The following is a 57,671-nucleotide window of genomic DNA, read 5'->3' as shown; positions in this document are numbered from 1 at the left end:
GAAACGCGACAAAGCCTACACCAAAGGCCGCCAGCAGACAGACCGCATAAACGATCGCCAGCCAACGATAGTTCGAACCCAGGCCGTGAATGATCGCCAGCGCCGGGCCACCGCGATAATCGCCATCGTCATCGGCCCGTTTGAACAGCTGCGCCAGCGAACATTCGACCAGACTGGTGGCCATGCCAACCAGGGCAATGGCCCACATCCAGAACACAGCACCCGGACCACCCAGGGTGATCGCAACCGCCACACCGGCGATGTTCCCACCGCCGACACGACCACCAATCGACACCAACAGCGCCTCACGCGCGGAAATCTTGTTCCCATCCTCAGGACCGCGGGTCAGAACCCGGAACATGCGACCAAAGAATTCAAACTGAACAAAACCGGTGGCCATGGTGATAAACACACCCAGGATCACCAGAATAGGGATGAGCGACCACCCCCAAGTCAGGTCTCCAACAAGACCAAAGAAACTCTCAATATGAGCCATTATCCCCTCCAAATGCCCTTGTGTGGGCTGGAATTTTTTTAGTGGGGCGTGGCCTATAGAGGGGGCGGCGGAGTGTCAATCACTGCACATTTTTTAATCTTCAACCCCATTTGTGCCCATAGTTTAATCAAAGCCGCTATGCAGCAGGTGCAACGCTGCGTCACAAATGGGATTTTTCTTGATATTTCAACAACTCACGCAACTGGCCTTTCCGCGCAAAAACGAGGCTAGACCGAACCAAAACAGCCCGTAAAAATATTCTGTGAAATCAACCGGCAACCGCAGAAGTCAGCGCAACAGCCGCTGTTTCGCGACTCACCTTCTTGGGCGCGCGCAGGAAAATGATCGCCGGGTGGCTGATCTTGGCCGCGTGCATCTGCTCGGGCAGATGGCCGATCTGCGCATGCAAAACCGCCTCCCCCGGTTTGCTGGCCGAGGCGACGACCTGCACCGCCATATCGGCCGCAAACCCAGCCTCCAACAGCTGCCGCCGCAGGTCTTCGGCGGTGCGCGTCGCCATATAAAGCGCCACGCTGGTGCCCGGTTGTAACAGCGCCGCAATATCCGGCGCGGTGTCCCCCTCGCGGCAGGTTCCGGTGGCAAACACCACCCGGTCGCTCAGCCCTCGGCTGGTCAGCGATTGCCCCAATGTGGCCGCCGCCGCGCTTGCAGCGGTGATGCCGGGGATGATCTCAACCGCGATCCCCGCCGCAAGGGCCGCGGCCCGCTCTTCATCGGCGCGACCAAAGATACTGGGGTCCCCACTTTTCAGACGCACCACATGTTTACCGGTCTGCGCCATTGCCACCATCAGCTGGTTGATCGCCTCCTGTGGCCAGGCACAGGCGCCGACCTCTTTGCCGACAAACATCTGTTCGGCCTTCGGGTTCACCAACTCAAGCACCTCCGGCTCGATCAGACGGTCAAACAGCACCATATCGCAGGTCTGCAAAACCCGCAGCGCTCGAAGCGTCAGTAGATCCGCCGCTCCGGGCCCCGCCCCCACCAAAGAGATTCGGCCCTGGGGGCCTTCTGCCGGAACAAAAAGGTCCAGGGCCGACAAGTTGGGGAGTAGTGTCATTCCGCAGCCATCCTCTGGTTGCTGGTGGAGTCGAGAAGCTCTTGAATTTCAGGCGTGCAGGATCCGCAATTGGTACCTGCGCCGGTGCACTCTCCCAACAGCGGGATTGTATTTGCACCACCGGCAATCGCGCGGCGCAGATCTTCGCGGCCCACATCCATACAGGCGCAGACAATCGCCCCTTTGGCGGGTTGATCAGCACCGGGCACCCCGGCCAGAACCTGCAAAGGCGCAATCTCTCTGCCGATCTGGTCAACACTGGCACTGCGCGCCACCGCCACGGGCGCAGGCCCGGCAAAGAACACACCAGCCAGAACCGGCCCCCGATGGATCGCCACACGCACCAGACCCCGCGCGGCATCCTCAACCACGCTGGCCTCCCCGTCCGGCAGGTTCAGGATCTGGCGGGCTTCACCCTCCCAGTCCTGCGGCAACTTGTGGCCTGCAACTTCGGCACGCCAGCCCGTCTTGGTCCGGGCCACGGCGGCATAGGGGCGCGCGGGCGACATCTGCGCCGCGCTGGCGGCAAACCCGTACCAGCCCGCAACATAGGGCGTGACCCCGACGCTGGATCCCTTCAGCGCCGGCTGACCCGAGACCGGATCCACCACGCCGGTGACCAGCGCATTGACCCGCCCCTGGCTTGCTGTTTCACCGGTCCAATGCATCGGGGCAAAACACTCGCCTGCCCGCACCTTGTCCGAGACCAAGACCCGCAACAACGCGCGGCCGTGGTTGTTCTTCACCTCCGCCAGACCGGCCTCCTCCAGACCAATCCGGGCGGCGTCCTCTGGGTGAATTTCCAGATAGGGTTCCGCCAGATGCGCGCCCAGTTGTGGCGCGCGCCCCGTGCGGGTCATCGTATGCCACTGGTCACGCACCCGACCTGTGTTCAGCCGCAGCGCGGTGCCGTGATCTGCCAGCACAGGTGGTGTGATCGCCAGCATCCGCGCCTTGCCATCCGCATGGTAAAACCCACCCCCGGCAAAAAACCGTTTGGGGCTCACCCCATCCGCCGGAACCGGCCAAACCGTGGGCGCCAGCGCATCGTAATCGCTGTCGCTCAGATCCGCGAGACCCGAGATATCAAAATCCCGCCCCTGATGTGCGGCCACGCCGGACAGCGCCGCGTGTTCGCGGAACACCTCAGCTTCATTGGCGAAATCAAAGGCCTCAGCCCAACCCATCCGGCGGCCCACCTCGGCGATAATCGCCCAATCCGGGCGCGCCTCACCTGGGGTTGGCAAAAACGGGCGCTGGCGCGAGATGCAGCGTTCGGAATTTGTCACAGTGCCCGATTTCTCACCCCAGCCGGTGGCGGGCAGCAACAGGTCACAGCATTTATTGGTATCGGTGCCGGCCAGAATATCGCTGACCACGGTAAAGGGCACGGTTCTGATCGCCTCGGCCACCTGATCGGCTTCGGGCATGGACACGGCCGGGTTTGTCGACATCACCCACAGCGCCTTGATCTTGCCATCGGCGCAGGCCTGGAACAGATCGACCGCTTTCAAACCCGGCTTATCCGCCATCCGAGGCGCCGCCCAGAATTCACGCACCGCGCTGCGATGGCCCGCGTTTTCCAGATCCAGATGGCAGGCCAGCATATTCGCCAGCCCCCCCACCTCGCGCCCGCCCATGGCATTGGGCTGGCCGGTCATGGAAAACGGCCCCATGCCGGGGCGTCCGATGCGCCCAGTGGCCAGATGGCAGTTGAGGATCGCATTGACCTTGTCACTGCCACAATAGGACTGGTTCACCCCCTGACTATAAAGCGTCACCACCTTCTCGGTGGAACACCACATGTCCAGAAACTGCGCAATCTCATCCTCAGGGAGACCGCAGGGATGCGGCGTCCCTGCGGCCTCTAATGCCGCACCCAGGCCCTCCACATGGGCATCGACATATTCCTGATTGATCAGCCCACGGCGCGAAATCTCAGCCAGCAGGCGGTTGAACAAGGCCGCATCCCCATCGGGCGCAATCGCCAGATGCAGGTCGGCGGATTTGGCGGTGGCGGTGCGACGCGGGTCAATCACCACAATCTTCATATTGGGCCGCGCGGCTTTGGCGGCTTCCAGACGGCGGAACAGAACCGGGTGGCACCAGGCGGTATTTGACCCCACCAGCACCACCAGATCCGCCTGCTCGAAATCCTCATACTGGCCCGGCACCGTATCGCTGCCAAAGGCGCGTTTATGCCCGGCCACGGATGAGGCCATGCACAGGCGTGAATTGGTGTCGATATTGGCCGAGCCGATGAAGCCTTTCATCAGCTTGTTCGCCACATAGTAATCTTCGGTCAGCAACTGACCCGAGACATAAAACGCCACCGAATCCGGACCGTGGTTGCGAATGGCGGCCAGGAATTTTTCCGCCACCAATCCCAACGCGTGATCCCAGCTGACGTCTTTGCCCCCTAGGCGGGGCGCCAGCAAGCGCCCTTCCAATCCAACCGTGTCCCCCAAAGCGGTACCTTTGGAGCATAAACGCCCAAAGTTCGCCGGGTGATTGGGATCACCCGAAACAGGCGTATCTGGCTGGGCCAGAACCCCACATCCAACACCACAATAGGGACAGGTCGTACAGGTTGTCATTCGGCAGCTCGCAGTTGAAGGAAAGAGGCTTCCAGCATGATCCGGCCCTCGGCCACCTGCGCGGGATAGGTCGCAACCTGCCCCTCATCCGCGCCTTGGGCCTGACCTGTTTCCAGATCAAACACCCAATTGTGCAGCGGGCAGGTTACGGATTTGCCATGCACGATCCCTTCGGCCAGGGGGCCCTGTTTGTGCGGGCAGGCATTGTCCAGCGCATAAACCTCATCCTCGGCGGTGCGAAACACCGCCACGCAGCCAAAGGTGGTTTTGATCACCCGCGCGCCGCGCTGAGGCACCGCATCCAAAGCTCCGATATCGATCCAGTCGCTCATTCTGCTGCCTCCAGTTTCTTGAAGTCGGCCAGGGGTTTGTAGCTTTCGGCCTTGTCCTTGACGTGTTCCGCCCAAGGGTCCTTGCGATAGATGGTCTGGGACAGTTCGAACCGCTCCACCAGCGCCTTGCGCTCGTCCAGATCATTGACCCGCTCAGCGATCCATTCGATGCCCACTTTGGCCATCCATTTGTAGATCCGGTCCAGATATTTGGCGTTCTCGCGGTACATCTGCGTCACCGCTTTGATCACGTCGATTGCCTCGTCTTCGCTGTCCACTTGGATCAGCCCGGTGGTCTCGCGCACATCCATGCCCGCGGCGCCGCCGATCGACACCTGATAGCCGCTGTCGACACAGACAACGCCAATGTCCTTGCAGGTGGCTTCGGCACAGTTGCGCGGACAGCCCGACACGCCCAGCTTCAGCTTATGCGGCGTCCACGACCCCCACAGCTCCTTCTCCAGCTTGATTCCAAGGCCGGTGGAATCCTGCGTGCCAAACCGGCAGTGATCGGTGCCCACACAGGTTTTCACCGTGCGCAGACCTTTGGAATAGGCATGGCCTGACACCAGACCGGCCTTGTTCAGATCGGCCCAGATCTCTGGCAGGTCTTCGCCTTTGACACCCAACAGGTCGATCCGCTGACCGCCGGTGACCTTCACCGTGGGAACCGCAAACTTATCCGCCGCATCGGCAATCGCACGCAGCTCATCCGGCGTGGTGATCCCACCCCACATGCGTGGCACGACTGAGAATGTGCCGTCCTTCTGGATGTTGGCGTGTTTGCGTTCGTTGATGAAACGGCTTTGCGGATCGTCCTTATACTCCAGCGGCCAATCGGCCAGCAGGTAAAAATTCAGCGCCGGACGGCAATGGTGACACCCACAAGAGGTCTTCCACCCCAGCTCCTGCCAGACGGCGGGCATGGATTTCAGCTCTTTGGATTTGATCAACCGCCGCACGTCCTCATGGGTCAGATCGGTACAGCCACACATCGGCTTGGCCGTAGGCATCACGAAATCATCGCCCAATGTGGTGGCCAGCACCTGCTCCACCAGACCGGTACAGGTCCCGCACGAAGCCGAGGCCTTGGTCACCGCTTTTATCGCATCCAGATCGGTTGCCCCATTCTGGATCGCTTCAACAATCTGACCTTTACATACGCCGTTGCAGCCGCAGATTTCTGCGTCAGCCGGTAAGGCTGCAACGGCCGCCATAGGGTCCAGCGGTTCTCCCCCCTGATAGGCAGGACCAAAGATCAACGTCTCGCGCATCTCTGAAATATCGGTCTTGTCCTTGATCAGGCCAAAGAACCAATTACTGTCGGCGGTATCCCCGTAAAAGACCGCGCCAACCACGATGTTGTCTTCAATCACCAACCGTTTGTAGACACCGCGCGCCGGATCGCGGAACACGATATCCTCGCGCCCTTCGGCTTCCGAAAAATCCCCGGCCGAGAAGAGATCACAGCCCGTGACCTTCAGCTTGGTCGACAGTTCCTTTTGCACAAAGGCGGCGTCCTGCCCCATCAGGGTCTGCGCCAGCACTTTGGCCTGGTCATACAAAGGCGCCACCAATCCAAACAGCGCCCCGTTGTGTTCGACACATTCGCCAACGGCCAAGATGTTTTCATCCGAGGTCAGCATCTGGTCATCCACATGGATGCCCTTGCCAACCGCCAGCCCGGCCTCTTGCGCCAAGGCCACATTGGGGCGAATGCCCACCGCCATGACCAACAGATCACAGGGCAGCTCGGTCCCGTCATCCAACAGCAGCGCACGGACTTTGCCGTTCTCACCCAGGATCTCTTTGGAATTGGCAGAGCATTTGACCGTAATGCCCTTTTCCACCAGCGCCTTGCGCAGCAGATAACCCGCCGCCTCATCCAGCTGGCGTTCCATCAGATGCGGCATGATGTGGACAACGGTCACATCCACACCCCGCGCCGCCATCCCAGCCGCTGCCTCCAGACCCAACAGACCGCCGCCAATGACAACCGCCTTGTGACCTTCGCCCAGCGACATCATCCGCTCGGTGTCTTCCAGATCGCGGTAGGCAATCACACCGTCCAGGTCATGCCCCGGCAGCGGGATCATGAAGGGGTTCGACCCGGTGCCAAACACCAACTTGTCATAGGCCAGCACATCGCCGTTTTCCGCCGTCACCGTCTTGGCCGCGCGGTCGATGCCAGAAACCTTCTCGCCAAACCGGCAGGTCACATTGCGTTCTGCGTACCAGGCGTCATCATGGGTCACGATATCCTGATAGGTCTGATCCCCCGCCAAAACCGGCGACAGCATGATCCGGTTATAGTTGCCACGCGGCTCCGCGTTAAACAGGGTGACGTCGACATCCGCCCCGTTGTCAAAAAGGTGCTCCAACACCCGGCCCGAGGCCATGCCCGCACCAATTACGATTATCTTCTGTGTCATCTCTTTCACTCCGCTGCGATCGGCTTGGCCGCCGCTTTGGGTTTGGGCTGGGATTTTGGGGTGGCGCCGTGTTCGTATTCCTCAAGGAAGTCGAGCACGTCCTGGCGATAGCGGTAGTAATCCGGGTGCTCCAGCAACGCCTTACGGGTGCGCGGGCGCGGCAGGTCCACATCCACGATCTTGCCGATGGTCGCTTGCGGCCCGTTGGTCATCATCACCACGCGGTCCGCCAGCAGGATGGCTTCGTCCACATCATGGGTCACACAGATCGCGGTCACCTTGGTCCGCGACCAGACCTCCATCAGAACCTCTTGCAGCTCCCAACGGGTCAAGCTGTCCAGCATCCCAAAGGGTTCATCCAGCAACAAAAGCTTTGGCGACAAGGCAAAGGCCCGCGCAATCCCCACCCGCTGCTGCATGCCGTTGGACATGGACGATGCAGGCTTGTCCATCGCATCCGCCAGACCCACACGTTCCAGGTAATACTCCACCACATCCTGCCGTTCGGCTTGGCTGGCCTTGGGATAGACCTTGTCGACCCCGATGGCGCAATTCTCCCGCGCCGACAGCCAGGGGAACAGGTTCGGCGACTGGAACACCACCGCGCGTTCCGGGTCCGCGCCCTCAACGTGCTTCTTATCCAGCTTGATCGCCCCTTTGGAGATCTCATTCAGCCCCGCCGCCATGGTCAGAACCGTGGATTTACCACAGCCCGAATGCCCGATCAGCGAGATAAACTCCCCCTTGTTGATCTGCAGATTGAAATCTTCGACTACCGTCAACGGCCCTTTGGGGGTTGGGTAGACTTTGTGCAGCTGCGAGAAATCCAGAAACCGTTCTTCGGTCAGGGATTTCGACGCCTCGGTCACCGCTGTCGGCAGCCCGTGGATCGGGGTCACATCCGGCAGCTCCTTGGTGCCTTCCGCCTTGGCCTCGATCCCGACATCCATCAGGTAATTGGTGACCTGCATCCGCAGCTGTTTGAACCCCTCGTGATGGTTCATCTCACTGCGCTCGCGCGGGCGTGGAATGGTGACCTTGAACTCATCCCCCAAGGTGCCATCCGGGTTAAGCGCAATGATCCGATCCGCCAACAGGATGGCTTCATCCACATCATTGGTGATCAGCACACAGGTCTTCTTGTCCGCGTCCCAGATCGCCTCGATCTCATCCGCCAGATTGGCCCGCGTCAGCGCATCCAAGGCCGACAGCGGCTCATCCAGCAGCAGCATTTCCGGATCCATCGCCAGAGCGCGGGCCACGTTGACCCGCTGACGCATGCCCCCCGACAGTTCGGCAGGGCGCCGCGTGGTGGCATGTCCCAGCCCTACCATCTTGACGTAATGATCAACCTTGGCCGCCTTCTCCGCTTTGGAGAGACCGGGGAACATCGTGTCCACCGCCAGGCTCACATTGCCGTTCACCGTCAGCCAGGGCATCAACGAGTAACTCTGGAAGATCACACCGCGCTCCGGCCCCGGACCGTTAATCGGCTTGCCCTTAAAGCTCACAGATCCCTGCGTCGGCGTCTCAAGTCCCGCCATCAGATTGATCAGCGTTGTCTTGCCAGTGCCCGAAAATCCAAGGAGCACAAGGAACTCGCCCTCCTCAACTTGCAGATTGATGTCGTTGAGAACTTCGGTTTTGCCCGCGCCTTCACCAAAGCTCTTGTAGACGTTTTTGAATTCCAACACAGCCATGTCGATCACCGGTTATTGGTAAAGGTGAACAGGGACTGGATCGCATACATCATCCGATCCAACAGGAAGCCGATGATGCCGATGGTCAGAACTGCCACCATGATCTTGGCCAGCGATTGGCTCGACCCGTTCTGGAACTCATCCCAGACAAATTTGCCCAGACCCGGGTTCTGCGCCAGCATTTCTGCGGCAATCAGCACCATCCAGCCCACACCCAGGGACAGGCGCAGCCCGGTAAAGATCAAGGGCAGCGCGGAGGGCAGAACCAGCTTGGTGATCTTGGTCCAGGTGTTCATTTTCAGAACTTTGGACACGTTGACCAGATCCTTGTCGATCGACGACACACCCAGCGCGGTGTTGATCAGCGTGGGCCACAGCGAACACAGCGTCACGGTGATGGCCGACACCAGGAAAGATTTCGAGAACAAGCCGTCATTGGTGGTATATGTGGCCGAGACGATCATCGTCACAATCGGCAACCACGCCAGCGGCGACACCGGTTTAAAGATCTGGATCAACGGGTTCAGCGCCGCATTTGCCGTCTTGGACAGACCGGCGGCAATCCCCATCGGCACCGCAACGGCCGTGGCAATCAAAAAGCCAAAGAACACGGTTTTGATCGAGGTCCAGATCTGCGCGTAATAGGTCGGCTTGCCGGTATAGGTGCGGTGCTTGACCTTGTCTTCCTTGCCCGCGGCGATCAGCTTTTCGTTGCGCACCTCTTGGCGTTCATAAAAGGCCGCTTCCTTCTCCCGTTCGCGTTTGGCATCCGCGTTCAGGTTCTCCACCTGCTCCCAGACCTGCGCCGGTCCGGGGATCGCCCCCAATGAGGTCTGAACCTGCGGCGCAAGCCAGGCCCACAACAGCAGGAACCCCGCAATCGCGCAGACCGGCACGCCCAGCAATTGCCAGATCTCCTTGCCCTGCGCTTTGGGGTTGTCGCCTGCAATGGCTTTCAGAATTGGCGTGATCCAGGCCAGGCCCAAAACCTGAAACCAGGCATCCGCCTTGTTGATCCGCGCAAACACACGCTCTTTCTTGGCGGCACGCGCCGCATCTTCGGCAAATTGGGGGTCGACGGTGGTCATGATGCGTCCTTCACATCTTTCTTGGTATGAGAGAGGGGGGGGAGAGGGAACGGGACGGTGGGCGGGGCGACGTTGCCGTCAGGCAACCAGCGTCGTCCCACCCGTCCAGATTAAGGCTTACCCTTGGACTTCGTTGCCAACGACAACCTGATCACCCTTCAGGCCGATCGGCAGGCTCTCCAGATAAGCGTTCGGGGTTTTGCCATCAAAAGGAATGCCATCGATGATGTCTTCCGCCGGGGTTGGCGCTTTGTAACCATCGCTGTCCCAGGGGAAGTCACCCTCATTTGCCAGACCTTCTTCGACCAGCATCTTGGCCGCTTCCAAATAGATCTCAGGCTTATACACCGACTTCGCCACTTCATCATACCAACTGTCGGATTTGGCTTCCGGGATCTGGCCCCAACGGCGCATCTGGGTCAGATACCAGACCGCATCGGAATAGAACGGGTATGTGGCGTTATAACGGAAGAACACGTTGAAATCCGGAACTTCGCGCTTGTCGCCCTTCTCATATTCAAAGGTCCCGGTCATCGAGTTTGCGATCACGTCGTAATCCGCACCTACATATTCCGACCGGCTCAGGATCTCCACCGCTGCTTCCCGGTTGGCGTTGTCGTTTTCATCCAGCCACATAGCCGCACGGATCAGCGCTTTGGTGATCGCCAGTGTGGTCTGCGGGTTTTCTTCGGTGAATTCTTTGGACAGGCCAAAGACCTTTTCCGGGTTGTTCTTCCACAGCTCATAATCGGTGATGACCGGCACGCCGATGCCTTTGAACACGGCCTGCTGGTTCCACGGCTCGCCCACGCAATAGCCATAGATGGTGCCCGCTTCCATGGTGGCCGGCATCTGCGGCGGCGGAGTCACAGACAATAGAACATCCGCACCAATCTGACCCGAGATATCGTCGGGCGAGTAAAAGCCCGGCTGCAGGCCACCCGCGGCCAGCCAATAGCGCAGCTCATAATTGTGGGTGGACACCGGGAACACCATGCCCATGTTGAACGGCTTACCCTGGTCTTTGTAATCTTCAACAACAGGTGCCAGCGAGGCGGCCGAAATTGGGTGTTGTGGGCGACCATCGTCCATTTTTGGCACATGCGGCAACATCTGCTCCCAAATCTCGTTCGACACGGTGATCCCGTTGCCGTTGAGGTCCATTGAGAATGGGGTGACGATATGCGCTTCGGTGCCGTAACCGATGGTCGCCGCCAGCGGCTGACCCGCCAGCATATGGGCGCCGTCCAGCTGACCATCGATCACGCCGTCCAGCAGAACTTTCCAGTTGGCCTGCGCTTCCAATGTCACAAACAGGCCTTCATCTTCAAAATAGCCGTTCTCATAGGCCACAGCCAGCGGCGCCATGTCGGTCAGCTTGATAAAACCAAACTTCAGCTCGTCTTTTTCAACGTCCAAAAGCTCGGCCAATGCGGGGGACGCCAAGGCAGTGGTGGCAGCCAGGGTGGCAATAATACGTTTCATGTCGCTTCCTCTGTCAGACTTATTCGCAGGCCCTTATGGCTGGGCCAAAAACAAAAAGAGCCGCTTGATCACATCCGGGCCGGGAGGAGGGATAGCCCAAATTAGATCAAGCGGCTTTGCTTGGATGTCCGCACGCGGTTGCAGACATATGTCGATGGAACACCGTTGTTCCGAATTTCTGTAACCAGATTGCCGCTTACAGCCACAAAGGGTCAAGCGCACCGGACCCTGCAAAATTTAAATGCTGCAAATGCAGCCGCGAATTTCTGCATTTGCACAAAACTTGATCACACCTAAGATGGATCATGGCCCTCTTGTGCATCAAATGGGTCAAAAACCCGCCCGTCAAAGAATTGGTCGGGATGCAGAATCAGGGTTCCAGAGGCCGAGGCAACCTCGGTCGGAACCGCCATCGTGCCCTCCAGTTTTTCGCTGGCCCCCGGCAGATCCACATGCAGCGGCTCCAGCGCATGGCGATAGACGTCACTGCGGAACACCTCGGCTGCGGTGCGGCGCGCGGTGGCCACATCCAGCCCCACCCGCTGGGCAATCTTCTGGCCAATCCAGGCCGCCTGACTGCGCCAGGGAAACCCGGTGGCCCCGCCATAGAAATGCAGGAACCCGTCACATTGGCGCATCTCTCCGGTGGGAGAGACCACAATCCGCCCCGTCAATCCACGCTCCAGAATTTCGGCCGGCACATCCAGATATTCACGGCGCGACAGGATATCGGTGGCGGTGCCGTGATTGTCCGGCAACGCCAGCCACCGGCTGGCCCGCCACAGGCTGCGCACCAGTGCTTCGGCCAGATCGGTGTTTTCTTCGGCCCAGGGGGTGCGCACCGCCAGAACCTTTTCCGGCGCGGCCTGCCAGATCGCCCGGCCTGGCAGCAAGAGGCTGCCCAGCCCACGCTCCACCGCAAAAGAGCCCCAGGGCTCGCCAACAAAAAAAGCTTCAATCTCTCCGGCGGCCATCGCCTCGGCCATCAACGGCGGCGGAATGGTGCGCACATCCAACCCCTGCGGTGCCGGCAGACCAATGGCGCTCAGCCAATAATACAGCAGCTCCGCATGCATCGAGAACGGGAACGGCACACCAATGCGCAGCTTGCCGTCCACCGCGCCCTGCAGCGCAGCCCCCACTGCATGGGGATCACAGAATGTATTTTCAAACCCGTTGGCCTGCATCCGCGCCACCAGATCGGCGCTTGCGCCTAACACATTGCCGTTCACCGATGTCACCGTCAGCGCCGAAAACCGCGCCTGACGCCCGCCCAGCCCCAGGGCCGAGACCACAGGCACCGGCGACAGCATATGCGCCGCCTCAACCGAGCCAATCGCCAGCCAATCGCGCAGGGTCGACCAGCTGGGTGCCTTGACCATGTCAAAGCTCAGGCCTTCTTCTTCGGCAAATCCAATTTCGCGCGCCACCACATAAGGGGCCACATCCAACAGCGGGATAAATCCAATTTTGACCTGACGCGCCTTCATGACAACAACCCCGCTGCGGTCACAATGGCCTCTGCCACGTCTACCATCTTGCGCCCCTGGCTCATCGCCGTTTTGCGCATCAACGCATAGGCTGCGTCCTCATCCAGCCCCTTGGCCTTCATCAGGATGCCCTTGGCCCGGTCGATCACTTTGCGCTCTTCCAACGCACGTTTGGTCGCCTGAAGCTCGGCGCGCACCTGCTGGAACATGTGAAACCGGGTGATCGCCGCCTCGACGATGGGTTTCAACCGCTCGGGTCGCAGCCCATCCACCACATAGGCAGAGACACCCGCCTCAATCGCGGCTTTGGCCAGACCTTCATCGCTTTCGTCGACAAACATCGCCACCGCGCGTTCCTGCGGGGCCGAAGCCAATGTCAGCTCTTCCAGTATGTCCCGCGAGGGGCTGGCAATATCGATCAGCACGATATCGGGGTTGCGTTCCTGAATCCGGCGCGCAAGGCCGGTTTCCTCGGCCAGAACCAGCACCTCATGGGGGCCGGCCGCCTTGAGGCTCTCGATGATTTGCAGGGCGCGATCGCGGTCCTGCTCCACCACAACAATGGACAAAGGGGTCTGCATATCTGTCCTCTGCCCTGTCTTTTGCACAAACACCCCCTATCTCTCTGGTATCAGAAAGGGTTGCGCATCATCGCTGCGCAAATTACAGGCACCTATGCGCAACATGCGTAAACTTTAATCACTTTAAAAACTCTGAGGCCTGCCCGTGCCCCTACAGGACATTCTGGACCGGATCGCCACCCAGATGGCCGCCCTGCCCGACAAGGGACAGGTCGCTGCCTATATTCCGGAACTGGCCCAGGTGGATCCCAACCAATTTGCCATTGCCGTTGCCTTGCCAGATGGGCAGGTCCACACCGCAGGCGACGCCGAAACCCGGTTTTCGATCCAATCGGTGTCCAAGGTCTTTAGCCTGGCGCTGGCTCTGGGGCGTCAGGGCGACCAGCTGTGGAGTCGCGTGGGCCGCGAACCATCCGGCCTGCCATTTAACTCGATCTTGCAGCTCGAACACGAAGGCGGCATCCCTCGCAACCCCTTTATCAACGCAGGCGCTTTGGTGGTGACGGATGCCATCCTGGACCGCAACCAACCGCGCGAGGTTCTGGGAGAGTTGCTGCGCTTTGTGCAATCGGCCGCCGAAGACAGTGACATCCGCATCAATGAACATGTGGCGCGCTCAGAAACCGCCCACGGCGACCGCAATATGGCGCTGGCGCATTTTCTGGCCGCCCATGGCAACCTGCAAAACGCCCCTGCCCTGACCTGCGGCACATATTTCCATCAATGCGCGCTCGAAATGACAACCCGGCAATTGGCGCTGGCCGGGCGGTTTCTGATTGGCGGCCCGACCAGCCCGCAGTTCCCGCAGCTGATCTCACCCAATTCGGTGCGCCGCATCAATGCGCTGATGCTCACCTGCGGGCACTACGACGGGTCGGGCGATTTTGCCTATCGAGTTGGCCTGCCCGGTAAAAGCGGCGTCGGTGGCGGGATCTTGGTCATTGCCCCGGGCCGCGCGTCGATCGCGGTCTGGTCCCCCGGTCTGAACGCCCAAGGGAATTCGCAATTGGGCACGCTTGCGGTGGAACAATTGGCCACCGCAACCGGCTGGTCTATTTTTGGCTAACGCGCCAACCCACAAAACGTACAAGAAAACTACATTTATTGCTGCCTTCCCGGCCAAATTTACCGGCATGCAATAGTTTTTAATGAAAATAAGGCGTCCGCAAAAAAGAAGGCGCGCCACAAATGTGGGTTGTATTATGTTTTGTGTTGGGCGTTTTTTTCGCCTTTTCCCCTTCCGGGGCCCAAGCTGACGAACCCATTGCGGTTTCGGCTCCCGAATGGCTTATGCTGCTGCGGCGCCAATATAAACGCCCTGAACAGATCCCCTTCCCTGCTGAAAATCCTTATCGCCACGATGTCGCGACGCTGGGAAAAATGCTGTTCTTTGACCCGCGCCTGTCGGGCAGCCAAAGCATCAGCTGTTCGACCTGTCACAACCCGTCCTTTGGATGGGCAACACCGGTTCACCCGGTTCCAAACCTGGACAACAATATCCGCCGCCACGCGCCATCCATTGTCAACGCCGCCTGGGTGACGCCTTTGTTCTGGGATGGGCGCGTTGACACATTGGAACGTCAGGCCGCTGGCCCGATCGAAGATCCCAATGAAATGAACTCAGACTTTGATACGATCATCCGACGCCTGCACAAGGTGCGCCAATACCGTGAATGGTTTGAACAATCCTTTCCTGGTGAGGGGATCACCCAACGCACAATTGTCTTCGCGCTGGCAACCTACCAACGGACCATCGTCAGCGGCATCTCCCCCTTTGATCTTTGGATCGACGGCAACCATGATGCCATTTCCGAGGAAGCCAAACGCGGGTTTCAGCTGTTCCTGGGGCGTGCTGGTTGTGCTGAATGCCACCGCAGCTGGATGTTCACAGACAATTCGATGCATGACATCGGCCTCATCGGTCAGGACCGGGGTCAAGGGGCCCTGCCCGGCCAACCGCCCGAGGCGAATTACCACTTTAAAACGCCGGGCCTACGTAACATCGCCATTCGCGCGCCTTATATGCATGACGGGTCCATCCCCGATTTACGCGGCGTTGTTCGCCACTACGCCAATGGAGGCTCGATCTGGATCAACCGTGAAACGGATATCGTTCCATTTGACATCTCAGACCATGAAGTTAACGAGATAATCGCTTTTCTAAATACACTTACTGCCGACACCATGTCCCAACCCCCGATTCTGCCATCCAATTGACGGGATCTAATCCAGACGCGCAACATGAGCATTAAACAATCCATTGTCAGACCAGTAATGATTTTGGCCATCGCGATTTTTTCCGGTGGCCTTGTGGTGTCAGGAACTGTGATCATTGCCAGCACACGCACCAGTGAAGGGGTGCGGGAGGCTTTGTCCATAACCCGTGAAACCCAGCTGCTGAGCACTGAGATGCAGGACGCTCAAGAGTATTTGAACCGGGTTCTGGACATGACCCATTTCGAAACGGCAACTGTTCTGGAACACAACCTGCGACAGCACACCGGAAAAATCCGGGCCAGCCTGGACCTGATTTCAACGCGTGATCTGCCCGAGATGCTGTTGTATCGCGCTTCGGTCCTGCGCAGTGAATTTGATGCATGGGAAACGCTGCTGCTGCAACGCCTTGGTCTCACACAATCGACCTCCATTCCCACCCGTCCCGTGCTGGACGACCAGGCCAACACAGTGGTCCATGCTACCCAGCTTTTGGCGGAAATGTCCGCCGAATATGTCACCTCGGAAATCGACGGCGCCCGTATGCGCATTCTCAGCATTTTCAGCGTTGCAATGGTGTCGACCCTGGCCATTCTGGCCCTTGCGCTGCTGTTTGCCTTCAAACGGGCATCCGAGATGTCGCAAGCGGTGCTGCGCATCTCATCTCGGCTTCTGGCCTTGGTCCGCGACGACACCCCCAGCACCGAAAAGCCGGAAAATGAACTGGTGGCGGTCCATGCCGCGCTGAACAAACTTGATCTGGCCCTTCAGGAAAAGCGGCGGATGGAACATGTCCTGCGCGAAGAAAAAGCCCGCGCCGAGGCGGCCACCGACGCCAAATCCCGCTTCCTGGCCACCATGAGCCACGAGATCCGCACCCCCATTAACGGCGTTCTGGGCATGGCCGAACTGCTGCATGAAAGCCCCCTCAGCAACGAGCAAAAATCCTACTCGGAAACCATCCTCGCCTCTTCCGAGGCTTTGTTGCGAATCGTGAACGACATCCTCGACTTCTCCAAACTGGAGGCGGGTAAAACAACCCTTTTGCATCAAAGCTTTAACCTACGGGACGTGGTTTTTGACGTGGCCACATTGGTGGCTCCCATTGCGGCTGAAAAAGGGATCGAGGTCTGCATCGACGTGCCCGAAGACACGCCGCGCCAATTCATCGGCGACAATGGCCGCATCCGCCAGATCCTGATGAATATTGTTGGCAACGCCGTGAAATTCACAACCGAAGGCTATGTAGGTGTCACCGTCTCCTATGACGAGAGCCAATCGCGCCCGCTGTCGATCCGCATCGAAGACACCGGTGTTGGCATTCCAGAACAGCAATTAGGCCATATTTTTCAAGCATTTGAACAAGTCGAAAGCACCACGGCTCGCCGGTTTGAAGGCACTGGTCTTGGTCTTGCCATCACGGCCCATCTGGTTGAGGCGATGGAGGGGGAGATCAAAGCCACCTCAACCCTTGGGAAAGGATCCTGCTTCATCCTACACCTCGATCTCCCGCTGGCTGCGGATGCCAAAACTCTTAACCCGCGTTTGATCAAATTTGGCCCCGATCTGGCTGGGAAGTCAGTGATGCTGATTTCAGACCTCCCTTTTGCCCGCGACCTACGCACGCGGCTTTTGACCACTTGGGGGATGGACGTCCATTGGTACAACGGCTGTGCCGATGTTTTGGCCACCTTGCCCGACCTACCCCATCCGGTTGACCTCGTTCTGGTGGAAACCGGCATGAGCGCCGAGGCGGCGGAGCATTTCTCAATGATGTTCTGGCAACAAGCGGATCGGGAATCCATCCCGATTGTTTTCGCAACGGAACCACAGCATTTGACCGCCTTCCAACACCTCAAAGAGCGCGGCCCCGCCACCGCCCTGATGAAGCCGCCACGTAACAGCGCCCTGATGCAGGCGCTGGTTTTTGCGCTTCACCCCGAGCGCAGCCTGCCAACACAATCCGGATCGGAAACCGAGAATATCGACGACCTCAGCGCGTTCCACGTTTTGATCGCCGAGGACAACCGCACCAACCAGCTGGTTCTGCGCAAGATGCTGGCCTCGACCAATCTGAAAATGACCTTCTGCAACGACGGTCAAGCGGCCGTTGACGCCTATGAAACTGGCAAATTTGACCTGGTGCTGATGGATATGTCCATGCCCATTATGGACGGGCTGCAGGCCACCCGCATGATCCGCAAATGGGAGGTCGACACCAACCGACCGCCCTGCCCTATTATCGCGCTGACGGCCAATGTGATGGACACCGACGAAGACGCCTGCCGCGCCGCCGGGATGGTGGATTTCCTCACCAAACCGGTGCGCAAACAGGTGGTCCTGAAGGCCATCAAACAATGGACCCGCCTGTCTGATGACCAGCTTGAGGTGGGCAATCTCTGACCGCCCTCCCCTGCCCGCCTTGGCCTTGGGTCAGGTCATCACCGTGGGCTCTGTCCGTCCGGTACGGGCCAGGCCTGCGATTTCATAAGCCGCCGCACGCACCGGCTCCAGCGCGGCCTGGGTCTCCTGCAGCAGATCGCCGCCCTCGCCCATGTACATCTGCAGATAGACCCGCAGCGTCGCCCCATCGGTGCCCGTGCCAGACAAGCGGAACACAGCCCGCGCGCCGCCTTCGAAAAAGACGCGGATCCCCTGTTTGTGACTTTCGCTGCCATCCACCGGATCAAGGTATGAGAACTCATCCGCCGAGGCCACGGTCAGCGCGCCGTAGGTTTGACCTGACAGATCCGCCAGACCGGCACGCAGGTCGGACATGATGGCATCGCCCTCTTCGCTTGGCAGCGCCTCATAATCGTGTCGAGAATAGTAATCGCGCCCATAGGTCTGCCAGTGATCCTGCATGATCGCCGCGACACTTTCGCCGCGTTTGGCCAAGACGTTCAGCCACAACAGCACCGCCCACAGGCCGTCTTTCTCGCGCACATGGTCCGACCCGGTGCCGGCACTTTCTTCGCCACAAATCGTGGCTTTGCCTGCATCCAACAGATTGCCAAAGAACTTCCAGCCGGTCGGCGTTTCAAAAGCATCGATCCCCAGTTTCGCTGCGACACGGTCCGCGGCGGCCGAGGTCGGCATAGAGCGCGCAACCCCTGCCAGCCCTTTGGCATAGCCCGGTGCCAGATGCGCATTGGCGGTCAGCACCGCCAGGCTGTCGGACGGCGTGACATAGATCCCTTTGCCTAGGATCATATTGCGATCGCCGTCCCCATCGGAGGCTGCGCCAAAATCGGGACCATCGTCGGCCATCAGCATATCCACCAGCGGCTTGGCCCAGACCGGGTTCGGATCCGGGTGGCCTTTGCCAAAATCAACACTGGGGGTGCCGTTCAGAACGGTGCCCGCAGGCGCGCCCAGGGCCCCTTCGAGGATTGCGGTGGCATAGGGTCCGGTGACCGCATGCATCGCGTCAAACCGCATGGTAAAGCCGCTGGCGAACATGGCGCGAATGGCGTCGAAATCAAACAGCTCTTCCATCAGCAGCTGATAGTCGGTGACCGGATCCACAATCTCTACCGCCATGCCGTCCAGGGTCGCCGCCCCAAGCGCAGACAGATCTACATCCGCGGCATCCGAGATCTTGTATTCCGTGATCGCTTTGGTGTGTTCCAGGATACGGGCGGTGACGCCTTCGGGGGCCGGGCCGCCGTTTGCGATATTATACTTCAGACCAAAATCCGCATCGATGCCGCCGGGATTGTGGCTGGCAGACAGGATCAGACCGCCGTCGGTGCCGCGCTTGCGGATCAGGTTCGACGCCGCTGGGGTCGACAGCAAACCGCCTTGGCCCACGATCACTTTGGCTGCGCCATTGGCGGCGGCCATTTTCAGAATGGTCTGGATCGCCTCGGCATTGAAAAAGCGACCGTCACCGCCGACCACAAATGTCTTGCCCGCGGCGCCGTCGATGGCGTCAAAAATCGACTGAACAAAGTTTTCAACATAGCCCGGTTCCATGAACACGCGGGTCTTTTTACGCAGCCCCGAGGTTCCGGGTTTCTGACCATCAATCGGTTGGGTCGAAATGGTTTGTGCGGGCATATTGGGCTCCTTAAAAATCCTGCGGTCCTGACCGCCCCTGGTTAAAACACAGCCTGCCGGGATGGCGGGTCCGCCGGGTCCTAACCTACTTTCATGGTGCTTCCATGACAACGCAGTTGCTGCGGTGGCAAATCTGTCATTCGGAGAAAGGCGGGGGTTTCGCTGCGAAACCGGGCAGACGCAGCAGAGGCGGGCAGGGAGGTTTCGCTGCGAAACCTCCCGTGTAGGATATCGCCGGTTTTAATCGACAGGCGGCAGGGTTCCGACAATGGCGCGCAGTTCGGTTTCCAACTGCGGCACCATGGCCAGGAAATGTTTGGGAGAGCCGATGTAATCCAGGACGGGCAGGGTTTCGATCACCGCGCCGGCTTCCTCCAGGATCAGCCACATGGCAAAGACATCCCAGGGGTTCACGTAACGCTCCCAATAGCCTTCGGCGCGGCCCATGGCGACGGCCAAAAGGCTGATCACAGCCGAGCCGTTGCGGCGGTATTCCATGCCTGCGCCCAGGGCGTTCTGGATGGTTTCCAGATGGGAGGGCACGGGCTGGCGACCTGACCAGCCCAGCATCAGGGTACCTGCGCGCACGTCATCGCAAGTGGACAGCGCAAGCGCCCGTTCTTGGCCATCGTGGCGGGTCCAGCTGCCTGCGCCTTTTTCGGACCAGATGGTCACGTCCAATTCGGGCGCGCAGATGGCGGCATGGCGCAGCACGCCATCTTCGGCATAGGCAATGGAGACCGCCCAATCCGCGCCACCGCGCATGTAGTTCGCAGTGCCGTCGATGGGATCCACAACCCACAAACGGGGGCCGTCGCCGGTCTGGCCTTCTTCCTCGCCCAGCACATCTTCGCCCGGGAAAGCTTCTTCGATCCGGGCGCGGATCAGCTCTTCTACGGCGCGATCCGCAAAGGTCACAAAGTCCTGGTGCCCTTTGGCCTGAATGAAATCCGCGCCTTGGTCCCGGCGTAGTTTCAGGGCAAGCTGTGCGGCTTCTTCGGCCAGGGAACGAACAAACTGGGTGCGATCTGTCATCTTCAAATCCATCTTCTGTGGCCCGGCCCAAATGGCCCGGCTTTGCCAACGTCCCTTCCTGTCATAGAGGCGATACAGAATTATGAAAGCCCCAAGATCGCCCTTAGGTTTCGCAGCGAAACCTCCGATGGTTCAAAACGCAAAAGGCCCGGATCGCTCCGGGACTGATTAGTGTCTAACTAATGGTTTAGGGTCACTTAGGTTCCAGCAAATGCCGGACGCTGTCCATCACTGCATCAACCAGATCGGCGGTCACGTGATCGCCGTAGAACCGGATCGCATAGCCATTGGGACCGCTTTCGCGCTGGATTTCGACGCCGTTGGCCATCTTTTCCCGTTTGCCCATCACCGGCTTTTGGTGAATTTTCGGGCGTCCGCCGCGAGCCGGATCGGGTGTCGCGCCTTCGGCCTGTTCGACCAAAGGCAGCATAACCAGCCATTCTTCTTCGCCGTCGCGGGGATCGGCGCGTTCCAGTGCCGCGCGGATGTCTTCGGTGAGGCCCGCGCGCAGGGCAGCGGCCAGACGCAAGCACTGGCGTTCGCTAAAGCTGACCGCATGGGACAGGAGATCGCCCAGGTCCTCGTGCACCAGCGCAAAGGAGCGGATCTTGGAGCGTTTGGCCTTGGACGCGGTTTGAAACAGGACCGAGACGGCTTCGTCCACGCTTGTGAATACCCCGTCATACACCGCCATCGCTGCGGCGCGTCCGCGTTCATATTGGCTGAGGCCCGCGCGCACTTCATTCTCTTCGATCATCGCAATCAGCGCGTCCTTGACCCCATTGGGTTCGCGGACAAAGGCGGCAATGGTGGTATAGCGCGCGCCGCCGCTTTTGGCGTTCAGACGGCGGATGGCGGCCAGGCGGCGATAGCCTGAGATCAGGCCGAACTGGCCACCGTCGGTCACATATTGCGGGACGTAGACCTCAATCGGGAGGCGCAGCCCGTTGACCGAGATGGAGGTCATCAGCTCCTGCATCTCATCCTCATCCAGATCCATCCGGTCCCGCGACAGGGCATCGGCGGTGATCTCGTGGATGGGGATTTCCACCGCGACCAGACCTTTGCCTTCGGCCTCGCGCAAGCGTTCGGCGTCGGCCTTGTCCTTGGCCTGGGCTTCGCGGTCGGCCTGGGGCAGGGGAGAGGCGCGCATGGCGGCATCCGCGACCACATCGGCAATCGGCGGGCGCACGGCGGTGCGGCTCAGCTCTTGATCAATGCCTGCTTCGATTTCTTTCAGCGCCTCGGCGGACGGGGCTTCCAACTGTCTGCGTCGTGCCATCTTAGATCGCCTCCTCAGGTTTCGCAGCGAAACCACCCTCAGCCTCGGCCATTTGTGCGTCACGCCACCAGGCACCGATCAACAGCTCTTTGAACTCGGCATAGGTGCGGTCAAAGACCTCGCGGCCGCGGGTGTACGTCTCGCGGTTGAAGTTGCGGTAATCCGCTTCATAGATGCCAGAGACGCTTTCGCCGGCCTGACCCACAAGCGCGGTATAGTCCTGGCGATGGGTGTTCATAAAATCGCCGAAATAGGCCTGGATCACATTGGCCAGATCCGCCTGCTGGCTGGCGTCGAACCGGGTGATCAGGGCGCGCACCACATCCCATTCAAACTTCATCTCGGGCAGGCCCGCGCGGCGACGACCGGCGTTTTCGCCATCCTCGATCGAGGCAAAGGTGGAGTAGAGCATATCAAAGAACCGCCCCGTGGAATCAAACTCCAGAAACGACGCCCCCAAAGGCACCAAAAGAATGTCGGCGGCGGCCAGTGCGTTGATGGTCAGATAGCCAAGCGCCGGCGGCGTGTCCAAGAGGATGATGTCATAGTCGTCAAGCGCGCCGCCTTTCTCCAGCGCGTCTGTCAGCGCGTCCCACAGTGGCCAGTTGCGCAGCCCCATGCGCCAGACCGGGATCTGGAATTCCGCCCAATACAGGTTCAGCTGCGCCCCGATCAGATCGATATTGGGCCAATGGGTTTTCTGCACCACATCGCCCAGGGACACCGTCAGGGCTTCGGTCAGGGTTTCGTCCAAGGGCAGTTCCGGATCACCGGCTGCCGCGCGGATCTTGTTTTCGGCCTGCATATGTTCGGCATAGTCTCGCGCCAGCAGGGGGAATACCGTGCTCCATTCATCGGGCACGGTGCCGCCCATGATCGAGGTCATCGAGCCCTGGCTGTCCAGATCCACCACCAGGACCTTGTAGCCATCAAGTGCCGCCGACATGGCCAGATGTGCGGCAGTGGATGTTTTACCAACACCACCTTTAAAATTTGCTACCGCTACGGTCTTGGCCTTAAGGTTTTGTGGACGATAGGGGCGGTATTCTTTGGTGCTGACCCCTTCTTCGGCGAAATGGTCGCGCAGTTGCAGCACTTCCTCGAGGGTGAACCAACGCGATCCGGCGCTGCCTTCGCCTTGGGGCAGGTCGGGGTTCTTGTTCAGAACCCGCCGCAGATGCGCTGCCTGGACCGGGATCAAATAGCGGCAGATCTCCCAGGTGGAGAATTTGCGCAATCGTTTCTGCCCATCCGGAGAGTAGCCGCGTTTGGCCAGATCATCCCGTCCACGCCCTGCCAGTGCGGCGGCTTTGGCAAATCGGGCGGTGTCCACCAGCGGTCCAAGCTTGCCAGCAGCGGTTTCAGGGTCCAGATTGAAATACGGGGGAAGCGGGGTCTCGGGTTTCTTTGCCATGTGTGCTGTGCCTCGGTCAGATCGCCTGTTTTCGGCGTTATCGTGCAAATCATCGCACATCTTGGCCGCTCTGTGAATCGCAGAATTGCAGCGCACGCATTTTATCAAGTTCTGCGCCAAAGGCTGGGGTTTCGCAGCGAAACCTCTTGAAATTCTGAAAAAGAAGCAACAACGCGGGCCTTAAAGCTTGTATTTGTTGAATCTACTTTAGAATCTTTGCGCGTGGAAAACCGTTATATATCAATACGTAATCTGCAATAAGGCACCCGTATACAGGGCTTGGGGCACCTGGATGCGGGATCATTGGCACCCGGATGCAGGAGGAGGGGTTCCGATTCGCAGGGACAGGGGAACCGATTCCCGGTTTGGCTCTAAAATAGCTTAATTCGGGGTGATCTGGCGCAATAATCGGTTGTGTTTGCGGGCGCAGGGCAGGGTTATCCACAGTGTTGCGCGTAAAGGAACCCGTCTACGGGATGGTCGGTTCCTGTAAACGGGTCCCTTTGAAGGGTTCCCAGCACAGGATTGAGCGTGGGTGCCTTTTCATGGCATAAAGGGGTCAGAAAAAGGTGCCGCTCAGAATCGGTACAGAGCAGAATGTTTAGGACAGGCGATGGAGCAGAGTGAAATTCCCCATCAGCAGTTGACCGGCCCCTTGCGGCGGCAGTCGGTCAAGAAGAACGTGGCGGCCATCCATATCTCGGGCAAGCTGACATTGCTACAGCGCAAGCTGTCAAATGTGTTGCTGCTGAATGCCTATGACGCGCTGACCTCGAAACAGAAACACCAGATCGATGCGCGCACGCTGTGTATGATGGTGGGCTATAACTCCAATGATATGGAGACGCTGAAACAATCGCTGCGGTCCTTGGCTGAAACCGTGGCGGAATGGGATATGCTGGATGAAGAGGGGCGACAGGAATGGGGTGTGTCGTCGCTGTTGTCCTATGCCAAACTGTCGGGCGGGATCTGTGAATACGCCTATTCCCCTGCTTTGGCGGAAAAGCTGCACGACCCCAAGGTCTTTGCCCTGATTAATCTGAACATCCAGCGGCGGTTCACCTCGGGTCATGCGCTGGCACTGTATGAGAACTGCTATCGCTTTGTGCGCACAGGCTCGACCGGCTGGTGGCCGATTGATCTGTTCCGTCGTCTGATGGGGGTGGATGGCAGCGCCTATTACGAGAGCTTCAAACATCTGAACGCCAAGGTGATCAAACCGGCGGTGGCCGAGGTCAACAAGACGTCCAACATCATCCTGACGCCCGAGTTCAAGAAAATGGGCCGGCAGGTGGCCGAGGTGCGGTTTTTGATCAAGGAAAACCCGCAGCTGGCGATGCTGGATATTGATGACGGAGCCGGGGTGCGGCAGGGCGCGATTTACCAGCGGCTGCTGGCGGTTGGCGTGTCGGACCGGCTGGCGCGGCAGTGGATTGCCGAACATGGCGAAGAATATGTGGGCGAAAAGCTGGATTATCTGGGCGGGCGCAAAGGGATCGAAAGCCCGGTGCGATATCTGACGGCGGCCCTGCGCGATGATTACAAGGATGAAGCGCCCGTAAAGCCCAAGGTCGACCCCGCGGTGGTGGCCCGTCTGGAAGCGGAACGCGCCGCCGCTGCGCGCAAAGAGGCCGAGCGGGATCAGGCCAAGGCGCGGGAGCGCGGATTGCGGGCGGCGCGTCTGGCGCGGATTCGCGAGCTGGCAGGTGAGCGCTCTCCGACACAGCGCGATGCAGACAAGCGCCTGTTTCTGAGCCGTCTGGAAGATGAGCTGGAACGCAGCGAGTTTCGCCGCGCAGGCTGGGCGGCGGCCCTGCTTGAGATGGAAATGGTCGAATTCTGGGGCGAATTGATGCCAGGCGCCTTTGACGATCTGGAGCCCTGAGCCGCGCAGTTTAATCTATTCTTAGGCGGTTTGGCTTAGGTTCATCGCGGAAAAGGTGTGAGGTTCCGGTTTGGGCAACGCGCACCTTTTGAAGCGATCGCAATGTTTGCGCCCTTTTGGATGAGATCTCATAGGTGGTGGAATGAATTTTACGCCCGTTCTTTCTGGTACTGGTCTGGTTGGATATAACTTTCTGGTACGTACCCGCGACGAGCAGCAGGAGCGGCTGGCGCAAGATGCTGTTATTCAACGAGAAACCGAAGGTTTTGTTGAGAATCTCGCGAACATTCGAACCGTTGATGATCTGCTGGCCGATCGCAACGCGTTGACCGTGGCCTTGGGGGCGTTTGGGTTGCAGGATGAGATTGGCAACACAGGCCTGCTGCGCCAGGTGCTGGAAGCCGATCCAAGCGATAGCGATTCCTTGCCCAACCGGTTGTCAGATACCCGGTATTTGGAACTGGCCACTGCGTTTAATTTCGGCGGCGAAGGCGGTCCACAGCTGGAAGGGGCGACCGGCACAGCGAGCGCGGTTGTCGAGCAGCTAGGCAATTATCAAACTCCGGATGATCTGCTGTTAAGCGACAGCTCACAAGACCGCGCGGTGCTGCGCCAAGCGCTGGCGCATTTCGACCTTGAGCAGTTTTCAAGAAACACCGATTTCCTGCGCAGTGTGCTGGAATCTGATCCGGCGGACCCGAACTCGTTTGTCAATCGGATGAGCAACGAAAACCTGGTGCGTTTTGCCGAAGCGTTTGATTTTGCAGGCAAGCAGGCTTCTGCACCACAGGGTGAAACCACAATTTACAGTTTTGCCGATGCCTTCCGGGATGAGGCTGCAAACCTGGAAACGGTTGATGACCTGTTTGATCGCCCGGATTTGCTGGAAGCGGCGCTGGATCTCTTTGGCCTGGAAGAGGCGGGCGATGATCTGGATTACCTGCGGGATGTGTTCAATTCGGATCTGGATGATGAAAATTCGGTCGCCAACTTGGCGGAGGACCCGCGGTTTGCGGCCCTGGCCGGAGCCTTTGAATTCCCGGATCGGGAGGCGCATGCGGCGTTGATCGCCGCCACACCGGAGGGTGAAGAACCGCCAGAGCCGTTTGAGGGCAAGCTGGAGGATATGATCAACGCCGCTGGGGAGCCGTTGGAAGAGGCGGGCGACTATTTTGTCAACTTTGGCTTCCTGCTGAATGCGCCGGATTTCTTTGGCCTGGAATTCTTTGACATCAACGAGGATGTGCGCGGCACCACCCAAAATGCCTATGAGCGGGATTACCTGCAGCGCGTTCTGGAATCGGATTTGAGCGACCCGAACTCTTTTGCAAATTTTGTTGGCGCGCGTGATCCACGTTTTGAAACCTTTGCCCGCGCCTTTGATATTCCACAGCCCGTCACCGAGGAAGTGTTTGAATATCCCGACGGGTTTGCGCAGGCTATTTTGGACCGATACTTGGACCAAGAGTTCCTAACCTCGGTTGGGGAGGCGGATCCAACGATGCGATTTGCATTGGGGTTTGAACCGGGGCTGGAAAGCGTTGTGGCGACCACCGACAACAATGACGCCCAGTGGTTTTCTGTGCTGGCGTCGAACCCGCTGCGGGAGGTGTTTGAGGTGGTGCTGGGATTGCCAAGCTCCTTTGGTGCGCTGGATATCGACCGTCAGGCACGTGACATTCAGGATCGTACAGAGGCGTTTTTTGGTACATCCGACCTGTCGGAACTGCTGGAATCGGAGAATATTGAAACCATCCGAAACCGCTATTTGGCGCAGAGTTCGTTGGACAGCAGCGCGGGTGGCGGGACAAGCAGTGTCTTGCTGAGCTTGTTTGCCTGATCTCACTAACTCATTAACCATAAAGATCTGAGCGGATTGGGCGTTCCCTGGGCGTCTGATCTGTCCCTGCGGAACCGCGCGAATCTAAGGGTTGGCCGATCCGGGATCTGCGCCTCAGGTTAAAGCCGTCTCATGTCATTCCCCGAACATCTTGGTGCAAAAGCTGCGATGCAGCATGTTTTGCGCCCTACAGAGGTTTGCCGTCCGATTTTATGGTGGAAAAGGGCGAATTCCCGGCTCAGCGCGCGCCCGGAGCCTTTGACGATTTGGCCACATAACGCATAGACTGGACCTCCTGTGCTTGGAATTCAGCACGGTTAGCGATAACAGGTGCTTGCGGACGGGAGACGTAAGATGTGGAATTTGATTGCGGATGTGGGCGGGACCAATATGCGGTTGGCCTCGGTTGCAGATGATGGGCGGATGTTGCGCAATCAGACCTTGCCGACCAAAGGCACGGTGACGCTGGATGACGCCTGCGCGGCCTTTGTGGCGACCGAAGGTAGCTCTCCTGTGCATGTGGTGATGGCGGCGGCAGGCATTGTCGCCGATGGGCGTGTGTCGTTGACAAATGCCAATCAAAGCACCAGCGAAGCCCGGTTGGTGAACGCCTGTGGTGCGCATTCCGCTAAAATTCTGAATGATTTCGAAGCGGCCGCCTGGTCGTTGGAGACCGTCACCAAACGAGAGGTGGCGGTGATCCAGGGGCAGGATCAATTTCCGGACGGGCCGCGGTTGATCTTGGGGCCGGGCACCGGGCTGGGCGCGGGCGCGCTGGTCTTTGGCGAAAATGAACCGGCGGCCATTGCGGGGGAGGGCGGACATGTGAGCATTGGTCCGCGCCGTGCGGATCTGGTGCCGGTGTTTGAAGCGCTGGTGCGGCTTTGGCCGGAGGTTGCCATGTCAGATCTGATGGTTGAGGCCGAGGCGTTGTTGTCGGGCACGGGCCTGCCGTATTTTTATCGCGCGGTGGCTGAGGTTGCGGGGCAACCCGTTGGCAATGAGGATGCGCGGCAGATTTTTACAGCAGCCGAGGCGGGCGATGCTGTGGCGGCGCGCACGGTGGCTCTGTTTGGAGAGTACTTGGGCGCGGTGGCGGGCGATCTGGCGTCGACCCTTGGGGCGCGGGGCGGCGTGTTTGTGACCGGCGGCATTGTTCAGAAAAACCCCAAGCTGTTGGACGCGGGCTTTCTGGCGGCGTTTAATGCGGGCGGACGCCACACGGATTGGCGGCAGGAACTGCCCGTGTATCTTTATACCAATGAAAGCTTTGGCCTGATTGGTGCGCGCAATTGTGCGCAGCACCTAAGCGCGCGCTGAGCTGTGGTTTGACACCGGTGCGGTGATTTCTGTGCAGCAGCTGTGCGCCTTGGCCGTTTCCAAGAACCGTTGCACCGGGGCGGTGTCCAACAGAGCGCTTTGATAGACCAGGAAATGTTTGGCCGTCAGCAGCGGATCGTTGATCGGCAGAAATCGGATGTCGGTTTCCTCTTCGCATTCGCGCTCTAACGCGATGGCGACGCCCAGGCGTTGTTGGACCATGGCCAGCGCAGAGCTCCAATTTCCAAACCGCAAACCGGCTTTGGGGGGCAGGCCCCGGCGGCGGGCGACGCTGTCAAAAATGCGCTGGGTGCCGGATCCGGGCATGCGTTGGATCAACGGCAGATCCCCGACCTCCAGCCAGTTGAGGGCAGGTTTTACCGGGGCATCGGGGCCGACCGGAACCGCCAAGCCAATGCGGGTGCTGCAGATCTCAATCCCGGATAAATCGGTTGGTATTTCGTGGCGCGTGATAAAAGCCACGTCCAATTGGCCGTTGCGCAGATCTTCCAACAGATCCTGCGCCGCATCGCCATTGGCATTGACCTGAAGATCCGGGTAAGCGCGGACAAAATCGGCGATGATTGGAATGGCAATTTGATGCACGGAATAGCCGATTTCAAAACGGCCCGTCACCAGATCCTGTCCTGAAACCAGATGTCGGGTGATTGTGTCGCTGAGGGCGAGAACGGATTTAATGTGACCGCCAATTTGCAGAAATTGCTCTGTCGGCGTGATCGTATGGCCGCTGCGGTCCAAAAGACGGCAGCCGAATTGGCGTTCCAGCGTGTAAATCAAATTGGAAACAGTGGGTTGTGAGACCCCAAGTTCGCGCGCAGCTTGTGTAAAGCTTCCCAAGCGCGCCACCGCATCCAGGGCTTGCAGTTGTTTGAAACTGACTTTGGCTTTCATAAAAGGGGACCAATTTAAAGAACTAAGGAGGCTTCTAACATTGAGAAAGTACCGGACAAATGCGTCAGGCAAAAAACACTTTGTTCCTTTGGTTTAAGTTTTTTCACTTAAAGAACAAAACCAGGGCAGTTTTATGCCCTGGCTTGCAAAGGATGGAATTTGATAGGCGTTGTTCGGCCTATTCCGCGTAGTCTTCCATGGTGGGGCAGGTGCAAACCAGATTGCGGTCGCCATAGGCATTGTCGACTCGGTTCACGGGTGGCCAGTATTTATCGACGCCGAGCGCACCCGGCGGGAAACAGGCCTGTTCGCGGGAATAGGGCCGGTCCCAGTCGCCCACCAGGTCACGCACCGTGTGGGGGGCGTGTTTCAGCGGGTTGTTTTCAGGGTCCATTTCCCCGTCAATCACCGCCTGCGCCTCAGTCCGGATGGACCGCATGGCGTCCACAAACCGATCCAGTTCGGCCTTGGGCTCGGATTCGGTGGGTTCAACCATCAGCGTGCCTGCAACGGGCCAGGACATGGTGGGGGCGTGGAAGCCTGAATCCACCAGACGTTTGGCCACATCATCCACGGTAATATTTCCGGCCTCGTTCAGCGGGCGGGTATCGAGGATACATTCATGCGCCACCAGCCCGGATTTGGAGGTGTAAAGGATCGGGTAGGCATCCTTGAGCCGGGCCGCGATGTAATTGGCATTGAGGATCGCAACCTTGGTCGCTTGCGTCAGGCCCTCACCGCCCATCAGCAGCACATAGGCCCAGGAGACCGGCAGGATCGAGGGCGAGCCAAAGGGTGCAGCGGACACCGGACCCACCGCATCATCATGTTCCGGGTGGCCGGGCAGGTGGGGCGTCAGGTGAGACTTAACCCCGATGGGGCCCATGCCGGGGCCGCCGCCGCCATGCGGGATGCAGAAGGTTTTGTGCAGGTTCAGGTGGCTGACGTCGCCGCCGATGTCACCGGGACGCGAGAGCCCCACCATGGCGTTCATATTGGCGCCGTCGATATAGACCTGACCGCCAAATTCATGGGTGATGTCGCAGACCTCCTGGACGGTTTCTTCAAACACACCGTGGGTGGAGGGGTAGGTGATCATGCAGGCGGCGAGCGTATCGGCGTATTTCTCGGCCTTGGCGCGGAAGTCTGCCACGTCGATATTGCCGTCCTCATCCGATTTCACCGGCACCACCTTATATCCGACCATCTGTGCTGTGGCCGGGTTGGTGCCATGGGCGGAGGTCGGGATCAGGCAGACGGTGCGGCCTGCGTCGCCGCGGGATTCATGGTAATTGCGGATCGTCATCAGGCCCGCGTATTCGCCTTGCGCGCCGGAGTTCGGCTGCATGGAGATCGCGTCATAGCCGGTGATCTGGCAGAGCTTGTCGCTGAGATCCTCGATCATCTCATAATAACCGGTGGCCTGATTCTTGGGCACAAAGGGGTGCAGATCGGCAAATTCGGACCAGGTGACCGGGATCATTTCAATGGTCGCGTTGAGCTTCATGGTGCAGGAGCCAAGCGGGATCATCGCGCGGTCCAGCGCCAGATCGCGGTCGGCAAGACGGCGCATATAGCGCGTCATCTCGGCCTCGGCGCGGTTGCGGTGGAAGGTCGGGTGGGTCAGATATTCCGAGGTGCGCAAAGAGGCGTCCGGCAAGCGATAGGCTGCGTCACGGGTGGCCTTTCGATCAATGCCAAAGGCGCGCCAGACGGCCTCGATTGTGTCATAACGGGTCATCTCATCAACCGAGATGCCGACCTTGGTGGTGCCGACTTTGCGCAGGTTGATGCCTTCGCCCACAGCGGCCTGCATGACGGTGCGTTGCAGCGCGCCGACCTCAACCGTGATGGTGTCAAAGAAGACTGCGGGTTCAACGGTAAACCCGTTTTCTTCCAGCCCGTTGGCCAGACGCGCGGCGCGGCGGTGGACGGTCTGGGCAATCGCCTTGATCCCGTCGGGGCCGTGATAGACCGCATACATGGAGGCCATGACCGCCAGCAGCGCCTGGGCGGTGCAGACGTTGGAGTTGGCTTTTTCGCGGCGGATGTGCTGCTCGCGGGTCTGCAGGGCAAGGCGATAGGCCGGGTTGCCTTGGGCGTCGACCGAAACCCCAATGATCCGGCCGGGCATCGCGCGTTTGAATTGATCGCGGGTCGCCATATAGGCCGCGTGGGGTCCGCCAAAGCCCATGGGCACACCAAATCGTTGGGTGGAGCCGACGGCGATATCCGCGCCCATTTCACCCGGCGATTTCAGAAGCGCCAGCGCCAGCGGGTCGGCGATGACAATCCCCAGCGCCTTGTTTTCATGGAGCGCGTCCATCTGATTGGTGAAATCTCGCACATGCCCATAGGTGCCGGGATACTGGAAGATCGCACCAAAGACGGCGGTGGCGTCCAGCGTGTCCGGGTCGGCGATGATCACTTCGATCCCCAGCGGTTTGGCGCGGGTCTGGATCACGGCGATGTTCTGCGGGTGGCAGTTTTCATCGACAAAGAAGGCGTTGGATTTCGACTTGGCAGAGCGTTTTGCCATGGTCATCGCTTCGGCAGCGGCGGTGGATTCGTCCAAGAGGGATGCGTTTGCGATATCCAGCCCGGTGAGGTCCGAGACCATGGTTTGATAGTTCAGGAGCGCTTCCAGACGGCCTTGGGAAATTTCCGGCTGATAGGGGGTGTAGGCGGTGTACCAGGCGGGGTTTTCCAAGATGTTACGCAGGATCGGCGCAGGTGTGGCAGTGCCGTAATAGCCCTGACCGATCAGCGAGCGCAGGACAGTGTTTTTATTTGCGACGTCCCGCATGTGATGCAGCGCATCGCGTTCCGACAGGGCGCGGCCCCAATCGAGCGGCTCTTGCTGGCGGATGGTTTCGGGCACCGTGGCGTCGATCAGCGCGTCGAGCGTTTTGAAGCCGATCACTTTGAGCATCTCCGCCATTTCCTGCGGCGAGGGGCCGATGTGGCGGCGGTTGGCAAAATCATAGGCTTGGTAGTCGGTGAGTTTGAACGCCATCTTGGGTGCTCCGGTCAAAAAGGGCAGCGCGGGCCGAAGGTGCGGGAGCCTCCGGCGGAAGTATTTGGGAAAAGATGAAAGGGGCGGGGGCGCCCCAATCAGGGGTCAGCCGATGAAGTCCTTGTAGGCGGCGAGATCCATCAGCTCTTCGAGCTGGGAGGGGTTGGAGAGTTTGACCTTGTAGATCCAGGCATCACCTTCGGGCTGATCATTGAGAGAGCCCGGATTGTCGGCGAGGGTCTCGTTGGCTTCAACCACTTCGCCGTCGACGGGGGCGTAGACCTCGGAGGCGGCTTTGACGCTTTCGATGACGCCGATGTCGTCGCCCTGGGAGAAGTCATCGCCTTCGTCCTTGAGTTCGATAAAGACAATGTCGCCAAGTTGGTCGGCGGCATGTTGGGTGATGCCAATGGTGGCCACGTCTCCTTCGACGGTGAGCCATTCATGTTCTTCGGAGTAATAGGTTGTCACTTGGGTGCTCCTTGCTGAATTGGGGCAGAGAGAATGCTGGGATTAGCGTTTGTAGTTTTGCGGAACAAAGGGCAGCGCGACAATGGTTGCGGGCTGTGCCTTGCCGCGAATGATCAGATTGACTGCGGTGCCGGGGGTGCTGTGGGGGGATGCCACATAGCCCATCGCCACCGGGCCGCCGACGGTGGGGCCAAAGCCGCCCGAGGTGATCTGACCCAAGGGGTCGCCGCTTGTGGATTGAATTTCAACCCCTTGGCGGGCGGGGGCGCGGCCTTCGGGTTTGATGCCCACCAGTTTGCGTGCAGGGCCATCCGTGATTTCGGACTGGATGCGCGCAGCTCCCGGAAAGCCGCCCCCGGTGCGGCGCGATTTCTGGATAGACCAAGTTAGTCCTGCCTCAACCGGTGAGGTATCGGCGTTGATATCATTGCCGTAGAGACACAAGCCCGCCTCAAGCCGGAGCGAGTCGCGCGCGCCAAGCCCTGCGGGGGCGCAGTCGTCATGGGCGAGAAGGGTGCGGGTGATCTCGACCGCTTTGTCTTCGGGGATCGAGATTTCATAGCCGTCTTCGCCGGTATAGCCGAGGCGTGAAATCCGCACGGGCGTGTCCAGGAGCGTGGCGGTGGTGGTTTCCATGAACTTCAGATCGGCTGCCACCGGGCACAAGGGGGCGAGGATGCTTTGTGCTTTGGGCCCTTGCAGCGCGATCAGCGCGTGGTCGGTGATCTCGGTCAGTTCAACCCCGTCCAGCGCGGCCATCAGAGGCAGGTCTTGGTCCCGCATTGAAGCGTTGACCACCACAAAGAGGTGATCGCCCGCGTTGGAGACAATGAGATCGTCGAGAATGCCGCCCGCGTCATTGGTGAACTGGGTATAGCGCGCCTTGCCTTCGGGCAGGGTTTGCAGCGCGGCGGGGACGAGGGTTTCCAGGGCGGCAGCGGGGTTTGTGCCATGCAGCGTCACCTGACCCATATGGGAGACATCAAACAGCGCGGCCTTTTCGCGGCATTGCGCATGTTCCGCCATGATGCCCGCATATTGGATCGGCATCGACCAGCCCGCAAAATCGACCATCTTGGCCCCCAGTTCGAGGTGCAGATCATAAAGCGGGGTTTTGCGGACAGCGTCGGTCATCGGGAAGCCTTTGCAATCAGGAAAGAGGGTGCGCGCCAAAATTGGCTCACAAGTTTCCTATAGGAAACAAAATCCACTAAGGCAACAGGGATTTTGTAAATACGACCCACGCGGGCTGGTCGGAATGACGCGAAACGTTCCGAATGTGTCGGTTATTGCATGATATAGCAGCTGTGGCCCAAGGGGAAAGCCCATATTTCGCAAGTGTGAAGCAATCATAAGGGTTTGTAATTGCGTGGAGCGCAACGGGCCGGGGTTGACCCGGCTGGGGACTGCGGGCAAGCCAGCGGGAAAGGGAATTGCAGTTCGGGGAGAGATGTTATGCGGCTTTGTGTGATTCACACCGGAGGCACCATCGGCAGCGCCATGACGCCATTGGGGTTTGCGCCCAAGGCGGGGATTGTCGAGGAGACATTGGCGCAACTGGCAGAATCTGGCGCGGTGACAGCGGCCTATGATCTGGTGGTGGCTGATCCGCTGCTGGACAGCTCACAAGCGACGGTGGCGGATTGGAACTGGATTGTGGCGGCCATTGCCGCGCGTCACGATGCCTATGACGGGTTTGTGGTGACCCATGGCACGGATTCCATGGGCTATGCGGCGGCGGCTGTGACTTTGGCATTGGAGGGGCTGGCCAAGCCGGTGATCCTGACCGGTTCCATGGTGCCCTTGCGTGTTGCGGGATCTGATGGTGCGGATAATCTGGTGGCGGCGATGGCTGCCGCTGAAACCGCTGAGCCGGGCGTCTGGTTGCAATTTGCCGGGCAGCTGTTGCCGGGCAGTCGGATCCAAAAGGTGCATTCGGTGGCGCATGCGGCCTTTGCCAGTGATGGGCAAGCGGTGACCCCACGGGTTGTTGGGGCGGATCTGCGCCACCATGTTTTCCAGCGACAGAGCCTGGCTATTGTGACCCTAAGCCCTGGGTTAGAGCCTCCCATGCTGACGGATCAGTGCCGCCGCGCGGATGGGGTGATCCTGCGGTGCTTTGGGTCCGGAAATGTGCCGGGCACCGCAGAGTTCCGCGCCTTTCTGGATGATCTGGCGGGGCGGGCTGTGCCCTTGGTGGCGATCAGCCAATGTGCGGCGGGTGGTGTGGTAATTGGCACCTATAGCGCCAGCGCTGTGCTGGCCGAAGTTGGTGCGATCAATGGCAAGGACATGACGCTGGAAGCGGCTTATGCCAAATTGATGCTGGGTCTGTCCCGATTTGCGGGCGACGACCTGCGCCAATATATGGAGACGGCGCAGGCGGGGGAAATCGCAGTCTGACGGGGAACACACGCCCGCAGGGGGCCTCAGGCGGATGCGGCCCAGGTCATGTTCGTGAACGCCTCGCGGAACGCAAAACGTTCCAGATGTTTGTCGATGATATAGCGGGCGGTGGCCAGCTCATCTGCGTTTGGACCGGTGACGGTGGCGGTCAGTTGGGTCGCGTCCGCCGTCAGCGTGATTGGGCCGCGGTCAAAGGTCAGGGTGGCAGTGGGGGCCTCGGGCGTGGCCTCATCCAGCTGTACCTCGATCTTGTGACCAAAGTGTTTGCAAAGCTGGCGCAGGTATTTGGCCGCGTTTGGGGTTTGAAAAATGCCGGTGTCGTGGATCTGCGTCTGAGACATTGGGAAACCTATCTATTTTACTCAGGTAATAGATGGCACCGGTGTGATCCTGGCACAAGAGGGGCTGGTCTACCGTAATAAAGGGGACCCTGTGCACACAGGCACAGGGTTGGGGCGCAGACCTGCAGGTTTAACCGGCCAGGTTTAGTCTGCCATTGCCATCAGCGCATAGGTGATCTGGGCGGTGGTGAAATCCGAAACGCGGCTGTCGGCGCCTTCGGGAGCCAGTTCGACCACATCCAGACCAACCAGACGCCGCCCTTTGAGGCTGTGCGCAACCAGATCCAGCGCCTGATAGAACCCCAGACCACCGGGCACGGGCGTGCCGGTTGCGGGCAGAATTGCGGGATCCAGACCGTCCACATCAAAGCTGACGTAGATATCATCCGGGAAATCGGCGGGCAGGTCGACGGTGGACAGGCCCTTGGTCACCAGTTCACGGCCATCCACCGCAAAGATATTGCAGGCGGCGCGGCGGTCGACCTCTTCCTGGCTCATGGCGCGCACGCCAAACTGGGCGATGCGGATGCCGTCTTCCTCGGCCAGGAGCTGCATGACCGAAGCATGGGAATGGCGTTCGCCCTGATAGGCCTTACGCAGGTCGGCGTGGGCGTCGATTTGCACGATCCCGACGGGACGGTTCAGAGCGCGGGCGACGCCGCGCACGGCCCCATAGGACAGCGCGTGTTCGCCGCCCAGTGTCACCGGAATGGCTCCGGCTTCAACGGCGTCGGCGGTGCGGGCGGCGATACGTTCCATCACTTCCGGCAGGGATCCGGTGCAGTCCACAGGGCCAAGCGTGGCGATGCCCTGGGCGCAGGGTTCCGTTCCATCCCACAGGCGTTCCAGTTCCACGCTGGCTTCCAGAATGGCTTCGGGTCCGCCTTTGGTCCCGGCACCATAAGACACGGTGCGTTCCAGCGGCACAGGGATCACCCGGAAACGGGCGGTGGAGGGATCGCGCTCTTGGGGTGAAAGTTCACCCTGAAGGAAATAGGTCATGACAAACGGTCCAGAAAATCGCTGTATTTCGGTTCACGCAGCAGGGTTAGCGCGTCGGTGTCGGAATTCCACAGCGCAATTGCAGGCAGCGGTACGCCGTTGAACGTGTTGGTTTTCACCATGGAATAATGAGACTGGTCGAGGAAGGCGAAGCGATCCCCCGGTTTCGGCGGCGTCGGGAAGGCATAATCGCCGATCACATCGCCCGCCAGACAGGATGGCCCGCCGAGGCGGTGTTTGTGATCGCTGTCCACCTCCCCCAGAAGGTCGGGGCGATAGGGGGCTTCCAGAACATCGGGCATATGGCAGGTGGCGGAGATATCGGTGATCGCCAGCGGCATGTGGTTTTCGGCCACATCCAGAATTTCCCCAACCAGAATGCCCGAATGCAGCGCGCAGGCTTCACCCGGTTCGATAAAGATCTCAACATTATGGCGGCTGCGGATGTCGCTGAGCAGGGCAATCAGCCCGTCGCGGTCATAATCGGGCTGGGTGATATGGTGGCCGCCGCCGAGGTTGATCCATTTGAGGCGAGGCAGCAGGTCCGCGATCTTGGGCTCCAGTGCGGCCCAGGTCCGGGCAAGCGGTTCAAACCCCTGTTCGCAGAGCGTGTGCATATGCAGCCCCTCGACCCCCTCCCAATCGGCATCGGTCATCTGTGAAATTGGCGTCCCCAGGCGCGAGCAGGGCGCGGTGGGGTCGTATTTCTCGTTCCAGCCTTCGGAATGTTCCGGGTTGATGCGCAGGCCGATGCTGATGGTCTCGCCCGCGGCGCGGGCTGCCTCGATCAGCGGGGCAAAGCGGCGGGCTTGCGCGGGGGAGTTAAAGATCAGGTGATCCGACAGCTGGATGATCTCAGGCAGGTCGGCAGCCTTGAAACCTGCGGAATAGGTGGTGACCTCTCCGCCGAATTTTTCCCGCGCCAGTCGCGCTTCGTAAATGCCGGATGCGCAGGTGCCGGAGAGGTATTTCTGCACCAAGGGCGCAATCGCATAGAAAGAGAACGCCTTGAGCGCCATCAGCACGTTTGCACCTGAGCGGTCGGCAACGTCGTGCAGGATGCGCAGATTGCGTTCAACGGCGACCTCATCCACCACAAAACAGGGTGAGGGCACACGGTTGAGGTCGAATGTGGCGAAGCTTTTGGTGGAGAGCGCTTTGATGTCCATGGGTGCTTTAGATCCAAGTCCCCGGTTTGTGCACGAGCGCTGAGCGGCTGCCCGGGCGGGTGCGGAACGCGCCCGCCGTGGGGCGGGCAGGCGCGTGCCAGTCGCTGGCGCGACCGGCGGTTTGTCTCATGGTGCTGAACCGATCAGAACGCGGGATGGCCGTCGAGTTCGACAACCTGCCAGGGCAAGCCGTCGGTGTTCAGCATGTCCATAAATGCGTCCGGGTCCAGCTGTTCGGTGTTCCAGACACCGGGGTCGAGCCAGATCCCTTTCATCATCATGGCCGCGCCGATCATGGCAGGCACGCCGGTGGTATAGGCCACGGCCTGGCTGCCGACCTCGGCATAGCATTCCTCGTGGTCGCAGATGTTATAGATGTAATAGGTCTTCTCATCGCCGCCATCTTTGGCCGGACCGGTGATGATGTCGCCGATGCAGGTTTTGCCCTTGGTCAGCTCACCCAGATCGGAAGGATCCGGCAGCACGGTTTTCAGGAATTGCAGCGGGATGATTTCAACGCCGTCATGCACCACCGGTTCAATGCCGGTCATGCCGATGTTCTGCAACACGGTGACGTGGTTGATGTACGCATCGCCAAAAGTCATCCAGAAGCGGGCGCGCTCGATCTCGGGGAAGTGGGTCGACAGGGACTCCAGCTCCTCGTGATACATCAGATACATGTTCTTCTTGCCCACTTCAGGGAAGTCGAATTCGTATTTGTGGGTCATCGCCGGGGATTCAATCCAGGCGCCATTTTCCCAATGACGCGCAGGTGCGGTCACTTCGCGGATGTTGATTTCCGGGTTGAAGTTCGTTGCAAAGGGCTTGCCGTTGTCGCCGCCGTTGCAGTCCAGAATGTCGATCAGGCGGATGCCGTCCAGCTTGTGCTTGCGCACCCAGGTTGCCATGATCGAGGTCACGCCCGGATCAAAACCAGAGCCGAGGATCGCGGTCAGACCGGCGTCCTTGAAGCGCTCCTGATAGGCCCATTGCCAGCTGTATTCGAACTTGGCCTCATCTTCCGGTTCATAGTTCGCGGTGTCGAGGTAGTGAATGCCCGCTTCAAGGCAGGCGTCCATCAGCACCAGATCCTGATAGGGCAGGGCGAGGTTCACCAGCAGTTCCGCGCCGGTTTCCTTGATCAGGGCAACCGTGTCGGCGACATTCATCGCATCCAGCTGCGCGGTGCGGATGGTGACGCCGGTGCGTTCCTTGACGTTTTTGGCGATGTCTTCGCATTTCGACACCGTGCGGCTGGCCAGTGTGATCTCCTTAAAGATCTCGGCGTGCATTGCCATTTTGGTGACCGCGACGGAGCCCACTCCGCCTGCGCCAACAACTAGAACCTTTTCCATGTATCCCATCCTCATCCTAGGGGCAGAATTTGAGCATTGGCTGCTCTGATTTTTGATTAGTCGAAATAAGTGTGACCGGCCAGCGCGTCTTTGTATGCGGCGATCATCATCCGGCGTTCGGCGGTATTGACCTGCCCGGCGGCGAGGGCGCGTTCCACGGTTTTGCGGAAGGCATCCAGACAGTCGCGCGGGTCGTATTCCACATAGGACATCACCTCGGCGATGGTGTCGGCCTCGGTCTCATGTTCGATATTGAACCCGCCTTGGCCGTCCAGCGAGATGGTGACCACATTGGCGTCGCCAAACAGATTGTGCAGATCACCCAGGGTTTCCTGATAGGCCCCGACAAAGAAGACACCGATGTGATAAGGTTCATCCGCCTTCAGATCATGGACCGGCAGGGCGTCAGAGGCGCCATCGGCCAGGATGAATTTGTCGATCTTGCCATCGCTGTCACAAGTGATGTCGCTGAAAATCGCCTGGCGGGTGGGTTCTTCGTTCAGCCGTTGCAAGGGCACAATCGGGTGCAGCTGGTCAATGGCCCAGACGTCGGGCAGCGATTGGAACAGAGAGAAGTTGCCGTAGTAGTAGTCGACAAAGGAGCCCAGCTGCGCCTGCGCATCGCCTGTCACATCGCGGCTGCGCGCGGTGGCCTTAAAACGGGAGGCCAGATACAGGAACCCCTGTTCGGCGCGGGCCAGCTCGGCCAGGCCAATTTGGCCACGCCGGAACAGGGCGCGCAGCTCGTCGCGGTAATAAAGCGCGTCGTTCAGCGCCTCTTGGAAGCGGTTGCTGTCGATGTAGTTTTCCACCGCCATCAGGTCGTGCAGCAGGTGGTTGTCGCCCTCTTGGGTGTCGGGCTTTGTTGCGCTGTCATAGAGCGTGGCACCCAGCACGTTGAAGACAAAGATCGAGGAATGCGCCACCACAAAGCGGCCGCTTTCGGTCACAATGGTGGGGTGGGGCAGGGCGGCCTCATCCATGGCATAGCGGATGGTTTCCACCACATTGGTGCAATATTCTTCGACCGTATAGTTGACCGAGTTCTCGTCCGAGCGGCGTTCGCCGGTGTAGTCGACGCCCAAGCCGCCGCCCAGATCCAGATGGGTCAGCGGCGCGCCCATGGCGGTGAGTTCGACAAAGAACCGGCAGGCCTCGGCGGCGGCGCGGCGGATGTCGATGATGTCGGGAACCTGGCTGCCCAGATGGCTGTGTTGCAGCACCAGACAATCCAGGAAACCGGCGGCTTTCATCCGGTCGATCAGCGTCACCAGCTCATGCGCGCCCAGACCAAAGGTAGAGCGGTCGCCCGAGCTTTCCTGCCATTTGCCGGTGACCCGTTCGGTCAGTTTGACGCGGACCCCCAGAAGGGGGCGAATACCCAGCTCGGTTGAGACCTTATGGACGACGTCAAATTCATCCAGGCTTTCGATCACGATGACCGTGTTCTGGCCCAGCTTGCGTGAGAGCGTGGCGAGGCGGACAAAACTTTCGTCCTTGGAGCCGTTGCAGATCAGCAAGGACTCGGGCGAGCGCGGTTGCGACAGGGCGATCAAAAGCTCGGGTTTGGAGCCCGCCTCCAGCCCGTAGTGCAGGGGCAGGCCGGTTTGCATCAGGTGGCTGATCACCTCGGCCTGTTGGTTGACCTTGATCGGGAAAACCCCGCGATAGACGCCCTGGTAACCGGTGGATTGGAACGCGGATTGAAAGGCGTTGTGAAGCTGCAGGAGTGCCTGATCCAGAAAATGATGGATGCGCAACAGGAAGGGGGCCGCGATGCCGCGTTCTGACAGGGCCTCGATCACTTTGGGAAGAGAGGTCGGCAGGCCGTCATTTGGTGCGCGCAGGGTGACTTCGCCTGCGTCGTTGACATCCAAGAGGCCCGCACCCCAGCGATCCAACCCGTAAAGCGGGCTGAACTGGCGGTTTTCGGCCATGTCATCCAATGCGGCGTTTAACATATTCGACTGTTGATGAGGCACTTACGTATTCCCTGCCAAAGGTTATCGACCGTGGGTTCGTTTGGACAAAGCGAATGTGGAATCGCCCCGTCGCCGACCAATCGATCGAAGAGAGGGCTGCGGTTTAGGGCCTGCAGCGCATGAGATCAAGGGTTTTGTCTTTGTGTCACATCGCCCGAAGCTCTTGGTCCATTGGCAAAAGGGCCCCAGGAGGGTACTGATCCAGGTAAGTCGCCTGTGGCGCAGATCCCGTAGTGATTGGCTGAAATGACACGGCCTTGACTATAGAATGTGCTGTCCAAGACGTATTGCGGCGAATAAGTGTCAAAAAAGGACTGATTTTCCGGTCGTAACCGTGCAAGCCATAGGCGTTCCGCGCAAAGTCATTAAGAGTACAAACCAAAATGTCAGACAGTTCTCGATCTGTAACGACGCTGACACATTCACACAGTAATTTCTCGAAAAATGCTCTATCGGGCCGTCAATGACCACGTATCGTACTATTTTTATCTCTGACGTTCACCTTGGAACGCGTGGTTGCCGCGCCGATCTGTTGGTGGATTTTCTGGGCAAATATGAGAGCGAAACGCTCTATTTGGTTGGAGATATTTTGGATGGCTGGCAGCTGCAGCGCGGCTGGCACTGGCCCAGTTCGCACAACACTGTCATCCAATGTATCCTTGAAAAAGCGCGCAAAGGCACGCGAATTGTCTTTGTCCCCGGCAACCATGATGAAGTCATGCGCCGCTTTCCGGGTATTCATTTCGGCGGGATTGAGGTCAAAGACCATGACGAGTTTATCTCGGCCGATGGCAAACGCTATTTTGTGACCCATGGCGATCAGTTTGACACGGTGATCGCCAATGCCAAATGGCTGGCCTATTTAGGGGATCGCGCCTATGCCACGTTGATCTGGCTGAACCCCAAGATCAACACGGTGCGCAGGCTGTGGTCTCGCAGCTATTGGTCACTGTCGAAATGGACCAAACATCAGGTCAAACAAGCGGTCAACTTCATCGGCAAATACGAAGAGACCCTGTCTGAGGATGCGCGCCAGCGTGGCTTTGATGGGGTAATCTGCGGCCATATCCACCATGCGGCCATCCGCCAGATCGGCGACATTCAATACATCAACACTGGCGATTGGGTCGAAAGCTGTACCGCAATTGTCGAAGACCACAGCGGTGAGCTGCGTTTGATCGATTGGGAATCGCGCAACAACCGGCTGCGTCTTTTGGAAAAACGCCAAAAGAAGCGCAAGCGTGCTGCGGCCAAGTCCACCGAACCTTATCAGAAAGAGAAGACATGAGCGCGACACAGACGAATTCAATTGCAGACGCGGTATACGAGAACCGCTCTTTTTCGTTGGATACGCTTTCGGATCGCGCTTTTGCCTTTTTGTTTCGGGGGCTGGTTTACCCGCAGATCTGGGAAGATCCGGCCTGCGACATGGCTGCGCTGCAGCTGACCCCGCAGGATCATATCATCTGCATCGCATCCGGTGGCTGTAATGCGATGTCTTATCTGACGGCAGAGCCGGCCTCGCTGACGGCGGTGGATCTGTCTCCCTGGCATGTTGAACTCAATCGGCTGAAACTGGCGGCAGCGGCGCATTTGCCGGATCACCACAGTTTTTATTCGGTTTTTGGTCATGCGGACCGGATGGAAAACAGCGCCCTTCTGGAACGTTATGTTCTGCCGCATCTTGATGCGCAGGGGCAGGCTTTTTGGAAGGGGCGCAACGGTCTGCGTCCGCGTTTGTCGATGTTTACCCGTGGGTTTTACCGCTTTGGCGTCTTGGGCCGGTTTCTGAGCGCGGTGCATCTGGTATCCAGACTGGGCGGCGTGGATTTCCGCCCGCTGTTGACGGCCAAGTCCCTGGCCGATCAGGACGCGTTTTTTAACAGCCAGATTGCGCCGCTTTATGACTCACGGTTTGTAAAATTCATTGCTCGCCGCCGGGCCTCATTGTTTGGTCTGGGGATCCCGCCTGCGCAATATGACAAGCTGGCCGGGGACGCCGGGGGCGACATTATTCCGGTGCTCAAAGAGCGCACGCGCAAGCTGTTTTGTGACTTCCCGATTGATGAGAACTATTTCGCCTGGCAGGCCGCCAACCGCGCCTACAAAGAAGACGGAACAGGCCCGGTGCCGCCCTATCTGGAAGCCGCACATTTTGAGGCGCTGCAGGGCGCTGAGGCCCGCGCCACAGTTGTGAACCGGTCGATCACCGATGTTCTGGCCGAAGCGCCGGATCAGTCCAAATCGGTCTATGTGCTGCTGGATGCGCAGGATTGGATGACGGATGCGCAGTTGAATGCCCTGTGGGATCAGATCACCCGCACCGCCCAGCCGGGCGCGCGGGTCTTGTTCCGCACCGGTGGCACGGATGACATCCTGCCGGGGCGGGTTGCTGCGGCGACGCTGGATCAATGGTCCTATGATGCCGAAGCTTCGGAAACCGCATTTAAAACTGATCGCTCGGCCATTTACGGCGGCGTGCATCTTTATCGAAAGCCTGCCTGATGACCGAGACCACCGAACACAGCCAATTGATGGATCAGACCTATCGGTATCAGCGGCTGATCTATGATGCGACGCGCAAATATTACCTGTTGGGCCGCGATCATTTGATTGCGGGCATGAATGTGCAGCCTGGTGAACGGGTGCTGGAAGTGGCCTGTGGCACCGGTCGGAACCTCGATCTGATCCGCAAGCGCTATCCTGATGCCCAGCTGTTTGGGCTGGATATTTCGGAGCAGATGCTGACAACGGCGCGGGCCAAACTGGGGGCGGATGTGTCCCTGGCGCAGGGCGATGCCTGTCAGTTTGATGCCAATGCACTGTTTGATGAGGACGGGTTTGACCATGTTATCCTGTCCTATAGTCTGTCGATGATCCCCGACTGGCAGGGCGCGCTGCGCGAAGCCAAACGGCAGCTGGTGCCGGGCGGGCAGTTGCATGTGGTGGATTTTGGCGACAGCTCGGGCCTGCCAAGCTGGTTCCAACGGGGGCTTCTGGCCTGGTTGGCGCGCTTCCATGTGAGCCCGCGCACATCACTGGAACCTGTGATGCGAGAGCTTGCACGTGATGCCGGTGAGATCTCCGTGGAAGGCATGTTCCGCAAATATGCGATCTATGGCCATTTCACAAAAAACGGCACCACCGAACCCAAAGTGTAATCGGTCACTGGCCAGGGCTCTAGCCGCGCCCATGGATCCATAAACAAGCGCCCCTCTGGAGCCAATCACGTAGGCCGGGCTTTGGGCAATCAAACTGCTGTCCGCGTTTGCGGTGCCAGAGGCTTTGGCCGTGGCATCTATAGCCGGAACCTCAAACCTGATCCATTTGGTGGCGTGCGGCTGTGATGGGGCAGATCGATTTTGTTCAGGTCCTGCACATAAACAGACAGAGGTTGTGCAAAATCAAGAGTGTTGTTTCGGCACGGCTCTGCTCAGACTTGCCCATAAGTTGAGAGCAAGGGAGTGAGCAGGTGCAATCTGTCGGAACGTTTGATTATGTGATCGTGGGGGCGGGCAGCGCAGGCTGTGTTTTGGCCAACCGTCTGAGCGAGGATCCCGATGTGCAGGTGCTGCTGTTGGAGGCGGGCGGCAGTGACAATTACCATTGGATCCATATTCCGGTGGGCTACCTCTATTGCATCGGCAATCCCCGCACCGATTGGGGGTTCAAGACGGCGGCCTGTGAGGGGCTCAACGGGCGGTCCCTCTTGTACCCGCGCGGGCGGGTTCTGGGGGGCTGTTCCTCGATCAACGGGATGCTGTATCTGCGCGGACAGTCGGCGGATTATGATGGCTGGCGGCAGATGGGTCTGTCGGGTTGGGGCTGGGACGATGTGCTGCCCTATTTCATCAAATCCGAGGATTACTATGCCGGGGCGGATGCAGCCCACGGCAGCGGCGGTGAATGGCGGGTGGAGGAACAGCGGCTCAGCTGGGAGATCCTGGAGGCCTGGAAAGCGGCCGCCGTGGCAGAGGGGCTGCCGGATACGGATGATTTCAACCGCGGTGACAATCACGGGGTTGGCTATTTCAAGGTGAACCAGCGCCGGGGCTGGCGGTGGAGCACGTCCAAAGGGTTCCTGAAACCGGTGCGGGGGCGCAAGAACCTGACAGTGTTGACACATGCCCAGACCGAACAGTTGATGTTTGAGGGCGCGCGCGCCAGCGGCGTAAAACTGCGCCACAAGGGCGTGCCCGTGACCGCCAGCGCCACGCGCGAGGTGATCCTGTCCGCCGGTGCCATCGGCTCACCCCAGATCTTGCAATTGTCGGGCATTGGCCCCGGTGCGGTGCTGCAACAGCAGGGCATCACTGTGCGACAGGACCGCCGGGATGTGGGCGCAAACCTGCAGGATCACTTGCAGATCCGCTGCGCCTATCGGGTGTCTGGCGTCAAAACGCTGAATGAGATGGCCAACAGCCTGTGGGGCAAGGCGCAGATTGGTCTGGAATATGTGCTGAAACGTTCGGGGCCAATGTCGATGGCGCCCAGCCAGTTGGGGGCATTTGCCTATTCCTCGCCCGATGTGGCGACACCCGACCTTGAATATCACGTGCAGCCCGTGTCGTTGGAGGCCTTTGGCCAGGCACCGCATGACTTCCCGGCGATCACCGCGAGCGTCTGTCATCTGCGCCCTGAAAGCCGGGGGCATGTGAAGATCACCACGCCGGATCCGATGGGGCATCCGGAAATCCAGCCGAATTACTTGTCGACCGAGGGCGACCGGCAGGTGGCGGCGCGGGCGATCCAGTTGACCCGGCGGATTATGGCGCAGGATCCGATGGCGCGGTATCAACCCGAAGAGTTCAAGCCGGGACCGCAGTTTCAGACCACATCGGAGCTTATTGAGGGCGCGGGTCAGATTGCCTCAACCATTTTCCATCCGGTGGGCACCGCGCGGATGGGGACGGATGCGGATGCGGTGGTGGATGCGCAACTGCGGGTGAATGGCACCCAGGGGTTGCGGGTGGTGGATGCTTCGGTCATGCCGGTGATCCCATCCGGCAACACCAATGCGCCCACCATTATGATTGCCGAAAAAGCTGCCGATCTGATCAAAGCGGCCTGGGTGCGTGCAGCCTGAGAGAGGCGGAACATCTGGGCGGCCACGGGGTCGGCGGCGGGATGCGGGGCTGGAGAATTAAGCAAAGACAGCGCCAAAGCGTTCAACGGCGGCTCCGCCACCGGTGCCTGTCAAATACCGGTTGCATGATGGCGCCGGTCTCACCACAGTCGCGGGACATCTGACTTCAACAAAGGCCCGCAGAAATGGCAGAGATCCTGGTTCTTGGCGCTGGCATGGCGGGAGTGGCCGCCGCCCTGTCACTGAATGCACGCGGCCATGAGGTGACGCTTCTGGACCGGCGTGCGCCCGGGCAGGAGACCAGTTTTGGCAATGCCGGTGTCATTCAGGCCGAGGCGCATGAACCCTATGCCATGCCACGGGGGGCCACCCTGTTGGGCTATGCTTTGGGGCAGAGCAATGACGTGGCGGTGCACCTGCCTTCGGTGCCACCGATGCTCACCGCCCTTTGGCAGTATTTCCGCAATTCCGCCCCAAACCGCCACGCTCAGATCTCAAACACCTATTCCCAGCTGATTGCCCGCGCGGTTCTGGACCACAGCAAACTGATCAGCGCAGCGGATGCCGGCGCTTTGCTACGCCAAACGGGTCTGGGTGAGATCTATACCAAGGCGCGCGATCTGGACCGGGCCGCGGCGGCAGCGCAGAGCTTCGCACGCCGTTATGGTCTGGCCGTGGATGTCACCGATGGGACCGCTTTGCGAACCGAAGAAGCGGCGTTGCTACAGCCGCCCGCCGGTGCCATTTTGTGGCGCGACAGTTGGAGCTGCAGTGACCCGGGCGCCTTGGTTCAGGCCTATGCAACACTGTTTCAGGCTCGCGGTGGCACGATTCAGACCGCGCAGATCCGCGCCCTTTTGCCCACGGCTGCAGGCTGGCAGGTGCTAACCGAAGGCGACACTTTTGAAGGTGAACATGTGGTTGTGGCCCTCGGTGCTTGGTCCCCGCAGATCTTGCGCCCATTGGGGTACAAGATCCCGATGGTGATGAAACGCGGCTATCACAGCCATTTTGCCCATCCTCACCCGCTGACCCGGCCCTATGTTCTGATGGATCAAGGGGTGGTTCTGTCGTCCATGCAACAGGGGTTGCGGATCACCAGCGGTGCCCATTTGGTGGGGCTTGATGGGCCTGCACGGTTTGGTCAGCTGGACGCTGGATATCATGCGGCGCAGGCGCTGTTTGATCTGGGAGACGAGCTGCCAGACAATCGCTGGCAGGGCACACGCCCCTGTCTGCCGGGCATGCTGCCGTTGGTTGGGCCTGCGTCGCGTCACCAGGGCCTATGGTTCGACTTTGGTCACGGACACCAAGGGTTTACGTTGGGCCCCACAACGGCCGAGCTGCTGGCGGAGCATCTTGAAGGCGCGCCCAGCCCCTTGGCCCGCGCGCTTGCGCCCAGAGGCTGACTTTAGGCGCTGGCGCGGATGATCAGCTCACCCTCAAAACCGGTCAGCGGGGTATCGGGCGTCTCGCCTTTTAGAACCTGAACAAGCCCCTGGACCATATCGGCCAGAGGCTGGCGATAGGTGGTCAACCGGTAATGCGGACTTGCCGCCAAGGGCGCGTCATCAAATCCCGTGACGGCAATATCCTGTGGCACTTGCAGACCCAATTCATACCGCAACGCATCAATGGCCCCCATCGCAAGCGCATCGTTTTCACAGACCAGAACGTCCGGGCGGTTGCTGTCTGTCAGGCCCTGCAGCCGCTCCGCAACGGTTTGATAGGCAAGATCCGGATCATAGGCCCCCACTGGGATCACCGGACAGGGGTGGTCTTTGGCGGCCTGCCATCGCGCGACAAAGGTTTCCTTGCGATGCAGGTGTGCCGAGACCGTCTGAGGCCCGGCAAGAAACAACGGGCGTTGATACCCTTGGGCGATCACATAGTCGGCGATGGTGGTCATGGCGGCCTGATCATCACAGCAGATTGAGATCGTATTGGGGTTCTCGGACTGGCGGGCAAACAGGATCAGCTTGCGTACCCGGCGCGCGCCCAAGGCGGTTTTTAACACTTGATCGTCAAATTGCACGCCGATCAGAACCGCCGCATCCACCCGGCGTTGGCTTGCTGTCAACAGGGCCGAGGTTGCGTCTTCTGCGTCCAGCGTATTGACCAACAACGTGTCCCAGCGGTTCTGGCGCAGAATGCGGGTCAGTTTCTCCATCATCACCAGCTTGTGCGGGTTGGCAAAGTCATCCACCAAAAGCGCCACCAGATTGCTTCGATCAGACGCGAGGCTGGCGGCCTGCAGATCCGGGACATAGCCAAGCTGCTGGGCGGCGGCCATTACCTTGGTCCGGGTTTTCTCTGAAATCGAGGCCTCAGGTTTAAACGCACGATTCACCGTCCAGCGCGACACCCCGGCCAGGGTTGCCACATCATCTGCCGTTACAGTCTCCGTAAAGTCGTCTTGGGTCATATGGGTCTCCTAAACGGGACCCTAGGCCATCTGCATTTGAGTTTCCACCTATTTTGCTCGCGCGTGCAAAATGCGCTTGCACGCGCGAGCAAAAATCACGATCCTGCGGGCAATCAACACGATTCGAATTGCTGGATTTGGGAGGCACGCATGTTGAAAGTTGGGTTGTTGGGCGCGGGGCGCATTGGAACGGTTCATGCAAAGGCGATTACCGCCCACACAGGCAGCGCGCTTGTAGCGGTGTCAGATGTGATGACCGAAAACGCCACGCGTCTGGCCTCTGAGTTCGGGGCCGAGGCACGGTCAACCGATGATATCCTGAAGGATCCTGCCATTGACGCGGTGCTGATCGCGACCTCCACCGATACCCATTCGGATCTGATGGAACGCGCAACAGCTGCGGGCAAGGCGGTTCTGTGTGAAAAACCAGTGGATCTGGATCTGGCCCGCGCCAAAGCCTGCCAGGCGGCGGTTGAGAAAACCGCACAACCCGTCATGATCGGGTTCAATCGCCGGTTTGACCCCAATTTTGCGGCGGTCAAAACCGCGCTGGCCTCGGGTGAGGTGGGCAAGGCTGAACTGTTGGCGATCACCTCATTTGATCCAGCACCGCCGCCGGTCTCTTATATCAAAGTTTCGGGCGGTTTGTTCCGCGATATGATGATTCATGATTTCGACATGGCCAATTTCATCATGGGCGATCTGCCGGTGACCTTGCAGGCAACGGGCACCTCGGTTGTGGATCCCGAAATCGGCGCAGCGGGTGATGTGGATACGGCTGTGGTCACCATGACCTATGCGGATGGGCGCATTGCCGTGATCAAAAACTCGCGCCGGGCGGTCTATGGCTATGACCAGCGGCTGGAGCTTTTGGGGTCGGACGGATTGCTGCAGGCGCAGAACATGCTGGAGAGCACAGTGGTGAAATCCACCGTCGATGGCGTGCAATCGGCCAAGCCGACCTATTTCTTCCTTGAACGCTATATGCAGGCCTATCAGGCGGAATGGGCGGCCTTTGTTGATGCCGTCAATGGCTCGGCCCCGGTTCCGGTGAGCTTGGCTGATGGTGTTGCGGCGCTGGCGATGGCCGAAGCGGCGGCAAAATCAGCCGAAACAGGCCAGCCGGTGCAGCTGTCAGATGTGATCTGAGCCTCGGGAGGAACTGAGATGAGTGTCAAAATCGGGATCTCCCCCATTGCCTGGCAAAATGATGACCTGCCGGATCTGACGGCGGCGTTTACCATGGATCAGGCGCTGAAAGAAGCGCGCGAGATCGGATACACTGGTGTGGAGCGGGGCCGTCGGATGCCACAGGACACCGCCGGTCTGCGCGCCTATTTGGCGGAGTATGATATCGCGCTGTGTGGCGGCTGGTGTTCGGGCAATCTGATGCAGGCGTCTGTCGCCGAAGAGATTGAAGCCATCACACAACAAGTCGAGCAGTTTGTGGCGCTGCAGTCTCCCTGTCTGGTCTATGCGGAATGTTCAAACACCGTGCAGGGCGACATTGCAACACCGGTGAACAACCGCCCCAAGCTGAGCCGGGATGAGGTTCTGGGATATGCCGCGAAACTGTCCGAAGTGGCCAAGTGGATGGCGGATCAGGGTATGGTTCTGGCCTATCACCACCACATGGGGTCCATGATCGAGGATCAGGATGATGTGGATTGGCTGATGGAGGGCAGCTCGGATGAGGTGACCCTGTTGTTTGATGCCGGTCATTTGCAATTTGGCGGTGGCGATGTGCTGGGCACATTGGACAAATGGGGCCACCGGGTGCGTCATGTGCATTTCAAAGATGTGCGCCCGGATGTGACCCGTTGGGTGCGGGATAACAACAAGAGCTTCTTGGACGGTGTGATTGCCGGGGCCTTTACGGTGCCGGGCGATCCTGAAGGCTCCATCGATTTCCAGGCGGTGACCAACAAGCTGAAGCAGATGGATTATGCGGGCTGGATTGTGGTGGAGGCCGAGCAGGACCCGGCCAAGGCAAACCCCTATGAATATTCCAAACTGGGCTTTGACCATATCGTGAAGATCTGCGGCCAATCCGGCCTTGAGATTGCCAGCGGCACACAATGAGGGATTTGTGATGGCTGATTTGCTGAAGAAACCTTTTGGGACGCGCGGCAAGGTGCATCAGATCACCCCAGAAAGCGCCGGGTGGCGGTATGTGGGGTTTTCGCTTTATCGCTTGCGGGCCGGTGATACAGCGGCCGAGGTGACCGGCGACAACGAGGTGATCCTGGTGATGGTGGAAGGCAAGGCCCAGATCACCGGCGCGGGTCAGGATTGGGGCACTTTGGGCGATCGGATGAATGTCTTTGAAAAGACGCCGCCGCATTGTCTTTATCTCCCCAATGGCACTGACTGGAGTGCAGTGGCCGAAACTGATTGCACCATCGCGGTCTGCGCAGCACCTGGCGCCAGCGGTCATGAGGCCCGCCGGATTGGCCCCGATGGCATCGAGCTGACCGAACGCGGCAAGGGGACAAACACGCGGTACATCAACAATATCGCGATGGAGAATGAGGATTACTGCGACAGCCTGCTGGTGACCGAAGTGTTTACTCCGGCAGGCCATTGGTCGTCCTACCCCAGCCACCGCCATGATGAGGATGACTTCCCCCGGATCACCTATCTGGAGGAGACCTATTATCACCGTTTGAACCCGGCCAATGGGTTTGGCATCCAGCGCGTCTATACCGATGATGGCCAGCTGGATGAAACAATGGCCGTTGCTGATGGGGACGTGGTCTGTGTTCCGCGTGGGCACCATCCGTGCGGTGCGCCTTATGGGTTTGAGATGTATTACTTGAACGTGATGGCAGGTCCGTTGCGCAAATGGCGGTTTGTGCCCGCCCCTGAAGTAGAATGGATTATGGAGCGGGACGCATGAGTACGTACGAGACGACACGGCAGTTTGAGCTGGCTGCCTGCGCCGAAATGCTGTGGTTGGACCGCCCGATGGCCTGGCGGGTTGCGCGGCTGGCGGAACGAGGATTTGGCGTGGGTCTGTGGAACTGGCCACATCTGGATCTGGACGCGCTAAAGGCCACAGGCGCGCGGTTCACCATCATGAACGGCTATCTTGAAGGGCGGCTGGCGGATGACGCGGGCGCAGACCTTCTGTTGCGCTCAGCCAAAGAGACGATTGCAATTGGCAAACAGCTGGGTGTCGCGCGGTTGAACCTGCATGGCACTGGCCTGGGGGATGGGGGTATTCCCCTGTGGCAGCATGAGGTTGTGGATGGCGCAATGTGGATCAAGGCGCGGGATACGTTGAACCGCATCTGTGATCTGGCGGAGGCCGAAGGTGTTGTGTTCACCCTGGAAAACCTCAACCAGTTGGACCATCCGGGCGTGCCCTTTGGCGCAACAGGTGATGTGCTTGCGCTGGTCTCAGCCGTGAACCGGCCCGAACTGCGGATCAACCTGGATCTGTACCACACGCAGATCGGCGAAGGAGACCTGTTGCGGTGGTGTGAAAAATGTCTGCCGTGGATTGGAGAGGTGCAGGTGGCCGACAATCCGGGCCGCTGTGAGCCGGGCACCGGAGAGGTGAACTTTGCCGCTGTGGCGCAAGGTCTGGCCAAGATGGGCTATGCCGGGCCGGTGGGTCTGGAAGCCTTTGCCAAAGGGGACAGTGACGCCGCGCTTGATGCGTTCGAGGCCGCCTTCTCTTTTTAACTTGTCCTGAAACAGGGCAGACCTGCGCGCCGGTTGCGGCGCGCAGTTTTGTTTTACCGCAAACGTGCCTCGGTCTTGGCGTCAAAGAAATAGGCAGATGGGTCATCAAAATCGACGGTGACCGCAGTGCCTTCAGCAATCGCCTCGTCGCCGCGGGTCTCGACGATGATCTTTTCGCCGGTTGCCGTGGCGAGATAGTCATAGGACACGCCGCCCAGACGTTCGCGCAGATCCAGTGCAATGTCGCTGCCGCCCTCGGCAACACGCAGATGCTGCGGACGCAGGCCGACAATCACCGGATTGTCCTCATCCGGCAAGGCCACATCGGTTTCAATCCGTCGCCCGCCAAGGGCTGCCACAGTGACGCCGCCCTCCGACACGATGCCATCCAGAAAATTCATCGCGGGTGAGCCAATGAAACCGGCCACAAATTTATTGTCCGGGTTCTGATACAACTCCATCGGGCTGCCGACCTGTTCCACATGACCGGCGCGCAGGACCACGATTTTATCCGCCAAAGTCATGGCTTCGACCTGATCATGGGTCACATAGATCATGGTGGCGCCAATTTCCTTGTGCAGGCGCGCGATTTCCACCCGCATGTCGACGCGCAATTCTGCGTCCAGGTTGGACAGGGGTTCATCAAACAGGAACACCTCGGGTCCGCGTACAATGGCCCGGCCAATGGCGACCCGCTGACGTTGCCCGCCTGACAGCGCCTTGGGCTTGCGGCTGAGGTATTGGTCCAATTGCAGAATGCGCGAGGCTTCGGCGACCTTTTCCTTGATCTCGGCCCTGGGGTGGCCGTTCATCTTGAGACCAAACCCCATGTTTTCTTCAACCGACATATGCGGATACAGCGCGTAGGTTTGGAACACCATGGCCACGCCGCGTTCTGACGGATCCATATGGGTCACATCGCGGCTACCGATATTGATCTGGCCGTTAGTGGTCTCTTCAAGCCCTGCGATCATCCGCAACAAAGTGGATTTGCCACAGCCCGAGGGGCCGACAAAGACGCAGAATTCGCCATCTTCTATTTGCAGATCGATGTTATGGATGACTTGGACGTCACCGTATTTTTTTACAGCTTTTGACAGCGTAACGCCGGTCATATCATTCCTCCTGATGATCAGCTCGGGAACTGCCAGGTTTCGGCAGCGGTTGCGATTTCGGATGCAGTTTTCAACAGCAGGGGCCGGTGTGGTAACAGACCGTCCAGCGACTGGCGTTGGGTGGATGTGGTGATCGACAGCGCGCCGATCACGCGGCCGGACTCTGACAGGATTGGCGATGCGATGCAGATAATGCCGGGTTCATGTTCTTCGCGGTCAAAGGCGATGCCTTCGCGGCGGATGGTCTGCAGCTCGGCCCGCAGCGCATCAGCAGTGATTAGCGTATTGGGCGTATGTTGCAAAAAGGCCTGACGTCGAATTGCGTCTTCGCGGGCCTCGTCTTCCAGAAACGCCATCATGGCTTTCCCGACACCTGTGCAGAAACCGGGGCCGATCTTGCCTGCCTGGCTGAACATCTCCAGCGGGTTGGTGGCCATGCGCTTGTCCACATAAAGAACCTGCCCGCGATCAAGCTGTGCCAGGTGGATGGTTTCCTGCACTTCGCTTGCCAGCGCATCAATAAAGGGGCGGGCAACCGGAGCAAGCGAGCTTTGCCGCCAGGCCGCATGCGCCAGGCGCACCAGACGCAGACCAGGGGCATAGGTCTGGCGCTCTTCGTCATAAGACAGCATGCCCTGATTCGTTAACGACTGGACCAAACGATAAAGCGTGGCTTTGGGATGTTCTGAATTGGCCAGCAATTCGCCAAACCGAACGGGGCGTTCGAACTCGGCAATTTGATCCAATATATTCAATGCCTTGCCGACTGTTCCATCGGCTCCGCGCTCTGCAGCCGCCATGGCAGCTCCCCCCTGTCTTGCTGTGACACCCCGGTCTCTGGCGGTCACGTAACGGTTGACATTCTTAACCAGAGTCCGGCATGGTTTCAATAGATGGAAGTTAGTTCCATTATTTGAAACCTGCAATAGGGTTCTTTGGGAGGAAACCAATGAATTTGTTCAAAACGACAGCTGCGGCTTTGTTGATGACTTCGGGACTTGTGGTCTCGGCGCAGGCCGAAGGTCTGTCAGGCACGCTCAAGATCTTTTCCGACATGTCTAACCCGGCGCCGCGCGCTGCGATGGAAGGCATGGCAGAGCGTTTTGGGGCATTGCACCCGGATCTGACGGTTGAGGTTACCGTGATCGACCGTGAAGCCTACAAGACGCAGATCCGCAACTTTTTGACGGCTGATGCGCCGGATGTGGCCAACTGGTACGCGGCAAACCGGATGAAGCCTTATGTGGATGCGGGCTTGTTCGAAGATATCTCGGACCTGTGGGCGTCGCCTGAGCTGGCGGATCTGACCTCGACCAAAGGGGCGATGACCCTGGATGGCAAACAATGGGGGGTGCCTTACACCTATTACCAATGGGGTGTGTATTACCGGGCGGACATCTACAACGAACTGGGTCTGAGCGAGCCTGCGACCTTTGACGAGATGAAGTCCAACTGTCAGGCGATCATCGAGTCCGGCCGTAAATGCTATACCATCGGGACCAAGAACTATTGGACCGCAGGTGGCTGGTTTGACTATCTGAACATGCGCACCAACGGCTATGACTACCATTCGTCACTGCTGGCGGGTGAGATCGCCTGGAGCGACGACGGGGTCAAGCAGACCTTTGCCAACTGGCGCGAACTGCTGGATATGGGCGCATTTGTTGACAACCACACCGCCTACAGCTGGCAGGAATCCTTGCCCTTTATGGTGCAGGGAGATGCCGCGGCCATCTTGATGGGTAACTTTGCCGTGGCCCCTCTGCGGGATGCGGGTCTGGATGACAGCAAACTGGATTTCTACCAATTCCCAGCCATCAATAGCGCGGTCGCACTGGCCGAAGATGCACCCACCGATACATTCCACATCCCGGCAAACGCCCAGAACAAAGAAGCCGCACGCGCGTTTTTGAAGTTTGTGGTCTCGGCCGACAATCAGACGCTGATCAACAATGGCGCCAACCTGGGTCAATTGCCGGTCAACGCAAAGTCCAGCGTGGATGATGATAAATTCCTGCAGGAAGGCTTTGTCATGCTGTCGTCCAACAGCCCTGGTGGCGTGGCCCAGTTCTTTGACCGTGATGCCCCGGCGCAGATGGCAAAAATTGCCATGGAAGGCCTGCAAGAATTTATGGTCAAGCCGGACAATCTGGACAAGATCCTGGCCCGTCTCGATCGTGCTGCCAAGCGGATCTACAAGTAATCTGAACTGAGGGGGCCGCCCCCAGCGGGCGGCCTTCGCGCATATTTGCGCCAAATGGCTCCTCGTCTGGATCTCCGTGGCGCGCCTGCTGATGCCCCACGCTCTCTTTCCTTTGGAGAACAAAAATGTCGTCACCGACCAAGGCCCGGACCCAAAGGTCCTGGTACAAACGTAATGAAATCGCAGTAACCCCCTGGCTGTTTCTGGCACCGGGCGTGGTGGCGTTTCTGCTTTACGTGATCTTTCCGATTTTTCAGTCGATCAATATCTCGTTTTATGAATGGGATGGGTTGGGTGAAGCCTATTGGGTAGGGCTCAGCAACTACGAAGAGCTGTATTGGGATGACGCGTTTTACGTGTCATTGCGCAACAACCTGATCTGGTTGGTACTGTATCTTCTGGCAATTCCGGCGGGGCTGGCGATTGCCCTGTTCCTGAACCAGACCGTGACCGGGATCCGCCTGTATAAGTCCCTGTTTTTCTTTCCCTTTGTGATCTCCCAAGTGGTGGTGGGCCTGGTATTCAGCTGGTTCTATGATCCCTCCTTTGGTCTGTTGAACCAGATCCTGGGAGTAGTGGGTCTGGGGCCGATCAATGTGTTGGGCGATGAACGCTTTGTGACCTATGGCATTATCGCTGCAGGCATCTGGCCGCAGACAGCCTATTGCATGATCCTCTATCTCACTGGTTTGAATGCAGTGGATCCAGAACAGATCGAGGCGGCGCGGCTGGACGGTGCCAAAGGGCTGCGGATGTTGTGGCATGTGATCATTCCGCAATTGAAACCTGCGACCTTCATCGCCTTTGTGGTGACAATCATTGGCGCGCTCCGGTCGTTTGACCTGATCTCGATCATGACGGGGGGCGGCCCCTTTGGCGAAAGCCGGGTTCTGTCCTTTTATATGTTTGAGGTCGCGCTGTCGGAATATGGCTTCCGCATGGGCTATGGGGCGGCCATCGCAGTGGTGCTGTTCCTGATCATGCTCTGCTTTATCGCCTATTTTCTTTATTCCATGTATCAAGACGACAAAGGGGGGCGGTGATCGATGTTTCCCACTCCGATCGAAAAAACCTCGCGCAATTGGCAGCTGACCTATCAGGCGATGTTGCCGGCGGCCCTGGTTCTGTGGCTGTTGCCGCTGTTGGCGGTGGCGCTGTTCTCCATCAAGCCGGATGCGGATTTTACCTCAGGCAATTACTGGGGTGTGCCCAGCTCTTTCAATTTCCTTGAGAATTACGGCAAAGTGTTCTTTGCCTCGGACATGCCGAAATACCTGCTGAATTCGGTTCTGATCACGGTGCCCACTGTGATTGGCTGTGTGATCCTGTCGTCGATGACCGGCTTTGCCCTGGGGGTTTACAAGTTCAAAGCCAACCTCTGGGTGTTCTTTATGTTTGTGGCGGGGAACTTTGTGCCCTTTCAGATCCTGATGGTGCCGGTGCGGGATCTGACGCTGGACATGGGCCTGTATAACACCAAGATCGGTCTGGTTCTGTTCCATGTGGCGTTCCAGACGGGGTTCTGCACCCTGTTCATGCGCAACTTTATTCGCGCCCTGCCATTTGAGCTGATCGAGGCGGCGCGTGTGGAAGGTGTGGCGGAATGGCGGATCTTTTGGTTTGTTGTCCTGCCGCTGATGAAACCTGCGCTGGCGGCGATGTCGGTTCTGATTTTCACCTTCATCTGGAATGATTTCTTCTGGGCGGTGGTCCTGACCCAAGGGGCGGAAAGCCAACCGGTGACCGCGGGCATTACGTCGTTCAATGCGCAATACCGCGCGGCCTATCATCTGATGAGCGCAGGCTCGATTGTGGCGGCGCTGCCGCCGGTTGCGATGTTCTTTTTGATGCAGCGGCATTTCATTGCCGGGCTGACATTGGGAGCTGTGAAGTGAGTGAGAACATGCAGGTCTGGCGCATCGATGCGCCGGGTCAGACCTTGGTCCTTTCCTCTGATGGTGGCGTGCCCGGCGCGGTCTATTGGGGTCCCGCGCTGCCTGCGTCGCAGGATCTGGAGGCACTGGTGCGTGCCACAGAGCGGGATGTGACCGGTGGGATGATTGATGCGCTGCCGCCGCTGTCGCTGTGTCCGCAGGCGGCCACCAGTTTTGACGGCCAGCCGGGGCTGGTGGCCTGGCAGGGGGGGCAGGCTTTGTATCCGCGG

Annotated in this window: 45 protein-coding genes and 1 pseudogene (1 of these 46 running past the window's edge); 20 read left to right on the top strand and 26 right to left on the bottom strand. The window is 59.2% G+C overall.

Annotated features, from left to right (window positions below):
- From GFB49_RS16650 to GFB49_RS16605, 10 genes are all read right to left on the bottom strand, one after another.
- A protein-coding gene (locus GFB49_RS16650) for an alanine/glycine:cation symporter family protein (protein ID WP_153217068.1) crosses the window boundary here: on the bottom strand, positions 1-496 show its 5' portion. It extends 923 nt beyond the left edge of the window; the window shows 496 of its 1,419 coding nt (coding positions 1-496); it begins with the start codon at positions 494-496; the stop codon falls past the left edge of the window.
- Between the two features lie 268 nt (positions 497-764).
- Positions 765-1,577, bottom strand: coding sequence for a uroporphyrinogen-III C-methyltransferase (gene cobA, locus GFB49_RS16645; protein WP_153217067.1), 813 nt, complete (start codon positions 1,575-1,577; stop codon positions 765-767).
- Entirely contained in the window at positions 1,574-4,174 is a 2,601-nt protein-coding gene (locus GFB49_RS16640) for a nitrate reductase (RefSeq protein WP_153217066.1), read from the bottom strand. Before GFB49_RS16640 ends, cobA begins: the two co-directional genes overlap by 4 nt.
- The gene (gene nirD, locus GFB49_RS16635) at positions 4,171-4,506 is read right to left on the bottom strand and encodes a nitrite reductase small subunit NirD (RefSeq protein WP_153217065.1); all 336 of its coding nucleotides are present in this window, start codon (positions 4,504-4,506) and stop codon (positions 4,171-4,173) included. Before nirD ends, GFB49_RS16640 begins: the two co-directional genes overlap by 4 nt.
- On the bottom strand, positions 4,503-6,938 hold the full coding sequence (nirB, locus tag GFB49_RS16630) for a nitrite reductase large subunit NirB (RefSeq protein ID WP_153217064.1): 2,436 nt from the start codon (positions 6,936-6,938) through the stop codon (positions 4,503-4,505). The genes nirD and nirB overlap by 4 nt, the downstream gene beginning before the upstream one ends.
- A 5-nt stretch (positions 6,939-6,943) precedes the next feature.
- On the bottom strand, positions 6,944-8,638 hold the full coding sequence (locus GFB49_RS16625; RefSeq protein WP_153217063.1) for an ABC transporter ATP-binding protein: 1,695 nt from the start codon (positions 8,636-8,638) through the stop codon (positions 6,944-6,946).
- Positions 8,639-8,643: 5 nt separating this feature from the next.
- A complete protein-coding gene (locus tag GFB49_RS16620) occupies positions 8,644-9,726 on the bottom strand; it encodes an ABC transporter permease (protein WP_153217062.1) in 1,083 nt (360 codons plus the stop codon).
- 117 nt (positions 9,727-9,843) lie between these two features.
- The gene (locus GFB49_RS16615; RefSeq protein ID WP_153217061.1) at positions 9,844-11,211 is read right to left on the bottom strand and encodes a CmpA/NrtA family ABC transporter substrate-binding protein; all 1,368 of its coding nucleotides are present in this window, start codon (positions 11,209-11,211) and stop codon (positions 9,844-9,846) included.
- Positions 11,212-11,504: 293 nt separating this feature from the next.
- Positions 11,505-12,701 carry an ABC transporter substrate-binding protein gene (locus GFB49_RS16610; RefSeq protein ID WP_153217060.1) on the bottom strand — a complete coding sequence of 399 codons (1,197 nt, stop codon included), beginning with the start codon at positions 12,699-12,701 and terminating at the stop codon, positions 11,505-11,507.
- On the bottom strand, positions 12,698-13,282 hold the full coding sequence (locus tag GFB49_RS16605) for an ANTAR domain-containing response regulator (protein ID WP_153217059.1): 585 nt from the start codon (positions 13,280-13,282) through the stop codon (positions 12,698-12,700). The genes GFB49_RS16610 and GFB49_RS16605 overlap by 4 nt, the downstream gene beginning before the upstream one ends.
- Before the next feature lie 139 nt (positions 13,283-13,421).
- Between GFB49_RS16605 and GFB49_RS16600 the strand changes: the two genes are divergently transcribed.
- From GFB49_RS16600 to GFB49_RS16590, 3 genes are all read left to right on the top strand, one after another.
- Positions 13,422-14,348: a glutaminase gene (locus GFB49_RS16600; protein ID WP_153217058.1), complete on the top strand. Its 927-nt coding sequence runs from the start codon at positions 13,422-13,424 to the stop codon at positions 14,346-14,348.
- A 122-nt stretch (positions 14,349-14,470) separates the two neighbouring features.
- A complete protein-coding gene (locus tag GFB49_RS16595; protein ID WP_246149765.1) occupies positions 14,471-15,499 on the top strand; it encodes a cytochrome-c peroxidase in 1,029 nt (342 codons plus the stop codon).
- Between the two features lie 57 nt (positions 15,500-15,556).
- Positions 15,557-17,899 carry a hybrid sensor histidine kinase/response regulator gene (locus GFB49_RS16590; protein WP_194269376.1) on the top strand — a complete coding sequence of 781 codons (2,343 nt, stop codon included), beginning with the start codon at positions 15,557-15,559 and terminating at the stop codon, positions 17,897-17,899.
- Positions 17,900-17,929: 30 nt separating this feature from the next.
- On the opposite strand, the gene GFB49_RS16585 is transcribed toward GFB49_RS16590, so the two are convergent.
- The 4 genes from GFB49_RS16585 to GFB49_RS16570 form a co-directional block, all read right to left on the bottom strand.
- Positions 17,930-19,558: an alpha-D-glucose phosphate-specific phosphoglucomutase gene (locus tag GFB49_RS16585; RefSeq protein WP_153217056.1), complete on the bottom strand. Its 1,629-nt coding sequence runs from the start codon at positions 19,556-19,558 to the stop codon at positions 17,930-17,932.
- Between the two features lie 240 nt (positions 19,559-19,798).
- On the bottom strand, positions 19,799-20,593 hold the full coding sequence (locus GFB49_RS16580) for an inositol monophosphatase family protein (RefSeq protein WP_194269375.1): 795 nt from the start codon (positions 20,591-20,593) through the stop codon (positions 19,799-19,801).
- 193 nt (positions 20,594-20,786) lie between these two features.
- The gene (locus GFB49_RS16575) at positions 20,787-21,875 is read right to left on the bottom strand and encodes a ParB/RepB/Spo0J family partition protein (RefSeq protein ID WP_153217054.1); all 1,089 of its coding nucleotides are present in this window, start codon (positions 21,873-21,875) and stop codon (positions 20,787-20,789) included.
- 1 nt (position 21,876) lies between these two features.
- Positions 21,877-23,289, bottom strand: coding sequence for an AAA family ATPase (locus tag GFB49_RS16570; RefSeq protein ID WP_153217053.1), 1,413 nt, complete (start codon positions 23,287-23,289; stop codon positions 21,877-21,879).
- A gap of 613 nt (positions 23,290-23,902) precedes the next feature.
- On the opposite strand from GFB49_RS16570, the gene GFB49_RS16565 reads away from it, so the two are divergent.
- The 3 genes from GFB49_RS16565 to GFB49_RS16555 all read left to right on the top strand — a co-directional run bounded on the left by GFB49_RS16565 (position 23,903) and on the right by GFB49_RS16555 (position 28,334).
- Complete coding sequence (locus GFB49_RS16565; RefSeq protein ID WP_153217052.1) at positions 23,903-25,174, top strand: replication initiation protein; 1,272 nt, start codon at positions 23,903-23,905, stop codon at positions 25,172-25,174.
- A gap of 142 nt (positions 25,175-25,316) precedes the next feature.
- Positions 25,317-27,014: a DUF1217 domain-containing protein gene (locus GFB49_RS16560; protein WP_153217051.1), complete on the top strand. Its 1,698-nt coding sequence runs from the start codon at positions 25,317-25,319 to the stop codon at positions 27,012-27,014.
- Positions 27,015-27,368: 354 nt separating this feature from the next.
- Positions 27,369-28,334, top strand: coding sequence for a glucokinase (locus tag GFB49_RS16555; RefSeq protein ID WP_153217050.1), 966 nt, complete (start codon positions 27,369-27,371; stop codon positions 28,332-28,334).
- Here GFB49_RS16555 and GFB49_RS16550 read toward each other — a convergent pair.
- The 4 genes from GFB49_RS16550 to gcvT all read right to left on the bottom strand — a co-directional run bounded on the left by GFB49_RS16550 (position 28,320) and on the right by gcvT (position 33,867).
- Positions 28,320-29,246, bottom strand: a complete 927-nt coding sequence (locus tag GFB49_RS16550) for a LysR family transcriptional regulator (protein ID WP_153217049.1) — start codon at positions 29,244-29,246, stop codon at positions 28,320-28,322. The genes GFB49_RS16555 and GFB49_RS16550 overlap by 15 nt on opposite strands.
- A 178-nt stretch (positions 29,247-29,424) precedes the next feature.
- Positions 29,425-32,262: an aminomethyl-transferring glycine dehydrogenase gene (gene gcvP, locus GFB49_RS16545; protein ID WP_153217048.1), complete on the bottom strand. Its 2,838-nt coding sequence runs from the start codon at positions 32,260-32,262 to the stop codon at positions 29,425-29,427.
- A gap of 105 nt (positions 32,263-32,367) precedes the next feature.
- Positions 32,368-32,733, bottom strand: coding sequence for a glycine cleavage system protein GcvH (gene gcvH / locus GFB49_RS16540; RefSeq protein WP_343032614.1), 366 nt, complete (start codon positions 32,731-32,733; stop codon positions 32,368-32,370).
- 42 nt (positions 32,734-32,775) lie between these two features.
- On the bottom strand, positions 32,776-33,867 hold the full coding sequence (gene gcvT, locus GFB49_RS16535) for a glycine cleavage system aminomethyltransferase GcvT (RefSeq protein WP_153217047.1): 1,092 nt from the start codon (positions 33,865-33,867) through the stop codon (positions 32,776-32,778).
- A gap of 321 nt (positions 33,868-34,188) precedes the next feature.
- On the opposite strand from gcvT, the gene GFB49_RS16530 reads away from it, so the two are divergent.
- Positions 34,189-35,136 carry an asparaginase gene (locus GFB49_RS16530; protein WP_153217046.1) on the top strand — a complete coding sequence of 316 codons (948 nt, stop codon included), beginning with the start codon at positions 34,189-34,191 and terminating at the stop codon, positions 35,134-35,136.
- A gap of 26 nt (positions 35,137-35,162) precedes the next feature.
- Here the strand turns inward: GFB49_RS16530 and GFB49_RS16525 are convergent, their stop codons facing one another.
- The 5 genes from GFB49_RS16525 to speA form a co-directional block, all read right to left on the bottom strand.
- Positions 35,163-35,480 carry a DUF2218 domain-containing protein gene (locus GFB49_RS16525; RefSeq protein WP_153217045.1) on the bottom strand — a complete coding sequence of 106 codons (318 nt, stop codon included), beginning with the start codon at positions 35,478-35,480 and terminating at the stop codon, positions 35,163-35,165.
- A gap of 144 nt (positions 35,481-35,624) precedes the next feature.
- Positions 35,625-36,482: an agmatinase gene (gene speB, locus GFB49_RS16520; RefSeq protein ID WP_153217044.1), complete on the bottom strand. Its 858-nt coding sequence runs from the start codon at positions 36,480-36,482 to the stop codon at positions 35,625-35,627.
- The gene (locus GFB49_RS16515) at positions 36,479-37,651 is read right to left on the bottom strand and encodes a carboxynorspermidine decarboxylase (RefSeq protein WP_153217043.1); all 1,173 of its coding nucleotides are present in this window, start codon (positions 37,649-37,651) and stop codon (positions 36,479-36,481) included. Before GFB49_RS16515 ends, speB begins: the two co-directional genes overlap by 4 nt.
- Positions 37,652-37,794: 143 nt before the next feature.
- Positions 37,795-39,006, bottom strand: a complete 1,212-nt coding sequence (locus GFB49_RS16510; protein ID WP_153217042.1) for a saccharopine dehydrogenase family protein — start codon at positions 39,004-39,006, stop codon at positions 37,795-37,797.
- Positions 39,007-39,062: 56 nt separating this feature from the next.
- On the bottom strand, positions 39,063-40,988 hold the full coding sequence (gene speA, locus GFB49_RS16505) for a biosynthetic arginine decarboxylase (protein ID WP_343032613.1): 1,926 nt from the start codon (positions 40,986-40,988) through the stop codon (positions 39,063-39,065).
- Positions 40,989-41,451: 463 nt separating this feature from the next.
- On the opposite strand from speA, the gene GFB49_RS16500 reads away from it, so the two are divergent.
- From GFB49_RS16500 to GFB49_RS16480, 5 genes are all read left to right on the top strand, one after another.
- Entirely contained in the window at positions 41,452-42,276 is an 825-nt protein-coding gene (locus tag GFB49_RS16500; RefSeq protein ID WP_153217041.1) for a UDP-2,3-diacylglucosamine diphosphatase, read from the top strand.
- Positions 42,273-43,493: a BtaA family protein gene (locus GFB49_RS16495; protein WP_153217040.1), complete on the top strand. Its 1,221-nt coding sequence runs from the start codon at positions 42,273-42,275 to the stop codon at positions 43,491-43,493. The genes GFB49_RS16500 and GFB49_RS16495 overlap by 4 nt, the downstream gene beginning before the upstream one ends.
- Positions 43,493-44,149 (top strand): class I SAM-dependent methyltransferase, encoded by a 657-nt coding sequence (locus GFB49_RS16490; protein ID WP_153217039.1) that lies wholly within the window; start codon positions 43,493-43,495, stop codon positions 44,147-44,149. Before GFB49_RS16495 ends, GFB49_RS16490 begins: the two co-directional genes overlap by 1 nt.
- A gap of 311 nt (positions 44,150-44,460) precedes the next feature.
- Positions 44,461-46,074 (top strand): GMC family oxidoreductase, encoded by a 1,614-nt coding sequence (locus GFB49_RS16485; RefSeq protein WP_343032612.1) that lies wholly within the window; start codon positions 44,461-44,463, stop codon positions 46,072-46,074.
- Between the two features lie 185 nt (positions 46,075-46,259).
- The gene (locus tag GFB49_RS16480; RefSeq protein WP_153217038.1) at positions 46,260-47,483 is read left to right on the top strand and encodes an NAD(P)/FAD-dependent oxidoreductase; all 1,224 of its coding nucleotides are present in this window, start codon (positions 46,260-46,262) and stop codon (positions 47,481-47,483) included.
- A 2-nt stretch (positions 47,484-47,485) separates the two neighbouring features.
- Here the strand turns inward: GFB49_RS16480 and GFB49_RS16475 are convergent, their stop codons facing one another.
- On the bottom strand, positions 47,486-48,499 hold the full coding sequence (locus GFB49_RS16475) for a LacI family DNA-binding transcriptional regulator (RefSeq protein ID WP_153217037.1): 1,014 nt from the start codon (positions 48,497-48,499) through the stop codon (positions 47,486-47,488).
- Positions 48,500-48,649: 150 nt separating this feature from the next.
- Here GFB49_RS16475 and iolG point away from each other — a divergent pair, with 150 nt between their 5' ends.
- From iolG to GFB49_RS16455, 4 genes are read left to right on the top strand one after another with little or no spacing between them, the layout of a single operon-like run.
- Positions 48,650-49,648: an inositol 2-dehydrogenase gene (gene iolG / locus GFB49_RS16470; protein ID WP_153217036.1), complete on the top strand. Its 999-nt coding sequence runs from the start codon at positions 48,650-48,652 to the stop codon at positions 49,646-49,648.
- Positions 49,649-49,666: 18 nt separating this feature from the next.
- On the top strand, positions 49,667-50,581 hold the full coding sequence (gene iolE, locus GFB49_RS16465) for a myo-inosose-2 dehydratase (RefSeq protein WP_153217035.1): 915 nt from the start codon (positions 49,667-49,669) through the stop codon (positions 50,579-50,581).
- A 10-nt stretch (positions 50,582-50,591) separates the two neighbouring features.
- On the top strand, positions 50,592-51,398 hold the full coding sequence (gene iolB, locus GFB49_RS16460; RefSeq protein ID WP_153217034.1) for a 5-deoxy-glucuronate isomerase: 807 nt from the start codon (positions 50,592-50,594) through the stop codon (positions 51,396-51,398).
- Positions 51,395-52,189, top strand: coding sequence for a TIM barrel protein (locus tag GFB49_RS16455; RefSeq protein ID WP_153217033.1), 795 nt, complete (start codon positions 51,395-51,397; stop codon positions 52,187-52,189). Before iolB ends, GFB49_RS16455 begins: the two co-directional genes overlap by 4 nt.
- A 53-nt stretch (positions 52,190-52,242) precedes the next feature.
- Here GFB49_RS16455 and GFB49_RS16450 read toward each other — a convergent pair whose 3' ends face one another.
- Positions 52,243-53,304 carry an ABC transporter ATP-binding protein gene (locus GFB49_RS16450; protein WP_153217032.1) on the bottom strand — a complete coding sequence of 354 codons (1,062 nt, stop codon included), beginning with the start codon at positions 53,302-53,304 and terminating at the stop codon, positions 52,243-52,245.
- A gap of 17 nt (positions 53,305-53,321) precedes the next feature.
- Positions 53,322-54,104 (bottom strand): IclR family transcriptional regulator, encoded by a 783-nt coding sequence (locus GFB49_RS16445; protein ID WP_153217031.1) that lies wholly within the window; start codon positions 54,102-54,104, stop codon positions 53,322-53,324.
- Between the two features lie 149 nt (positions 54,105-54,253).
- Here GFB49_RS16445 and GFB49_RS16440 point away from each other — a divergent pair, with 149 nt between their 5' ends.
- The 4 genes and pseudogenes from GFB49_RS16440 to GFB49_RS16425 form a co-directional block, all read left to right on the top strand.
- Positions 54,254-55,507 carry an ABC transporter substrate-binding protein gene (locus GFB49_RS16440; RefSeq protein WP_153217030.1) on the top strand — a complete coding sequence of 418 codons (1,254 nt, stop codon included), beginning with the start codon at positions 54,254-54,256 and terminating at the stop codon, positions 55,505-55,507.
- Between the two features lie 125 nt (positions 55,508-55,632).
- Complete coding sequence (locus GFB49_RS16435) at positions 55,633-56,550, top strand: carbohydrate ABC transporter permease (protein WP_153217029.1); 918 nt, start codon at positions 55,633-55,635, stop codon at positions 56,548-56,550.
- 3 nt (positions 56,551-56,553) lie between these two features.
- Complete coding sequence (locus GFB49_RS16430) at positions 56,554-57,402, top strand: carbohydrate ABC transporter permease (RefSeq protein WP_153217028.1); 849 nt, start codon at positions 56,554-56,556, stop codon at positions 57,400-57,402.
- A pseudogene (locus GFB49_RS16425) lies at positions 57,399-57,671 on the top strand (alpha-galactosidase); the annotation flags it as partial. The gene GFB49_RS16430 and the pseudogene GFB49_RS16425, both read left to right, overlap by 4 nt.

It is taken from the genome of Tritonibacter litoralis, from assembly GCF_009496005.1.
In the GTDB taxonomy this organism is placed as follows: Bacteria; Pseudomonadota; Alphaproteobacteria; order Rhodobacterales; family Rhodobacteraceae; genus Epibacterium; species Epibacterium litoralis.
The sequence above is the reverse complement of the archived record's forward strand: the minus strand, read 5'-3'. Positions and strand labels throughout refer to the sequence as shown.

Coding starts and splice junctions, on each gene's coding strand:
- cobA (WP_153217067.1), bottom strand. CDS start 1,577: ATGACACTACTCCCCAACTTGTCGGCCCTGGACCTTTTTGTTCCGGCA.
- GFB49_RS16640 (WP_153217066.1), bottom strand. CDS start 4,174: ATGACAACCTGTACGACCTGTCCCTATTGTGGTGTTGGATGTGGGGTT.
- nirD (WP_153217065.1), bottom strand. CDS start 4,506: ATGAGCGACTGGATCGATATCGGAGCTTTGGATGCGGTGCCTCAGCGC.
- nirB (WP_153217064.1), bottom strand. CDS start 6,938: ATGACACAGAAGATAATCGTAATTGGTGCGGGCATGGCCTCGGGCCGG.
- GFB49_RS16625 (WP_153217063.1), bottom strand. CDS start 8,638: ATGGCTGTGTTGGAATTCAAAAACGTCTACAAGAGCTTTGGTGAAGGC.
- GFB49_RS16620 (WP_153217062.1), bottom strand. CDS start 9,726: ATGACCACCGTCGACCCCCAATTTGCCGAAGATGCGGCGCGTGCCGCC.
- GFB49_RS16615 (WP_153217061.1), bottom strand. CDS start 11,211: ATGAAACGTATTATTGCCACCCTGGCTGCCACCACTGCCTTGGCGTCC.
- GFB49_RS16610 (WP_153217060.1), bottom strand. CDS start 12,701: ATGAAGGCGCGTCAGGTCAAAATTGGATTTATCCCGCTGTTGGATGTG.
- GFB49_RS16605 (WP_153217059.1), bottom strand. CDS start 13,282: ATGCAGACCCCTTTGTCCATTGTTGTGGTGGAGCAGGACCGCGATCGC.
- GFB49_RS16595 (WP_246149765.1), top strand. CDS start 14,471: ATGTGGGTTGTATTATGTTTTGTGTTGGGCGTTTTTTTCGCCTTTTCC.
- GFB49_RS16590 (WP_194269376.1), top strand. CDS start 15,557: ATGATTTTGGCCATCGCGATTTTTTCCGGTGGCCTTGTGGTGTCAGGA.
- GFB49_RS16585 (WP_153217056.1), bottom strand. CDS start 19,558: ATGCCCGCACAAACCATTTCGACCCAACCGATTGATGGTCAGAAACCC.
- GFB49_RS16580 (WP_194269375.1), bottom strand. CDS start 20,593: ATGACAGATCGCACCCAGTTTGTTCGTTCCCTGGCCGAAGAAGCCGCA.
- GFB49_RS16575 (WP_153217054.1), bottom strand. CDS start 21,875: ATGGCACGACGCAGACAGTTGGAAGCCCCGTCCGCCGAGGCGCTGAAA.
- GFB49_RS16570 (WP_153217053.1), bottom strand. CDS start 23,289: ATGGCAAAGAAACCCGAGACCCCGCTTCCCCCGTATTTCAATCTGGAC.
- GFB49_RS16565 (WP_153217052.1), top strand. CDS start 23,903: ATGGAGCAGAGTGAAATTCCCCATCAGCAGTTGACCGGCCCCTTGCGG.
- GFB49_RS16560 (WP_153217051.1), top strand. CDS start 25,317: ATGAATTTTACGCCCGTTCTTTCTGGTACTGGTCTGGTTGGATATAAC.
- GFB49_RS16555 (WP_153217050.1), top strand. CDS start 27,369: ATGTGGAATTTGATTGCGGATGTGGGCGGGACCAATATGCGGTTGGCC.
- GFB49_RS16550 (WP_153217049.1), bottom strand. CDS start 29,246: ATGAAAGCCAAAGTCAGTTTCAAACAACTGCAAGCCCTGGATGCGGTG.
- gcvP (WP_153217048.1), bottom strand. CDS start 32,262: ATGGCGTTCAAACTCACCGACTACCAAGCCTATGATTTTGCCAACCGC.
- gcvT (WP_153217047.1), bottom strand. CDS start 33,867: ATGACCGACGCTGTCCGCAAAACCCCGCTTTATGATCTGCACCTCGAA.
- GFB49_RS16530 (WP_153217046.1), top strand. CDS start 34,189: ATGCGGCTTTGTGTGATTCACACCGGAGGCACCATCGGCAGCGCCATG.
- GFB49_RS16525 (WP_153217045.1), bottom strand. CDS start 35,480: ATGTCTCAGACGCAGATCCACGACACCGGCATTTTTCAAACCCCAAAC.
- speB (WP_153217044.1), bottom strand. CDS start 36,482: ATGACCTATTTCCTTCAGGGTGAACTTTCACCCCAAGAGCGCGATCCC.
- GFB49_RS16515 (WP_153217043.1), bottom strand. CDS start 37,651: ATGGACATCAAAGCGCTCTCCACCAAAAGCTTCGCCACATTCGACCTC.
- GFB49_RS16510 (WP_153217042.1), bottom strand. CDS start 39,006: ATGGAAAAGGTTCTAGTTGTTGGCGCAGGCGGAGTGGGCTCCGTCGCG.
- GFB49_RS16500 (WP_153217041.1), top strand. CDS start 41,452: ATGACCACGTATCGTACTATTTTTATCTCTGACGTTCACCTTGGAACG.
- GFB49_RS16495 (WP_153217040.1), top strand. CDS start 42,273: ATGAGCGCGACACAGACGAATTCAATTGCAGACGCGGTATACGAGAAC.
- GFB49_RS16490 (WP_153217039.1), top strand. CDS start 43,493: ATGACCGAGACCACCGAACACAGCCAATTGATGGATCAGACCTATCGG.
- GFB49_RS16480 (WP_153217038.1), top strand. CDS start 46,260: ATGGCAGAGATCCTGGTTCTTGGCGCTGGCATGGCGGGAGTGGCCGCC.
- GFB49_RS16475 (WP_153217037.1), bottom strand. CDS start 48,499: ATGACCCAAGACGACTTTACGGAGACTGTAACGGCAGATGATGTGGCA.
- iolG (WP_153217036.1), top strand. CDS start 48,650: ATGTTGAAAGTTGGGTTGTTGGGCGCGGGGCGCATTGGAACGGTTCAT.
- iolE (WP_153217035.1), top strand. CDS start 49,667: ATGAGTGTCAAAATCGGGATCTCCCCCATTGCCTGGCAAAATGATGAC.
- iolB (WP_153217034.1), top strand. CDS start 50,592: ATGGCTGATTTGCTGAAGAAACCTTTTGGGACGCGCGGCAAGGTGCAT.
- GFB49_RS16455 (WP_153217033.1), top strand. CDS start 51,395: ATGAGTACGTACGAGACGACACGGCAGTTTGAGCTGGCTGCCTGCGCC.
- GFB49_RS16450 (WP_153217032.1), bottom strand. CDS start 53,304: ATGACCGGCGTTACGCTGTCAAAAGCTGTAAAAAAATACGGTGACGTC.
- GFB49_RS16445 (WP_153217031.1), bottom strand. CDS start 54,104: ATGGCGGCTGCAGAGCGCGGAGCCGATGGAACAGTCGGCAAGGCATTG.
- GFB49_RS16440 (WP_153217030.1), top strand. CDS start 54,254: ATGAATTTGTTCAAAACGACAGCTGCGGCTTTGTTGATGACTTCGGGA.
- GFB49_RS16435 (WP_153217029.1), top strand. CDS start 55,633: ATGTCGTCACCGACCAAGGCCCGGACCCAAAGGTCCTGGTACAAACGT.
- GFB49_RS16430 (WP_153217028.1), top strand. CDS start 56,554: ATGTTTCCCACTCCGATCGAAAAAACCTCGCGCAATTGGCAGCTGACC.